Source organism: Bradyrhizobium macuxiense (genome assembly GCF_001542415.1).
Classification (GTDB): Bacteria; Pseudomonadota; Alphaproteobacteria; order Rhizobiales; family Xanthobacteraceae; genus Bradyrhizobium; species Bradyrhizobium macuxiense.
In genome coordinates, this window is record NZ_LNCU01000036.1 from 146,395 (window position 1) to 204,065 (window position 57,671).

48 protein-coding genes and 1 pseudogene (1 of these 49 running past the window's edge) are annotated in these 57,671 nt (G+C 64.9%); 41 read left to right on the forward strand and 8 right to left on the reverse strand.

Annotation, left to right across the window (positions count from 1 at the left end):
- Positions 1-333: 333 nt before the first annotated feature.
- A complete protein-coding gene (locus tag AS156_RS10165; protein ID WP_347336618.1) occupies positions 334-1,002 on the forward strand; it encodes a TetR/AcrR family transcriptional regulator in 669 nt (222 codons plus the stop codon).
- A gap of 21 nt (positions 1,003-1,023) precedes the next feature.
- On the opposite strand, the gene AS156_RS10170 is transcribed toward AS156_RS10165, so the two are convergent.
- The gene (locus tag AS156_RS10170; RefSeq protein WP_136626119.1) at positions 1,024-2,703 is read right to left on the reverse strand and encodes an ATP-binding protein; all 1,680 of its coding nucleotides are present in this window, start codon (positions 2,701-2,703) and stop codon (positions 1,024-1,026) included.
- A 428-nt stretch (positions 2,704-3,131) separates the two neighbouring features.
- Between AS156_RS10170 and AS156_RS10175 the strand changes: the two genes are divergently transcribed.
- Genes AS156_RS10175 through AS156_RS10185 form a run of 3 tightly spaced genes read left to right on the forward strand, consistent with a single transcriptional unit; the run spans position 3,132 to position 6,773 of the window.
- Entirely contained in the window at positions 3,132-5,441 is a 2,310-nt protein-coding gene (locus AS156_RS10175) for a TonB-dependent siderophore receptor (protein ID WP_066503372.1), read from the forward strand.
- On the forward strand, positions 5,410-6,582 hold the full coding sequence (locus AS156_RS10180; protein WP_245312682.1) for a PepSY-associated TM helix domain-containing protein: 1,173 nt from the start codon (positions 5,410-5,412) through the stop codon (positions 6,580-6,582). The genes AS156_RS10175 and AS156_RS10180 overlap by 32 nt, the downstream gene beginning before the upstream one ends.
- A complete protein-coding gene (locus AS156_RS10185) occupies positions 6,579-6,773 on the forward strand; it encodes a hypothetical protein (protein WP_066503374.1) in 195 nt (64 codons plus the stop codon). Before AS156_RS10180 ends, AS156_RS10185 begins: the two co-directional genes overlap by 4 nt.
- A gap of 7 nt (positions 6,774-6,780) precedes the next feature.
- On the opposite strand, the gene AS156_RS10190 is transcribed toward AS156_RS10185, so the two are convergent.
- Entirely contained in the window at positions 6,781-7,707 is a 927-nt protein-coding gene (locus AS156_RS10190; RefSeq protein ID WP_066503512.1) for a LysR family transcriptional regulator, read from the reverse strand.
- Between the two features lie 211 nt (positions 7,708-7,918).
- On the opposite strand from AS156_RS10190, the gene AS156_RS10195 reads away from it, so the two are divergent.
- The 12 genes from AS156_RS10195 (at position 7,919) to AS156_RS10250 (ending at position 21,969) form a co-directional block, all read left to right on the forward strand.
- Positions 7,919-8,899 (forward strand): class 1 fructose-bisphosphatase, encoded by a 981-nt coding sequence (locus AS156_RS10195; protein ID WP_066503513.1) that lies wholly within the window; start codon positions 7,919-7,921, stop codon positions 8,897-8,899.
- 10 nt (positions 8,900-8,909) lie between these two features.
- Positions 8,910-9,785 carry a phosphoribulokinase gene (locus tag AS156_RS10200; RefSeq protein WP_066503375.1) on the forward strand — a complete coding sequence of 292 codons (876 nt, stop codon included), beginning with the start codon at positions 8,910-8,912 and terminating at the stop codon, positions 9,783-9,785.
- A complete protein-coding gene (tkt, locus tag AS156_RS10205) occupies positions 9,782-11,794 on the forward strand; it encodes a transketolase (RefSeq protein ID WP_066503376.1) in 2,013 nt (670 codons plus the stop codon). Before AS156_RS10200 ends, tkt begins: the two co-directional genes overlap by 4 nt.
- 12 nt (positions 11,795-11,806) lie before the next feature.
- Complete coding sequence (fba, locus tag AS156_RS10210) at positions 11,807-12,889, forward strand: class II fructose-bisphosphate aldolase (protein ID WP_066503378.1); 1,083 nt, start codon at positions 11,807-11,809, stop codon at positions 12,887-12,889.
- A gap of 27 nt (positions 12,890-12,916) precedes the next feature.
- The gene (locus AS156_RS10215; RefSeq protein WP_066503379.1) at positions 12,917-14,380 is read left to right on the forward strand and encodes a form I ribulose bisphosphate carboxylase large subunit; all 1,464 of its coding nucleotides are present in this window, start codon (positions 12,917-12,919) and stop codon (positions 14,378-14,380) included.
- A gap of 12 nt (positions 14,381-14,392) precedes the next feature.
- The gene (locus AS156_RS10220) at positions 14,393-14,818 is read left to right on the forward strand and encodes a ribulose bisphosphate carboxylase small subunit (RefSeq protein ID WP_066503381.1); all 426 of its coding nucleotides are present in this window, start codon (positions 14,393-14,395) and stop codon (positions 14,816-14,818) included.
- Between the two features lie 110 nt (positions 14,819-14,928).
- On the forward strand, positions 14,929-15,858 hold the full coding sequence (cbbX, locus tag AS156_RS10225) for a CbbX protein (protein WP_066503383.1): 930 nt from the start codon (positions 14,929-14,931) through the stop codon (positions 15,856-15,858).
- Positions 15,855-16,571, forward strand: coding sequence for an HAD family hydrolase (locus tag AS156_RS10230; protein WP_066503385.1), 717 nt, complete (start codon positions 15,855-15,857; stop codon positions 16,569-16,571). Before cbbX ends, AS156_RS10230 begins: the two co-directional genes overlap by 4 nt.
- A 605-nt stretch (positions 16,572-17,176) precedes the next feature.
- Entirely contained in the window at positions 17,177-18,244 is a 1,068-nt protein-coding gene (gene chvE, locus AS156_RS10235) for a multiple monosaccharide ABC transporter substrate-binding protein (RefSeq protein ID WP_066503386.1), read from the forward strand.
- A gap of 66 nt (positions 18,245-18,310) precedes the next feature.
- Positions 18,311-19,891 (forward strand): multiple monosaccharide ABC transporter ATP-binding protein, encoded by a 1,581-nt coding sequence (gene mmsA / locus AS156_RS10240; protein ID WP_066503388.1) that lies wholly within the window; start codon positions 18,311-18,313, stop codon positions 19,889-19,891.
- Complete coding sequence (gene mmsB, locus AS156_RS10245) at positions 19,888-21,078, forward strand: multiple monosaccharide ABC transporter permease (protein ID WP_066503390.1); 1,191 nt, start codon at positions 19,888-19,890, stop codon at positions 21,076-21,078. The genes mmsA and mmsB overlap by 4 nt, the downstream gene beginning before the upstream one ends.
- Before the next feature lie 57 nt (positions 21,079-21,135).
- Positions 21,136-21,969, forward strand: a complete 834-nt coding sequence (locus AS156_RS10250; protein WP_066503391.1) for an inositol monophosphatase family protein — start codon at positions 21,136-21,138, stop codon at positions 21,967-21,969.
- A 23-nt stretch (positions 21,970-21,992) separates the two neighbouring features.
- Here the strand turns inward: AS156_RS10250 and AS156_RS10255 are convergent, their stop codons facing one another.
- Positions 21,993-22,901 (reverse strand): PaaI family thioesterase, encoded by a 909-nt coding sequence (locus AS156_RS10255; RefSeq protein ID WP_066503392.1) that lies wholly within the window; start codon positions 22,899-22,901, stop codon positions 21,993-21,995.
- A gap of 611 nt (positions 22,902-23,512) precedes the next feature.
- Positions 23,513-24,715: a serine hydrolase domain-containing protein gene (locus AS156_RS10260; protein WP_066503393.1), complete on the reverse strand. Its 1,203-nt coding sequence runs from the start codon at positions 24,713-24,715 to the stop codon at positions 23,513-23,515.
- Between the two features lie 256 nt (positions 24,716-24,971).
- Between AS156_RS10260 and AS156_RS10265 the strand changes: the two genes are divergently transcribed.
- The 12 genes and pseudogenes from AS156_RS10265 (at position 24,972) to AS156_RS10315 (ending at position 37,747) form a co-directional block, all read left to right on the forward strand.
- Positions 24,972-25,646: a helix-turn-helix transcriptional regulator gene (locus tag AS156_RS10265; protein ID WP_066503394.1), complete on the forward strand. Its 675-nt coding sequence runs from the start codon at positions 24,972-24,974 to the stop codon at positions 25,644-25,646.
- 280 nt (positions 25,647-25,926) lie between these two features.
- The coding region (locus AS156_RS44160; protein WP_245312683.1) for a gamma-glutamyltransferase at positions 25,927-26,174 on the forward strand (248 nt) is incomplete at its 3' end.
- Between the two features lies 1 nt (position 26,175).
- Positions 26,176-27,505, forward strand: a pseudogene (locus tag AS156_RS10270) (gamma-glutamyltransferase family protein); the annotation flags it as partial.
- A 185-nt stretch (positions 27,506-27,690) separates the two neighbouring features.
- Positions 27,691-29,355, forward strand: coding sequence for an amidohydrolase (locus AS156_RS10275; protein ID WP_066503515.1), 1,665 nt, complete (start codon positions 27,691-27,693; stop codon positions 29,353-29,355).
- Positions 29,356-29,359: 4 nt separating this feature from the next.
- On the forward strand, positions 29,360-30,448 hold the full coding sequence (locus tag AS156_RS10280; protein WP_066503395.1) for a CobW family GTP-binding protein: 1,089 nt from the start codon (positions 29,360-29,362) through the stop codon (positions 30,446-30,448).
- 38 nt (positions 30,449-30,486) lie between these two features.
- Positions 30,487-31,806: an ABC transporter substrate-binding protein gene (locus AS156_RS10285; RefSeq protein WP_066503397.1), complete on the forward strand. Its 1,320-nt coding sequence runs from the start codon at positions 30,487-30,489 to the stop codon at positions 31,804-31,806.
- Position 31,807: 1 nt separating this feature from the next.
- Complete coding sequence (locus tag AS156_RS10290; protein WP_066503398.1) at positions 31,808-32,539, forward strand: ABC transporter ATP-binding protein; 732 nt, start codon at positions 31,808-31,810, stop codon at positions 32,537-32,539.
- Positions 32,526-33,224 carry an ABC transporter ATP-binding protein gene (locus AS156_RS10295; RefSeq protein ID WP_066503399.1) on the forward strand — a complete coding sequence of 233 codons (699 nt, stop codon included), beginning with the start codon at positions 32,526-32,528 and terminating at the stop codon, positions 33,222-33,224. The genes AS156_RS10290 and AS156_RS10295 overlap by 14 nt, the downstream gene beginning before the upstream one ends.
- Positions 33,225-33,469: 245 nt before the next feature.
- Positions 33,470-34,336, forward strand: a complete 867-nt coding sequence (locus tag AS156_RS10300) for a branched-chain amino acid ABC transporter permease (protein WP_066503401.1) — start codon at positions 33,470-33,472, stop codon at positions 34,334-34,336.
- A 5-nt stretch (positions 34,337-34,341) separates the two neighbouring features.
- Entirely contained in the window at positions 34,342-35,361 is a 1,020-nt protein-coding gene (locus tag AS156_RS10305; RefSeq protein ID WP_245312684.1) for a branched-chain amino acid ABC transporter permease, read from the forward strand.
- Between the two features lie 65 nt (positions 35,362-35,426).
- A complete protein-coding gene (locus AS156_RS10310) occupies positions 35,427-37,439 on the forward strand; it encodes a copper amine oxidase (RefSeq protein ID WP_066503408.1) in 2,013 nt (670 codons plus the stop codon).
- Positions 37,436-37,747, forward strand: coding sequence for a hypothetical protein (locus tag AS156_RS10315; RefSeq protein ID WP_136626120.1), 312 nt, complete (start codon positions 37,436-37,438; stop codon positions 37,745-37,747). The genes AS156_RS10310 and AS156_RS10315 overlap by 4 nt, the downstream gene beginning before the upstream one ends.
- A 156-nt stretch (positions 37,748-37,903) precedes the next feature.
- Here AS156_RS10315 and AS156_RS10320 read toward each other — a convergent pair whose 3' ends face one another.
- The 3 genes from AS156_RS10320 to AS156_RS10330 are packed head-to-tail and all read right to left on the reverse strand — an operon-like array spanning position 37,904 to position 41,195.
- Complete coding sequence (locus AS156_RS10320) at positions 37,904-39,256, reverse strand: aminotransferase class III-fold pyridoxal phosphate-dependent enzyme (protein ID WP_066503410.1); 1,353 nt, start codon at positions 39,254-39,256, stop codon at positions 37,904-37,906.
- 14 nt (positions 39,257-39,270) lie between these two features.
- Positions 39,271-39,924, reverse strand: a complete 654-nt coding sequence (locus tag AS156_RS10325; protein WP_066503516.1) for an HAD-IA family hydrolase — start codon at positions 39,922-39,924, stop codon at positions 39,271-39,273.
- 8 nt (positions 39,925-39,932) lie between these two features.
- On the reverse strand, positions 39,933-41,195 hold the full coding sequence (locus AS156_RS10330) for a Tm-1-like ATP-binding domain-containing protein (RefSeq protein ID WP_066503517.1): 1,263 nt from the start codon (positions 41,193-41,195) through the stop codon (positions 39,933-39,935).
- 214 nt (positions 41,196-41,409) lie between these two features.
- Between AS156_RS10330 and AS156_RS10335 the strand changes: the two genes are divergently transcribed.
- From AS156_RS10335 to AS156_RS10365, 7 genes are all read left to right on the forward strand, one after another.
- On the forward strand, positions 41,410-42,894 hold the full coding sequence (locus AS156_RS10335) for an aldehyde dehydrogenase (RefSeq protein WP_066503411.1): 1,485 nt from the start codon (positions 41,410-41,412) through the stop codon (positions 42,892-42,894).
- Positions 42,891-44,279, forward strand: a complete 1,389-nt coding sequence (locus AS156_RS10340) for a transaminase (protein ID WP_066503412.1) — start codon at positions 42,891-42,893, stop codon at positions 44,277-44,279. Before AS156_RS10335 ends, AS156_RS10340 begins: the two co-directional genes overlap by 4 nt.
- The gene (locus tag AS156_RS10345) at positions 44,279-45,076 is read left to right on the forward strand and encodes an SDR family oxidoreductase (protein ID WP_066503415.1); all 798 of its coding nucleotides are present in this window, start codon (positions 44,279-44,281) and stop codon (positions 45,074-45,076) included. Before AS156_RS10340 ends, AS156_RS10345 begins: the two co-directional genes overlap by 1 nt.
- Positions 45,077-45,847, forward strand: coding sequence for an SDR family NAD(P)-dependent oxidoreductase (locus AS156_RS10350; RefSeq protein WP_066503416.1), 771 nt, complete (start codon positions 45,077-45,079; stop codon positions 45,845-45,847).
- Between the two features lie 261 nt (positions 45,848-46,108).
- Positions 46,109-47,701, forward strand: a complete 1,593-nt coding sequence (locus AS156_RS10355; protein WP_136626122.1) for a sugar ABC transporter ATP-binding protein — start codon at positions 46,109-46,111, stop codon at positions 47,699-47,701.
- On the forward strand, positions 47,698-48,690 hold the full coding sequence (locus tag AS156_RS10360) for an ABC transporter permease (RefSeq protein WP_066503419.1): 993 nt from the start codon (positions 47,698-47,700) through the stop codon (positions 48,688-48,690). The genes AS156_RS10355 and AS156_RS10360 overlap by 4 nt, the downstream gene beginning before the upstream one ends.
- 103 nt (positions 48,691-48,793) lie before the next feature.
- Positions 48,794-49,945, forward strand: a complete 1,152-nt coding sequence (locus AS156_RS10365) for a substrate-binding domain-containing protein (RefSeq protein ID WP_066503421.1) — start codon at positions 48,794-48,796, stop codon at positions 49,943-49,945.
- Positions 49,946-50,026: 81 nt separating this feature from the next.
- On the opposite strand, the gene AS156_RS10370 is transcribed toward AS156_RS10365, so the two are convergent.
- Positions 50,027-50,818, reverse strand: coding sequence for a DeoR/GlpR family DNA-binding transcription regulator (locus AS156_RS10370; RefSeq protein ID WP_066503423.1), 792 nt, complete (start codon positions 50,816-50,818; stop codon positions 50,027-50,029).
- 349 nt (positions 50,819-51,167) lie between these two features.
- On the opposite strand from AS156_RS10370, the gene deoC reads away from it, so the two are divergent.
- From deoC to AS156_RS10400, 6 genes are all read left to right on the forward strand, one after another.
- Entirely contained in the window at positions 51,168-52,085 is a 918-nt protein-coding gene (gene deoC / locus AS156_RS10375; protein ID WP_245312688.1) for a deoxyribose-phosphate aldolase, read from the forward strand.
- Positions 52,086-52,095: 10 nt separating this feature from the next.
- A complete protein-coding gene (locus AS156_RS10380; RefSeq protein ID WP_066503426.1) occupies positions 52,096-54,483 on the forward strand; it encodes an aldehyde dehydrogenase family protein in 2,388 nt (795 codons plus the stop codon).
- 79 nt (positions 54,484-54,562) lie between these two features.
- The gene (locus AS156_RS10385) at positions 54,563-55,018 is read left to right on the forward strand and encodes an RbsD/FucU family protein (RefSeq protein ID WP_066503428.1); all 456 of its coding nucleotides are present in this window, start codon (positions 54,563-54,565) and stop codon (positions 55,016-55,018) included.
- Positions 55,019-55,022: 4 nt separating this feature from the next.
- Complete coding sequence (gene rbsK / locus AS156_RS10390; protein WP_066503430.1) at positions 55,023-55,946, forward strand: ribokinase; 924 nt, start codon at positions 55,023-55,025, stop codon at positions 55,944-55,946.
- Positions 55,947-55,954: 8 nt separating this feature from the next.
- Positions 55,955-56,830, forward strand: coding sequence for a carbohydrate ABC transporter permease (locus AS156_RS10395; protein WP_066503518.1), 876 nt, complete (start codon positions 55,955-55,957; stop codon positions 56,828-56,830).
- On the forward strand, positions 56,827-57,671 hold the 5' portion of the coding sequence (locus AS156_RS10400; protein ID WP_136626123.1) for a carbohydrate ABC transporter permease. The gene runs 193 nt beyond the window's last position; the window shows 845 of its 1,038 coding nt (coding positions 1-845); its start codon is at positions 56,827-56,829; its stop codon lies beyond the right edge, outside the window. The genes AS156_RS10395 and AS156_RS10400 overlap by 4 nt, the downstream gene beginning before the upstream one ends.

Consider the following 57,671-nt stretch of genomic DNA (forward strand, 5'->3'; position numbering starts at 1 on the left):
CCGCCAGCAGCAGGCGGCGCAGCTTGCCCTTCAGGCCGGCGGGGGCCTTCTCCGCTTCGGGATTCGCGATCAACTGCTTGGCGACATCGGCCGGAACCTGGCTCTCGGCCTTGAAAGACGTTTCGTGCTGGCTCATGGCGGCGGTCCTCATCGTTATATCCCATTGGAAAGATTTGCTATTTTCCGAAATCGGCCAACAGGACAATTAGGAAACTTGATGTTTTCCAAAATAGAGCGCATATTGGGACTGTCAATAGAATGACAGTCATCATCTGAAAGCATGGCTCGCGGATGAACGGAAACGACACAGGCCAGACAAAGGAAAGCGCGTCAGTGCCGGAGCGGCGCGGCCGCGGACGGCCGCAACTTCGCTCCGACGACGAGACGCGCGCGGTGATCTACGAAGCGGCACGGTTCGAATTCGCGGAGCGCGGGTTCGCCGCGGCGAGCATCGCCGACGTGGCTTGCCGCGCCGGCGTTTCCACGAAGACGCTTTACCGCCTGATCCCGACCAAGCTGGCGCTCTTCGAGGGCATGGTAACGGACCGGATGGACAGGTTCGTTTCCATCGTGAATCTCGGCGCCTGCGATGGTCGCGATATCCGCGCGGCGTTGGAGACTGCGCTTTTGACCTGCGCCGATCTCGTGCTGGCCGCCGAGGTCATCGCGATCCAGCGCATCATCCTCGCCGAGGGCGACAAGTTTCCTGACCTCGCCGGGATGTTCTACGAAAAGGCCATGCAGCGCACTGTCGGCGTGCTGGCCGCGTGGCTCGGCGTCCAGCGGAAGCGGGGGCGGATAGTTCTTGATGATGTTCAGGCCGCTGCGGGCATGCTGCTCGGCATGTTCATGTTCCAGCCGCAGCGCGACGTGATGTTCGGGCGCAGGCCGGTGCCGTCACGGGGTGAACTCGAAGCTCGTGCCAAGACCTGCGCGGCACTCTTCCTGTCGGGATGTGCCGCGCCGGTTGACCAGAGCGCCAGGCAAAGCGGAGATGCATGATGCCGAAGCCGGCCGCAACCTTCACATGGAAGGCTGAGTCAGGACCTGCCGGATCATCCGTGCAAGATCGGATTTGCGATAGGGCTTCGGCAGCAGTGTCACGTCGGGGTCGAGGCGGCCGTGATGGAAGATCGCGTCCTCGGTATAGCCTGACGTGAAGAGTACGCGCACCGAGGGCAGCCTCGCGGTAACAGCATCGGCCACCTGCCGGCCATTCATGCCGCCGGACATGATGACGTCGGTGAACAGTACGTCGCAGACAAATCCCTTGTCGATCGCCGCCAATGCCTCGGGGCCGTTGGCGGTGACCATCGTTCGATAGCCGAGCTGCTCGAGCTGGGCGCTGACATAATTGCGGACCAGGGGATCGTCCTCGACGACAAGGATGGATTCATTGCCGCCGCGTGCGTCGACGGGCGGGGGCGGCTCGGCATCGACCGTCTCGCCGCTGCTGCGCGGCAGATAGAGCTTGATCGAGGTTCCGTGGCCCTCTTCGGAATAGATCTTGAGATGCCCGTTGGATTGCTTGATGAAGCCGTAGACCATGCTGAGGCCGAGACCCGTGCCCTTGCCGGTGTCCTTGGTGGTGAAGAACGGCTCGAACACTTTTTCGCGGATCGCCTCGGGAATCCCGCTGCCGGTGTCGCTGACCGCGACCATCACATATTCGCCCGGCGTCACATCCGGATTGGCGGCGGAATAGGTCTCGTCGAGGACGACGTTGCCGGTCTCGAGCATCAGTTTGCCGCCCTCGGGCATCGCATCGCGCGCATTGACGGCGAGGTTGAGCAGGGCAGTCGCCATGTGGTTGGGATCGATGAACGCCGGCCATGCGTCGGGCTCGGTCGACGTCTCGATCTCGATCTGCTCGCCGAGCGAGGGGCGCAGCAGCCGCGCGGTGTCCTCCACCAATGTGTTGAGATCCGCCTCGCGCGGCTGCAGCGGTTGCTGCCGCGAGAAGGCGAGCAGATGCTTGGTCACTTCGGCGCCGCGCGAGGCCGCGTCGCTGATCATCTTGGTGACCGAGGACAGCGCGGCATCGTGCGCCACGGCGTCGCCGAGAATGTCGATCAGGCCGGTGATGACGGTCAGGATGTTGTTGAAGTCGTGCGCGATGCCGCCGGTGAGGTGGCCGACCGCCTCCATCTTCTGGACCTGGCGCAGCTTCTGCTCTTCTTCGAGTTGTTCCCTGGCGGCCTCGACCTCGCGCGCGCGCATGAAGATCTCGGCTTCCATCTGCTCGGTGCGCTCACGCAGCCGGTCCGCCAGCCTGTCCTGTTCGGCGCCACGCTGTCTCAGCTGGATGAATTCGGTGACGTCCTCGACGCGGTGGATGATGTAGGTGAGGTGCCCGCCCGGTCCGAACACCGGCGTGTTGCGCGGGCTCCAAAAGCGCACCTCGAAACCGCCGCCTTCTGAATCGGGCTTGCGGATGTCGTATTTCTGTACCGACATGGTGTCGGCTCGCCTGAACTGGACGACACGCTCGAGCGAAGCGCGCAGGTTTCGCACGCCGTCGGCGGCCGGATCGTCCGGATTGTCAGGGAATATCTCGAACAGTTCGTGCCCGAGGATCGAGGCCCGCGCAGTCTTAGTGGCGCGCAGATAGGCTTCACTCGCCGCCACGATGCGAAAGTCGGGTGGAGTCAGCACCAGATAGAGGCCGGGTGCCGCCTCGAACAACGCCTTGAAGTCAGGCATCGGCGGGGACGGGGTCTGCAGGTCATCCTCCCTGGAGGGAAATGGAACTGTGCGCGTTCCGCGTCCAAGATGTCGCATGCACACCAGTCGAGCGCAATTACCAAGGTGTGGTACCACCTTGGCTTTTCAACCCAGCGCACACGGCTCGGCGCGTGGCCGACCGCCGGTTAAGGTTAAGACGACACCTTCATTTGTAGCGGATCCGTCGGGTCTGTGATGCATTTGCCGCACGCACGGCGCAATCGACAGGACGGTTCCGCGTCCCGATTGCCGTGGCAACCAATGCGCGAGAGTGCGCCGGTCGGGTCGCGTGCTGCACGCAAAACTCGAATTCTTGGATCGCTTCTAAGAGCGCTTCTATTAGAGAAATTGTCATCGCTCGCGTAAGCCCCGAGCAAATGTCACGTCCGACGTGAGATCGGCGCGACATGAACTCCGTTGCAGTTGGGCAGGGCGCGTTGAAACATTTACCTCTCTTGCGAATCGCCGCGTTGGCGACCGCATCCGTATTGGCGTTGTTGCCGCAGTCATCTCTGGCGCAGGGAACGACGACGTCGCCGCAGCAATCCGGCGCGCAGGCGCTGCCGCCGGTGGTAGTTGCGTCTCCCGAGGTACGGCGGCGAGCGAGCACTGCGGCGCCACGTCGCATCCAGCGTGCAGCGCAGCCGACGGCGCCACAAAAGCCTCCGCCGGTTCGCAACACCAGCATTGTCGAGAGCCCGCGTGGTCCGATCCAGGGCTATGTCGCTCACCGCAGCTCGTCCGGAACCAAGACCAACACGCCGATCATGGAGACGCCGCAGTCGGTGTCGGTGGTCGGCAACGAGCAGATCCGCGACCAGAAGCCCGGCAAGTTCGACGAGACGCTGCGCTACTCGGCCGGCGTGCTTGCCGGCACGTTCGGCGCCGACACCCGCAACGACTGGTTCCTGATCCGTGGCTTCAAGTCCGACGACGTCGGCCTGTTCCTCGACGGCATGCAGCTCTTCTATACGTCTTATGCAAGCTGGAAGCTGCAGCCGTTCGATCTCGAACGCGTCGAGGTGCTGCGCGGTCCCTCGGCGGTGCTGTATGGCGGCTCCAGCCCGAGCGGCATCGTTAACGCGATCAGCAAGATGCCGACCGCGGAACCGATCCGCTACATCGAGACCGGCGTCAACAATTTCGGCAACGCCTATCTCGGCTTCGATCTCGGCGGGCCGGTCGCGACGCAATCGCAGGACGGCAAGCTGTTCTATCGCGTCGTCGGCCAGGTGCAGAATGGCGGCACCCAGGTCAACTTCACGCCCGACAACAACTACTTCATTGCGCCGTCGGTGACCTACAAGCCGGATGCCGACACCACATTCACCGTGCTCGCCTCCGCCTCGCGGAACGAGACGCGTGGCATCAACTTCCTGCCTTATGTCGGCACCGTCACCAATGCGCCGTTCGGTCGGATTCCGACCAGCCTGTTCCTCGGCGATCCCTCGATCGATAACTTCACCCGCGAGCAGGAGATGCTCGGCTATCAGTTCGAGCGCAATCTCTCCGACAACGTCACCTTCCGTCAGAATGCTCGCTTCGCGCATGTCGACGTGACCTATCGCGGCCTGGTCGGCAACGGTTACGCCGACATGGCGGCCGGCGATCTCGGGCGCTACAATTGGTATGCGAAGAACACGGCCAACCAGGCCGATCTCGACAACCAACTCGAATATCGCTTCGGGACCGGCTCAGTGCAGCACACGATGCTGTTCGGGCTCGACCTGAAAGACTACCGGATCGACGACTACCAGAACTTCCAGTTCGGCACCACGCCGTCGCTCAACGTGTTCAATCCGGTCTACGGCCTGGGAAGCCTGCCGTTCACGAGCGCGCCGTTCCGCAACTTCCTGATCACCCAGGAGCAGCTCGGCACCTACCTGCAGGACCAGATGAAGCTCGGGCGCTTCACGCTGGTGCTCAGCGGCCGCAACGACTGGGTGTCGACCAGTCAGGCCGATCGGCCGAGTGGCGTCACGCTGCTCAATCGCGAGGACAGCAAGTTCAGCGGTCGTGCCGGGCTGATCTACAATTTCGACAATGGCGTCGCGCCCTACGTCTCCTATGCGACGAGCTACAATCCGGTGATCGGCCTCAACGCCTCGAACCAGCTGCTGCTGCCGGAGACCGGCCAGCAGACCGAGGTCGGCGTCAAGGTCGAGCCGAAGGGCTTCGACGGCCACTTCACCTTCGCCTGGTTCGATCTGAAGCGTCAGAATGCGCTGACCACCGATCCGAACAACCCGTTGCTGCAGAACCAGACCAGCGAGGTCACCTCGCGCGGCTTCGAGGTCGAAGCCGTTGCGAATCCCTTGCCCGGGCTGAAGCTGATCGGCTCGCTCACAACCTATGATCTCTTCACCAGCAAGGATCTCAACCCGGCCCTGATCGGCAAGACCCCGACCAACACGCCGCAGCAGATGGCCTCGCTCTGGGGCGACTACACCTTCCAGCAGGGGCCGCTGACGGGTTTCGGTTTCGGCGGCGGCGTACGTTACGTCGGCTCGTCCTTCGCCGATCAGGCGAACACGCTGGAGGTCCCCTCGGTGGTGCTCGGAGACGCTGCGATCCACTATGAATGGCAGGGCTGGCGTGCCGCGCTGAACGTCATCAACATCGTCGACACCATCTATGTCGCGAGTTGCTCGTCGACGACCTCCTGCTTCTACGGCGATCGCCGGCGTGTCACAGCTAGTCTCGGTTACAAATGGTGACGGGGAGGGACGTCTGAAGGCGCGAACCATCAGGGTCTGGTCGCTGGTCCATACCTGGACCAGCCTGATCTCGACCGTATTCCTGTTGCTGCTCTGTCTCACCGGGCTGCCGCTGATCTTCCACCACGAGATCGACGAGGTGCTCGGCTATGCGCCGCAGCCTGAAGCCGCGGCCGGGCGGCCGGCGCTGCCTCCGCAACAGATCGTGCAGGCGGCGCTCGCAGCCGATCCGGGGCGGGTGATGCAGTACGTGTCATGGGACAAGGACGAGCCCGGCATCGTCATGGCTTTCACCAACAACGCGCCCGATGGCAAGCCTGACAATGCTACCGTGCGGGCCTTCGATGCGGTGACGGCGAAGCCGCTCGGGCTGGTCGGCGTCGGTCCCATCCTGATCGTCCTGAAGCTGCACACCGACATGTTCGCCGGCCAGCCCGGCAAGCTGTTCCTCGGCGGGATCGGCCTGCTGTTCGCGGTCGCTATCATCTCCGGCGTGGTCCTGTATTGGCCGTTCACCCGCCGCCTGCGCTTCGCCACTATCCGCGATCGTTCCGCGCGCCGGGTGGCCTGGCTCGACTGGCACAATCTGATCGGCGTGGTCACGGTCGTCTGGGCGCTGGTAGTCGGCCTCACCGGCGTAATCAATACCTGGGCGGAGTTGATGCTGAGCCAGTGGAAGGCAAACGAGCTCGCCGAGATGGTGAAACCCTATGCCGGCAAGCCACCCCCGGCGAAGCTCGCGTCGCTCGATCAGGTCGTAACCGAGGCGAAGCAGGCTGCGCCCGGTATGGAGATTGCGTTCATCGCATATCCGGGAACGCCGTTCACCTCGTCGCATCACTACGCCGCCTTCATGCGCGGCGATACACCGCTGACCTCGCGGCTGCTCAAGCCCGTCCTGCTCGATGGCGAAACCGCCGAGGTTTCCGACACGCGGGCGCTGCCGGCCTATCTGCAGGCGCTGTTGATCTCGCAGCCGCTGCATTTCGGCGACTATGGCGGCATGCCGCTGAAGATCATCTGGGCTGTGCTGGATATCCTGACGATCCTCGTGATCGGCAGCGGGCTCTATCTCTGGTTGGCGCGGCGACGGAAGCGCGCCCGCGCCACGGCCGTGGCTCATGCGGTGCCGGCGCAATGACGGCGTCCTCCGGTCGATCGCAGCGCTGGATTGCCGTGTTCGGTGCGCCCATCGTGCTCGGCGTGCTGTCGATGGTAGGGCTCTTAGCCGCGCTGCTGCTCGGCGACGTCGGCCGTTATCTGTCTTGGCTCATGGTCGGCGCGCCGGTCCTCGTGATCGCCTGGGCGTGGCTGCGGCTTAGGTTTCGCTGACGAGCGCCTAACGTGTATTCGGTAGGTAGCGCCAGCCCTCCTTGCCGAGGAAGTCCATCATGGCCTGCGCTGGCGGCAGCAGGATCTTGTCGGTGCGGCGGATCGCGTGCCACTGCCGGACGATGGGTAGTCCCTTCACCTTGAGCACCACGAGCCTGCCGTCCTCGAGCTCGTGAAAGACGGTGTGCTGGGAGATGAAGGCGATGCCGAGCCCGGCCATGACCGCCTGCTTGATGGTCTCGTTACTGTCCATCGACATGCCGACCTTCGGCGTCAGCTCGACCCGCTGCAGGAATTGCTCCATCAGCATCCGCGTTCCGGATCCCTGCTCGCGGGTGATGAAGGTCTCGCTCGCGAGCTCCGAGACGGCGACGTGTCGCCGCCGCGCCAGCCGGTGATCGGGCGCGGCAATGATGAAATGCGGATGACGGCCAAGCAATCGCATCTCGACCTCGACGTCGGCGGGTGGCCGGCCCATCACGGCGATATCGAGATTGTAGCCACGCAGCGCCTCGCGGATCTCCTCGCGGTTGCCGATCCTGAGCGTGACCTCGATCTTGGGAAAGCGGCGCGAGAACGCCGCGATCGCGAACGGCACGAAGTATTTCGCGGTGCTGACCGCGCCCATCGCGACGCGTCCGCCGCTGCGGCCCGCGATCATGTCGAGCGATTGCTCGCAATCCTTCAACGCCGCCTCGATCCGTTCGATCAGAGTGAGCACGTGGGCGCCCGCATCCGTCACGGCCATGCCGTCGCCGGTGCGCTGGATCAACGGCAGCCCGGCGAGCGCCTGCAAATTGCGGAGCTGCAACGTCACCGCGGGCTGGGTCAGGTTGAGGCGGTTGGCCGCCGACGTGATCGAGCCGGCCTCGTGCGCGGCGGACAGCGCGCGCAGCTGGCGGATGGTGAGGTCCCGCGAGAAGTGGCCGGCCATGACGAGCTCCCATAAGAAATACTTTGCCCAGACCAAAGATAATAAAATTTCCCTAATTCGGCAATTCGCGCGTTGATAGTGGCGAAGGCGACTCCGGTGTGGGGATCGCCAGTCGAAGCCTCGGCAAAGAGGGCGCGATCAAAGGGAGAGGCCCGTGGAGATTCGTCCTTCATTGCATGCCCATCTGGAATGGCCGGCGCAGCAGAACCCGATGCGTGCGGCCACGGTCGCGGCGATCGAAGCGCTCGCCGGCGCCGCGATCGACCTCGCGCGCACCATTGCCGCCGGTTCCCTTGCCGGGTTTGGCGCGGAGAGCGGCGGCATCAATCCCGACGGCGACCGCCAGAAGACCCTCGACATCGTGGCCGACCGCCTGATGCGCGACGCGTTGCGAACCGCGCCGGTTGCGGCCGTGCTGTCCGAGGAAGCGGAATTGCCGGAGACGCTCGACGCCGATGCACCGCTCTGCGTCGCGATCGATCCGCTGGACGGATCCGCCAATCTCGAGAACAACATCTCGGTCGGCACGATCTTCTCGATCAGGCCGAAAACGCACGACATCATCTCGACCTTCTTCGAGCCCGGCACCGCGCAATGCGCCGCCGGCTGCTTCATCTATGGCCCACAAACCGTGCTGGTGCTGGCGCTCGACCAGCGCGTCGACTGCTTCACGCTCGATCCGCGCACAAGCGAGTTCGTCCTGACCGGGCGCGACCTGAAGGTGCCGCCGGACACGCCGGAATTCGCCATCAACGCGTCGAACCGGCGGCACTGGAGCGGGGCGGTGCGGGGCTACATCGACCAGTGTCTGGCCGGTGTCAACGGTGAGCACGGGCAGGATTTCAACATGCGCTGGATCGGTTCGCTGGTGGCCGAGGCCTATCGCATCCTGGTGCGCGGCGGGGTGTTCCTCTACCCGGCGGACGCGCGCCAGGGTTACCGCGAGGGTCGGCTGCGCCTGCTCTATGAAGCCCATCCGATTGCGCTGATCATGGAATGGGCGGGCGGCGCTGCCTCGAGCGGCCGGTCGCGCATCCTCGAATTGTCGGCACGCACACCGCATCAGCGCGTGCCCCTGATCATGGGATCGACGCGCGCCGTGCGCGACGTCGATGCGGTCCACCTCACCGTCGAGCCGTTGTTCGAGAGCAGCGATGCCCCGCTGTTCGCGCGGCGCGGTCTGTTCCGCTGAGGAGGATCGTATGTCACGTCGACATCCCATCATCTCGATCACCGGCTCGTCCGGTGCCGGCACCACTTCGGTGAAGAAGACCTTCGAGAACATCTTCCGCAGGGAGAATGTGGTCGCGGCCTATATCGAGGGCGACGCGTTTCACCGCTACGACCGTGCCGAGATGCGCAGCAAGATGCTGGAGAAGGCCGAGCACGGCAACAAGCATTTCAGCCATTTCAGCCCCGAGACCAACCTGTTCGAGGAGCTGGAGAAGCTGTTCCGCGACTATGCCGAGACCGGCACCGGAACGACGCGGCATTACGTGCACGATGAGGAGGAAGCGCGGCTCTATGGCGCCAAGCCCGGCACCTTCACCGAGTGGGAGCCGCTGCCGGAGAATTCCGATCTCTTGTTCTACGAGGGACTGCATGGCGCCGTGGTCACCGATCAGGTGAACGTCGCGCAGCATGCCGATCTCAAGATCGGTGTCGTGCCGGTCATCAATCTTGAATGGATCCAGAAGCTGCATCGCGACCGCAGCCATCGCGGCTATTCCACGGAAGCCGTGACCGACACCATCCTGCGGCGCATGCCCGATTACGTGAACTACATCTGCCCGCAGTTCACCGAGACCGATATCAACTTCCAGCGCGTGCCGACGGTCGATACCTCGAACCCGTTCATCGCGCGCTGGATACCGACGCCGGATGAATCGATGGTCGTGATCCGCCTGAAGAACCCGCGCGGCATCGATTTCCCCTACCTGCTGTCGATGATCCCGCACAGCTTCATGTCGCGCGCCAACTCGATCGTGGTTCACGGCGCGAAGCTCGATCTCGCGATGCAGCTCATCCTCACCCCGCTGATCCTGCAACTGATCGAACGAAAGAGGCGAACGATATGACCGCACTTGCGTCCGTAGCCAACCGCCCAGACGTCGGCCATGCCGAGATGGCGAACGCCATCCGCTTCCTCGCCATCGACGCCGTGGAGCAGGCGAAGTCCGGCCATCCGGGCATGCCGATGGGCATGGCCGACGTTGCGACCGTGCTGTTCTCGGATTTTCTGAAGTTCGACCCGGCCGATCCTGCCTGGCCCGATCGCGACCGCTTCGTGCTGTCGGCTGGTCACGGCTCGATGCTGCTCTATGCGCTGCTCTATCTGACGGGTTACGAGAGCATGACGCTAGACCAGCTCAAGGCGTTCAGGCAGTGGGGATCGAAGACCCCGGGGCACCCGGAATACGGCCATACGGCTGGTGTCGAGACCACGACCGGACCGCTCGGGCAGGGCATCGCGACCGCGGTCGGCATGGCGCTCGCCGAGCGGCTGATGAACGCGCGCTTCGGCGACGACCTCGTCGATCACTTTACATACGTGATCGCCGGCGATGGCTGCCTGATGGAAGGCATCAGCCACGAGGCGATTTCGCTCGCGGGGCATTTGCGGCTCAACCGGCTGATCGTGCTGTGGGACGACAACCGCATCTCGATCGACGGCGCCACCTCGTTGTCCTGCTCCGACGACCAGGCCGCACGGTTCAAGGCGAGCGGCTGGAACGTTTGCAGCATTGACGGCCACGATCCGCAGGCCATTGCCGCGGCGATCGGGCAGGCGAAAGCCAGCGATCGTCCGTCGCTGATCGCCTGCCGTACCGTCATCGGCTTCGGCGCGCCGAACCGGCAGGGCAGCGAGAAGGTCCACGGCGCACCGCTTGGCGCCGAGGAAGTCGGCAAGACCCGCGCCGCGCTGGGCTGGCCATATCCGGCGTTCGACGTGCCGGATGCCGTGCTGGCCGAATGGCGCGAGATCGGCGCACGTGGCCGCGATGCCCGTCGCGCCTGGATCGAGCGTTCGCGCCGCGCCTGCAACGGCGAGCGGTCTCCGTTCCATGATGCGCTGAACCGGAGGCTGCCCTGCGCCTACGCCGAGGCGATGGCGACGCTGATCGCGCGCTTCGGTTCCGAGCGACCGAAGCTTGCGACCAGGCAGGCGTCGCAGCAGGTGATCGACGTGATCGCGCAAGCCTTACCGAACCTGCTTGGCGGCTCGGCCGATCTCACGCACTCCAATCTCACGCTGGCGAAGACCCAAGCTCCGGTGCGGCCGGAAACGCTCGACGGCAGCTACATTCACTACGGCATTCGTGAGCACGGCATGGCCGCCGCGATGAACGGAATTGCGCTTCATGGCGGCTTCATTCCCTATGGCGGCACGTTCCTCTCTTTCGCCGATTACAATCGGCCGGCGATCCGGCTTGCGGCGCTGATGGGCATCCGCGTCATCCACGTGATGACCCATGACTCGATCGGGCTCGGCGAGGATGGACCGACGCATCAGCCGGTCGAACATCTCGCCGCGCTGCGCGCCATCCCGAACCTGTTGGTGTTTCGTCCGGCCGACGCGATCGAGACGGCGGAAGCCTGGGACTGCGCGCTGAGGGCGGAGACCTCGCCGTCGGTCCTCTGCCTGTCGCGGCAGGCGCTGCCGACGGTTCGCGACGGCAGCAAGAATAACCAGGTCGCGCTCGGCGCCTATGTCCTCGTCGAGCCTGACTTCGCGCGTGACGTCACCCTGATTGCGACGGGTTCGGAGGTGTCGATCGCGCTCGAAGCCGCAAAGCTGCTGGCGGAAGAAGGAATCAAGGCCGCGGTCGTTTCGGCGCCGTGCTTCGACCTGTTCCGCCAGCAGCCGAGCGACTACCGCGCCAAGGTGCTGGGCGAAGTCCCGCGCGTCGGCGTCGAAGCCGCGGTCGAGGGCGACTGGGCCCGCTGGCTCGGCGAGGACGGCGCCTTTGTCGGCATGACAGGCTTCGGCGCCTCGGCACCGGCCGACGTGCTCTACCGTGAATTCGGCATCACGCCCGTGGCCGTCGCTGACGCGGCCAGGCGCGTGATCCGTCAACCGAACTGAAAGGAGGACCCCATGGCGCGGATAACCCTGAGGCAATTGCTGGATCACGCCGCCGAGCGCGGTTACGGCGTGCCGGCCTTCAATATCAACAACATGGAGCAGGGCCTCGCCATCATGGAGGCGGCGGCCGCCTGCGATGCGCCCGTCATCATCCAGGCCTCGCGCGGGGCGCGGGCTTACGCCAACGACATCATGCTGGCGAAGATGATCGATGCGCTGGAGGAGATGTATCCGCAGATCCCGCTCTGCCTGCACCTCGACCACGGCAATGAGGAGGCGACCTGCGCCACCGCCATCCGCTTCGGCTTCACCTCAGTCATGATGGACGGCTCGCTCAAGGCCGACGCCAAGACCGCGGCGGGCTATGACTACAACGTGGACATCACCCGCCGCGTCGTCGAGATGGCGCATTGGGTCGGCGCCTCGGTCGAGGGCGAGCTCGGTGTACTCGGCTCGCTCGAGCATGGCGGCGGCGAGCAGGAGGACGGCCACGGCGCCGAGGGCCAGCTCAGCCATGACCAGCTTCTGACCGATCCGGACCAGGCCGTCGATTTCGTCCGCGCGACGAAGGTCGATGCGCTCGCGATCGCCATGGGCACCTCGCACGGTGCTTACAAGTTCACGCGCAAGCCCGACGGCGAGATCCTGGCGATGCGCGTGGTCGAGGAGATCCATACGCGGCTGCCCAACACGCATCTGGTAATGCACGGCTCCTCGTCGGTGCCGCAGCCGCTGCAGGAGATGTTCAACCAGTTCGGCGGCGAGATGCCGCAGACCTGGGGCGTGCCGGTCGAGGAGATCGTCCGCGGCATCAGGCATGGCGTCCGCAAGGTCAACATCGACACCGATTGCCGTCTCGCGATGGCGGCCGCCTTCCGCAAGGTTGCGGTCCAGGCGAGGAGCGAGTTTGACCCGCGCAAGTTCCTCAAGCCCGCGATGGACGCCTTGCGCGAACTCTGCCGCGACCGCTTCGAGCAGTTCGGCACGGCCGGCAATGCCGGAAAGATTAAGGTGGTGCCGCTGCCGGAGATGGCCAAACGCTATCGCGCCGGCGCCCTCGATCCGCAGATTGGCAAGATGACACAGGCGGCCTGACGCCGCGGCGAACGACAGGAGATTCAGATGAATGTGCAGCAGTCGATGACGGTGCGCGGCAAGGATCGCTACAAGTCCGGCGTGATGGAATACAAGCGCATGGGTTACTGGGAGCCTAACTACGAGCCCAAGGACACCGATGTCATCGCGCTGTTCCGCGTCACGCCCCAGGATGGCGTCGACCCGACCGAAGCCTGCGCGGCGGTGGCCGGTGAGTCCTCGACCGCGACCTGGACCGTCGTGTGGACCGACCGTCTCACAGCCGCCGAGAAGTATCGTGCGAAATGCTACCGCGTCGATCCCGTGCCGAACTCGCCGGGCAGCTACTTCGCCTACATCGCCTACGACCTCGATCTGTTCGAGCCGGGTTCGATCGCCAACCTGACCGCATCGATCATCGGCAATGTGTTCGGCTTCAAGCCGCTGAAGGCGCTGCGGCTCGAGGACATGCGGTTTCCGGTCGCCTATGTGAAGACCTTCCAGGGCCCGGCGACCGGCATCGTCGTCGAACGCGAGCGGCTCGACAAGTTCGGCCGTCCCTTGCTCGGCGCCACGATCAAGCCGAAGCTCGGCCTGTCGGGCCGCAACTACGGCCGCGTCGTCTACGAGGCGCTGAAGGGCGGGCTCGACTTCACCAAGGACGACGAGAACATCAACTCGCAACCCTTCATGCATTGGCGCGAGCGCTTCCTCTACTGCATGGAGGCGGTCAACCGGGCGCAGGCTGCGACCGGGGAGATCAAGGGCACCTACCTCAACGTCACCGCGGCGACGATGGAGGATATGTATGAGCGTGCCGAGTTCGCGCGTGAGCTCGGCTCCAACATCGTCATGATCGATCTCGTGATCGGCTATACCGCAATCCAGTCGATGGCGAAGTGGGCGCGCAGGAACGACATGATCCTGCATCTGCACCGCGCCGGCCACTCGACCTATACGAGGCAGCGCAGCCACGGCGTCTCGTTCCGTGTGATCGCAAAGTGGATGCGGCTCGCCGGTGTCGACCACATCCACGCCGGCACGGTGGTCGGCAAGCTCGAGGGCGATCCGAACACGACGCGCGGCTACTACGATATCTGCCGCGAGGATTTCAACCCGCTGCACCTCGAGCACGGCGTGTTCTTCGATCAGCACTGGGCAAGCCTCAACAAGCTGATGCCGGTGGCCTCCGGCGGCATTCATGCCGGCCAGATGCACCAGTTGCTCGACCTGCTCGGCGAGGACGTCGTGCTGCAATTCGGCGGCGGCACGATCGGCCATCCCCGCGGCATCCAGGCCGGCGCCACCGCCAACCGCGTCGCGCTGGAGGCCATGATCCTCGCCCGCAACGAGGGCCGCGACTACGTCCATGAAGGTCCGGAGATCCTGGCCAAGGCGGCGCAGACCTGTACGCCGCTGCGCGAGGCGCTCGACGTCTGGAAGGACGTCACCTTCAACTATGAGTCCACGGATGCTCCCGATTTCGTTCCCACGCCGAGCATGGCGGTCTGAGAGGAGTTTCTCATGCGCATGACCCAGGGCTGCTTTTCGTTCCTGCCCGATCTCACCGACGAGCAGATCGCCGCGCAGGTGCAATACTGCCTCGACAAGGGCTGGGCGGTGAATATCGAATTCACCGACGATCCGCATCCCCGCAACACCTATTGGGAGATGTGGGGCCTGCCGATGTTCGACCTGCGCGATGCCGCAGGGATCATGAAGGAGCTCGCCGACTGCCGGCGCGTCTATGGCGACCGCTACGTCAGGATCTCCGGCTTCGATTCCAGCCACGGCTGGGAGTCCGTTCGCATCTCCTTCATCGTCAACCGGCCGCGCGAGGAGCCCGGCTTCCGGCTCGATCGGCAGGAATCCGTCGGGCGCAACATACGCTACTCGACGCATGCTTACGCAGCGACGCGCCCCGAGGGCGAGCGCTACGCCGACCAGTAACCGCGTCCGGGGCGAAGCCAGGCGGATTGCTCCCTCGACCGTCCTGGTCCGGATGCACTTCTCCGTCGTCGCTGCCGCGCGGCGACGGAGCTTTTCGATACGAGAGGACGATGACGCAGACGCAAGAACAGATCCGCGAGACCCCGCTCGAAACCGTCGACCTCCGGCACGAGTTCGCCGATCTCGGCATCGGCGCCGTGCTCGACCAGCTCGATTCCGAATTGATTGGACTCAAGCCCGTGAAGACTCGCATCCGCGAGATCGCCTCGCTGCTGCTGGTCGAGCGCATCAGGCAAAAGATGGCGCTGGCGACGACATTCCCGACGCTGCACATGTCGTTCACCGGCAATCCCGGCACCGGCAAGACCACGGTGGCGCTCAGGATGGCCGGCATCCTGCATCGGCTCGGCTTCGTGCGCCGCGGCCACGTCATCAGCGTCACGCGCGACGATCTGGTCGGGCAATATATCGGCCACACCGCGCCGAAGACCAAGGAGATCCTGAAGAAGGCGATGGGCGGCGTGCTGTTCATCGACGAGGCCTATTACCTCTACCGGCCCGAGAACGAGCGCGACTACGGCCAGGAGGCGATCGAGATCCTGCTGCAGGTGATGGAGCAGCAGCGCGAGGATCTGGTGGTGATCCTGGCCGGCTATGGCGACCGGATGGAAAAGTTCTTCCAGAGCAATCCGGGCTTCCGCTCACGCATCGCCCACCACATCGACTTTCCCGACTATTCGGATGCCGAGCTGCTCTGGATCGCCGAGCTGATGTTGCAGCAGCAGAATTATCGTTTCTCTCCGGAAGCACGCGAGGCCTTCATCCGCTACATCGCCGCACGCAAGGTGCAGCCGTTGTTCTCCAATGCGCGTTCGATCCGCAACGCGCTGGACCGGATCCGGCTGCGCCAGGCCAACCGGATCGTAGCCAAGCTCGATCGCACGCTCAGTGCCGACGACGTGATGTCGATCGAGGCCGGCGACGTGCTGGCGAGCCGTGTGTTCACAAAGGGCGCCGGCGCGGCAGGCGAGGGGCGATGAACCAGGCGCTCGCAGCGATCCGGACCGCCGGGATGCGGGAGGTCATTGCGAACGCCCGCGCGCTGATCTTCGATGTCGACGGCACGCTCGCCGAAACCGAGGAGGTGCATCGCCGCGCCTTCAACGAGGCCTTCGCCGCGGCCGGTCTCGACTGGTTCTGGGACCAGGTCACCTATGGGCGGCTGCTTCGCGTCGCCGGCGGCAAGGAACGCATCCGCGCGTTCGATCAGCGCAATGCGGCCCCATTGCTGAGTTTTGCTGACATTGCTGAGCTGCATCGGATCAAGACTGCGCGCTATGCTGCGTTGATCGCAGCCGGAGGATGTCCGCTGCGGCCCGGCGTGCGCGCATTCCTCGGAAGTGCGCGCCGCCGCGGCCAGCGCATGGCGATAGCGACGACGACGTCGCATGGCAATATCGACGCGCTGCTCGCGGTCGCGCTCGGCCTCGACTGGGCCGATCTGTTTGAGACCGTCGTCGCCGGCGACGATGTTCCCCGCAAGAAACCCGCGCCCGACGTCTATCTCGAGGTGCTGACCCGGCTCGGGCTCGGCCCGGCGGACTGCATTGCTGTCGAGGATTCCGGCAATGGTCTCGTTGCCGCATCGCGCGCCGGCATTCCCGTGGTCATCACCCGCAGCGCCTACTTCGGCGATGATGATTTCGCCGAGGCGCTTCTGGTTGTCGATCATCTCTCCGAGATCGACGGCTAGCGGCCGCTGCTGCCGCCGAGCGGCGTTTCGATTAATTTCTTCCGATGATTAAATAAATCACGCTTGCATCCATGGCATACTCGGGGCATCCTCGGCCAGAACCAGCGCCATACCGCCAGAAGTCCTGACTTATGGCGGCGGGTGCCAACAATTCCGGGAGGCAGCGCCTCATGATCCTCCACGCCTAGGGTCAATTTATTCGGGTGATTAAATAAATGGTGCTTGCATTCCATAGCACAGTAGGGGCACCATCCACCAAAAGTTGCCGAAAGCAGTGCCAAACCACCAGAGGTCTGGGGCGCTGGTGCTTGCCAGCAATTCCGGGAGACAGCGCCTCATGATCCTCCACGTCATTCCTACGGCTCATTCGTCCCACGGCGTGACTCGCGGGTGACCACGGAACTGCAGGATCGATATGGCTGATCGTGCGGAGTGAGCATGGCGCTGTTGACGAGTTCCAATCGACATTCCGCGATTTCGGTTCGTGACGGCCCCGGCGCCGATCCGACATCGCCGTAGATCCGCGACCAGCCAACGAATGATAGCCGTCGATTGACGCTGTCCAAGGCAACGGTACCCAACTCAAAAAGCCAAGGGAGTGACGCATGTTCAGATTGAAGGTCTCGTTGTTCGCGCTGGCGTTGGCATGTCTCGCCGGGGCTGCGTCCGACGCATTCGCCCAGAGCAAGCCGACCGTCGGCATCGCGATGCCGACCAAATCCTCGGCGCGCTGGATCGACGACGGCAACAACATCGTCAAAGTGCTGAAGGAGCGCGGCTACGGCACTGACCTGCAATATGCCGACGACGACATCCCGAACCAGCTCTCCCAGGTCGAGAACATGGTGACCAAGGGCGCCAAGGTGCTGGTCATCGCGGCGATCGACGGCACCACGTTGTCTGACGCGCTGAAACAGGCCAAGGCCCAGGGCATCACGGTGATCGCCTATGACCGCCTGATCCGCGACACGCCCAACGTCGACTACTATGCGACCTTCGACAATTTCCAGGTCGGCGTGCTGCAGGCGCAGTCGATCGAGAAAGCGCTCGGCCTGAAGGAGGGCAAGGGGCCCTTCAACATCGAACTGTTCGGCGGTTCGCCCGACGACAACAATGCCTACTTCTTCTACAACGGCGCGATGTCGGTGCTGAAGCCCTATATCGACAGCGGCAAGCTTGTGGTCGCCAGCGGCCAGATGGGCATGGACAAGGTCGCGACCTTGCGCTGGGACGGTGCGACGGCGCAGGCCCGCATGGATAATCTGCTTAGCGCCTTCTATGGCAAGAAGCGTGTCGATGCCGTTCTATCCCCCTATGACGGCCTATCGATCGGCATCATCTCCTCGCTCAAGGGCGTCGGCTACGGCAGCAAGGATCAGCCGATGCCGTACATCAGTGGCCAGGATGCCGAGGTGCCTTCGATCAAGGCGATGCTGCGGGGCGAGCAATACTCGACCATCTTCAAGGACACGCGCGATCTCGCGAAAGTCACGGCCGACATGGTCGATGCCGTGCTGAGCAAGAAGGACGTCACTGTCAACGACACCAAGACCTACAACAACGGGGTCAAGGTGGTTCCAGCCTATCTGCTCAAGCCGGTCGTGGTGGACAAGACGAATTGGCAGAAAGTCCTGATTGACAGCGGCTACTACAAACAGTCGCAATTCGACTAGGACGGATAGGCAGGTGGGCCATGGCTGATAGCGCCGAGCGCGATCGGCGCTGCGGGACGTGATCAGATGACGGCAATGCTTGAGATGCGTGGCGTCAGCAAGAGCTTTGCCGGCGTGCAGGCATTGCGTGATGTCAGCCTGACCGTGGAAGCCGGCCAGATCCATGCGCTGGTCGGCGAGAACGGCGCCGGCAAGTCGACCCTGATGAAGGTGCTGAGCGGGGTCTATCCCGCCGGCAGCTATGAAGGGTCGATCTTGTTCGACGGCGAGGAGCGGCGGTTCCGCGACATCAACGACTCCGAGGCGCTGGGGATCATCATCATCCACCAGGAGCTGGCGTTGATCCCGCTGATGTCGATCGCCGAGAATATTTTTCTCTCGCGCGCTCCGTCGCGGTTCGGGGTGGTTGACCGCAATGCGGTATACCGGCGGACCGCAGAGCTGTTGACCCAGGTCGGTCTGCGAGAATCGCCGGATACCCTGGTCACCGATCTCGGCGTCGGCAAGCAGCAGCTGGTCGAGATCGCGAAGGCGCTGTCCAAGAAGGTGCGTCTCCTGATCCTGGACGAGCCGACCGCCAGCCTCAACGAGGCCGACAGTGCCGCGTTGCTGGATCGATTGCTGACATTCCGCGAGCAGGGCATCGCCTCGATCCTGATCTCGCACAAGCTGAACGAAGTCGCACGCGTGGCTGACCGGATCACGGTGCTGCGCGACGGCCGCACCGTCGACAGCCTGGATTGCGGGACGGAGCGGGTCGATGAGGACCGGATCATCCGCAGCATGGTCAACCGCGATCTCGCGCATCGCTTCCCCGAGCGGAAGGCCGAGATCGGCGATCCCGTCATGACGGTGGAGAACTGGTCGGTATATCACCCGCTGCATACCGGGCGGCAGGTGATCAAGAACGTCGATTTCAAGATACGCCGCGGCGAGGTGGTCGGCATCGCCGGCCTGATGGGGGCGGGCCGCACCGAGTTCGCCATGAGCCTGTTCGGTCGAGCCTGGGGCTACAACGTCTCCGGCAAGATAAGCCTCGATGGACAAGAAGCTGACCTCTCCAGCGTGCCGGCCGCGATCCATGCCGGCCTCGCCTATGTCACCGAGGACCGCAAGCAGCTCGGGCTGATCCTTGCCGAAGACGTCCGCAAGAACGTAACGCTGGCAAGCCTTCGCCAGGTGTCGGATCGTGGCGTGATCGACGATGTCGTCGAGTTGAAGGCCGCGAGCGATTACCGCAAGCGGATGCGGATCCGCTGTTCCGACGTCTATCAGGAGACCGGGCAGCTCTCGGGTGGCAACCAGCAGAAGGTGGTGCTGTCGAAATGGCTGATGACCGATCCGAAGGTGCTGCTGCTCGACGAGCCGACCCGCGGCATCGATGTCGGGGCGAAGTACGAGATCTATTGCGTCATCAACGAGCTCGCGGAGGCCGGCAAGGGCGTCGTGGTGATCTCGTCGGAAATGCCGGAACTGCTCGGCATCTGCGACCGGATCTGCGTGATGAATGACGGCGCCTTCGTCGGCGAGTTCGCGAAGGACGACGCGACGCAGGAGAAGATCATGCGTGCGATCATGCGCAATGTCAGGATGTCCGGACGCGGCGCGCATGACGATGCTGTGAGGGTGAGAGGAGGAGCACAATGACCGACAAGACGGTGTCACTTCCCGAGACCCCCAAGCATTCCGGCTTCATCAAGAACAATTTGCGCAACTACGGCATGCTGCTGTCGCTGGCAGCGATCATGCTGTTCTTCGAGATCGTGACCGACGGCACGCTGCTGCAGCCGCTCAACCTCACCAATCTCGTGCTGCAGAACAGCTACATCGTGATCATGGCGCTCGGCATGCTGCTCGTGATCGTCACCGGCCATATCGACCTTTCGGTCGGCTCGGTTGCCGGTTTCATCGGCGCGGTCGCGGCGGTGCTCATGGTGCGCTACCATGTCGGCTACCCGATCGCCTTCATCGCCTGTCTCCTGGTCGGTGCCGCGATCGGCGCGGCGCAGGGGTACTGGATCGCCTATTTCAAGATTCCGTCCTTCATCGTCACGCTGGCGGGCATGTTGGTGTTCAAGGGCCTTGCGCTCGCCGTCCTCCAGGGGCAGTCGGTCGGGCCGTTCCCGTCGACCTTCCAGAAGCTGTCGTCCGGCTTCATCCCCGAGCTGTTTCCGAGCGCCGGCACGCTCTATCCGACCTCGCTCCTGATCGGCATCGTGCTGGCGTTCGCGCTGGTGCTGGCGAGCGCCAAGAGCCGGGCGCGCGAACAGTCGCACGGCATCGAGGTCGAGCCCTACGCGTTTTTCATCGCCAAGAGCATCGCGCTGGCGGGCGCGGTGCTCTACTTCACCTATCTGATCGCCTCGCATCGCGGGTTGCCGAACGTGCTCGTGATCATGACGGTGCTGATCGTGCTCTACGGTTTTGTCACGCGGCGCACGGTGATCGGCCGGCAGATCTATGCCGTCGGCGGCAACGCCAAGGCCGCGAAGCTGTCGGGCGTCAAGACCGAGCGGCTCACCTTCTTCACCTTCGTCAACATGGGTGTGCTGGCGGCGCTTGCTGGGCTGGTGTTCGCGGCCCGGCTCAACACCGCGACGCCCAAGGCAGGCCTCGGTTTCGAGCTCGACGTGATCGCCGCCTGCTTCATCGGCGGCGCCTCGGCCTATGGCGGTGTCGGCCGGGTCGGCGGCGCGGTGGTCGGTGCCATGATCATGGGGGTGATGAACAACGGCATGTCGATCCTCGGTATCGGCATCGATTATCAGCAAGTGATCAAGGGCCTCGTCCTGCTCGGCGCCGTCTGCATCGATGTCTATAACCAGCGCCGCTAAACGCCACGCAGTCACATTTCTGCGGTAGGATCCCGACTCATCGCAGGAGAACGCCGCGTGAAATTGTCCCATGCCGATGCGCTGACCATCGGACAGATCCTGGCCGAAGCCGGCCGCACCGAGATCATGCCGTGGTTCCGCCGCGTGCGCGAGATCGAGGTTCGTACCAAGACCTCCGCGTTCGACGTGGTCACCGAAGCCGACGAGGCCGCCGAACGGTCGATCTCGGCGGCGCTGCTGGGCGCCTTTCCCGGTGCCGCCATCATCGGCGAGGAGGGCACGTCGCGCGATCCGTCTGCGCTCGACCAGGTCGGCACGGCTGATCTCGCTTTCATCATTGACCCGATCGACGGCACGCGCAACTTCACCTGCGGCCTGCCGCTGTTCGGCAGCATGGTTGCCGCCACCATGCGCGGCGAGATCGTGTTCGGCGCGATCCATGATCCGGTCTGCAACGACACCGCGTTCGCGCTGCGCGGCGAGGGCGCCTGGCTCGAGACCCAGGGCGGCAAGCGCTACGATCTGAAGGTCGCCGCTCCTGTACCGGTCAAGGAGATGGACGCGGTGATCGGCGTCAACTTCCTTCCCGAGCCGCTGCGAGCCACCGCTGCCGGCAATCTGTCGAAGCTCGGCATGAGCGCGTGGCTTCGATGCGCCGCGCATGAGTACCGCATGGCGGCGTCGGGGCATTGCCACCTGCTGTTTTACAACAAGCTGATGCCGTGGGACCACGCCGCCGGCTGGCTGCTGCATCGCGAGGCCGGCGGCTACAGCGCGCATTTCGACGGATCACCCTACAAGCCGGCCAACCTGACCGGCGGTCTGCTGTGCGCGCCCGACGAAGCGAGCTGGCATGCGGCGAGGCAGGCGATCCTGACGCCGGCGGGATGAGCGTTCGCGGCGTATGCTGAGGCTTATTCCTCGCTCGCCGTCTGCCGCAGCATGAAGTGACCGAAGGCGGAAGCGATCGGCTTGGCCGGATCGTCCTGCCAAGCTTGCGCCTCGAACGCGACGACTCTGCGCCCCTGCTTGACGATCGACACCCTCGCGTGGCTGTCGAGCGCGCGGCCCGAGCGTAGATAGTTGATGGTGAGACCGATCGGCTTCGGCCGCGCCTCGACGCCGAGCTCGCGCGTGACGCCGATCACCGCCGTGGTTTCGAGAAAGGCGCCGGTGATGCCGCCGTGGATCGCGGGCAGGATCGGGTTGCCGATGATCTGTCGCGAGAACGGCATCACCAGCGTGTCGTCCTGACCTGTGCGGATGCCGAGACATCGCGCGAACGGGCTGCCGGCGAACGGGCCATCCGGATCGTCCGGTGCCTCGAGGAGCGGCAGCGACGTACCGATGGCTTCCAGGCGATCGCTCAGCATGTTGGTCCGGTTGGCGTCGATCATGAAGCAGGCGGTCGCGGTGGCGACCGGATCGTCCTCGGACTCCTGATAGGCAGTGGCGCGCACGAAGGCGATCAGGCGGGTGACGCGATAGCAGACCGCATGCGCGCGGATGTCGAGGCCCGGCGTCGCGGGCTTCTGGTAGTCGATGCGCAGGTCGAGGGTCGCGATCGCGCGCGTTCCGTCGAGCGCGAGCTGCACGGCCATGCCGCAGCTCTCGTCGAGCATCGCGGTGACGACGCCGCCGTGCAGAACGCCGGTCTCGGTGTCGCCGACGAACTCGGGGCGATAGGCCAGCCTCGACCAGGCTTCGCCGGGCGCGGCACGGTCGAGCCGCAGCCCGCTGATCGCGCCGTAGATGGAGCGGCGAGCCTGGATGGCGCGCGCCAGGTCGTCAAATGGCAGGGTTGGGTTCGAAGTGTCGGTCATGGCGATGCTTGTAGACCAAGGCGCCAGGCGGGCAAAGGGGCCAGCCGTGTGCACCGGTGCATCCACACCGTCGTCCCTGCCTAGTGCGCAATTGCGCACGGGAGCAGGGACCCATACTCCGCGGCGGCTGTAGTGATGGGGACTCGTCGTTCCAGCATCGTTCAACAATAACCATTCGTGGTTATGGGTCCCTGCTTTCGCAGGGACGACTTAGGAGTTGGTTTTGCAGTCCGCAGCCAAACAGCGCGGTGTCATCACCCGCTCATGCGGGTGATCCAGTATTCCAGAGACAGGTGCGATCGAGTCGAGAGGCCGCGGCGTACTGGATCGCCCGGTCCCGTCTACGCCAAGGCTCCGACGGGGCTTGCGGTCTCTGGCACGCCGAAGCTTTAGCGGAGGCGGCGAGCCGGGCGATGACAGGTGGGATTGGGACGCAGCTTTGTATTCTCGCGATATGAATTGTCGCGCGCATGATGCGAGCGTGCAGCTCTGCGCTGGTGTAGATGCCGCCGCCGGAAATCTCAAATGATTCCCGCAGGTAGCGGGCAGGGCCGGCCGACGCGTCGTGACAGCCGGTCTTGGCGTTCCAGTCGTGAGGCCTTGATGCTCGCTCAGGACTTGCCGCTGAGTCTCGTCGCGATCGCGCGGTAGCCGCGCATCCACATGTGATCGAGATCGAGGTCCATCGGCAGGGGTTGCGAGGAGACGCGCGCGATCACGGTCTCGTCGACCGGGTCGACGTAGATCCACTGGCCATGGATGCCGACCGCGGCAAACGGCGTCTCGCTGCGGTCGATCGTGTACCACTTGCTGCGGTAATTGCCGTTCGGAAACACCTTGGTCAGGTCGCCGCGCGCCCAGGCCTCGGCATTGCCGTTGTGCCTGATGTCGTCGATCCACCAGCTCGGCACCACCTGCCGTGAATTGCTGACGCCGTGATTGCGCATCATCTCGCCGAAGCGGGCGAGATCGCGCAAGGAGGCGCAGATGCCGCCGGCGACACGCGCCGCGCCGCGGGAATCGACCGCGATATAGGCGTCGTGCTCGGCGCCCATCGGCTGCCAGATATAGTGCGACAGGATCTTGGCGTAGGAGATGCCGCAGGCGCGCTCATAGACCCAACCGAGCACGTCGGTGTTGGTCGAGACATAGTGGAAGGTGTGGCCGTGCGGCGTGCCGTTCGGTCGCAATGTCCTGAGATAGTCGCGCAGATTGGTCGGCGGCAGGCTCGGATCCGGCGGCTCCCATCCGGTGGAGCGGCGGTAGTTGATGACGTCGCCGTCGCGCGCCATGTAATCCTCGTCGAAGCGGATGCCGACGCTCATGTCGAGCAGGTGGCGCACCGTGCAGGCGCCGCCATAGACCGATCCCTCCATTTCCGGGATGTAGCGCGTGACCGGCGCGTCGGGATCGAGCTTGCCGTTATCGGCGAGGATGCCGCCGAGCGTGCCGGCGATCGACTTGCTGACCGAGAAGATCAGGTGCGGGGTATCAGGCGTCAGGTCGTGGGCGTACCACTCGAAGACGATCTGGCCGCGATGCGACACCACGATGCCGTCGGTGTGGCTGCTGCGCAGCGCCTTGCTGACGTCGATGGTCTCGCCACGCAGGTCCGCGAAGCTGACATCATCGAGATAACGCGGCGCAAAGGAGAGCGGCGAGGGCTCACGCGAGCGGGCGATGTTCGCGGTCGGCAGCAACTCGCGCACGTTGCGGAACGCCCACTCGCTGTAGGGATGCTGCCGCCAGTTGGCGAGCGTGACCTGGTCTTCGGCTGCCGCTGGGAAGGCGGCCATGATGCGTCGCGAATTCATTCTTGGTCCGGCTCTCTATCAGTGAGGGTGCGGCTTCATACCATGGGTCGGATCGAGGTTCCGCGTGCACTGCACGACCCGCAATCCACCGGATGGTGGAGCCGGCCGGCGAGTTACCTCGGCGTAAGCCTACCGGAGCTGTGATACGCCAGCGTTTGGCCCGCAATTTGCTTGACTATGTTCCGCGACTGCCCCAGCGTGACCGACCACGCGACGCGCAGACGTCCGTCATCGGGAAACATCGGGAGGGAAGGTCATGTTCGCGCTTTTGGGCCGACCGGATCCAGCAACCACGCAGGCTGTCAATTTCGCGAGGGGGATTCTCGAGGGCTCCGCGACGGCGTTCTACGAGGTCGATGGCCAGCTCAACCTCAACCGCTTCGTGCTCTCAAGCAATGTCCCGGTGAGCTTTCACGACCGGTATCTGGCCGGAATGAACCGGCTCGATCCCTTGCATCCGCGTTCCGCGAGTGACCAGCCGATTGCCCGCCTGAGCGTCGCCCTCGATCGCTGCGCGACTGCTGAGGCCGCGACCTATCGCGCCTTTGCCGGCCAATGCGGCGTCGCCGACATGATCGAGTTCTTCTTCCGCCGCAACGACCGGATCGTCGCCGGAATGAGCGTGCTGTGGGCGCCTGGCTGCAAGATCCCCGACGGGAGCATGAACATTGCAGAGAAGATTCACGACTATCTCGAGTTCAACCTGACCAGTCGCCTCCAGTCCAACGGCGAGGAGCCGGCGCGCTACGGCCTGACCTCGCGCGAGATGGAAGTCGTCGAGCTGCTGTGCTGCGGCCGCACCAACCGCGAGATCGGCGAGTGCCTCAGCATCGGTCTGGCGACCGTCAAGACGCATCTGATCCACATCTTCGAGAAGCTCGGGGTGGAGACACGCTCCGCCGTCGTCGCGCTGATGTCGCGGCCGCATTGAGACTGCGGAGTAGTTAGGAAGTCTATCCACGTCATTGCGAGCGGAGCGAAGCAATCCATCGCTCCACTTGCGGAGAGATGGATTGCTTCGTCGCTTCAGCGCAAAATTGCTCTGCAATTTTGTCGCGAGCTCCTCGCAATGACGGATGAGGGCTGGCTCTTAGCGTCCACCGTTCGGTCGATTGCTGCTACGGGCAGGGCAGGTCGAGAATCCCCGAGATCGGTGTCGTCTTCGACAATGTTGGCGAGCGGCTGCCGCTTGCGACATTGAGGGAGGCGACATGCGCGATTTCATGGCCATCGGCCGGTCGGTGGCGGTTGCTGAACGCGGCATGGCCGCGACCTCGCATCCCCAGGCCACGCTCGCCGCAGTCGAGATGCTGAAGGCGGGCGGCAACGCCGTCGATGCCGCGGTGGCGGCGGTGGCCGTGCAGGGCGTCGTCGAGCCGCAGATGACCGGGATCGGCGGCGATTGTTTTGCATTGTACTCGCCCAAGGCCGGCGAGCCGGTCGCACTGAACGGCTCGGGNGGGCCGCACGCCCGCCGGGACCGATATCGGCAAATATGCCGAGAGCGGCCAGCGCGACATTCCGCCGACCGCGCCGGAGGCGGTCACCGTGCCCGGTGCGATCGATGCCTGGTGCCGGCTGGTCGCCGATCACGGCAGCAAGTCGCTGGAGGAGATTTTCCGGCCTGCGATCGCGGCAGCCGAGCAAGGCTTTTGCGTCACGCCGCGGGTCGCCGAGGACTGGCGCCGCTTCCGCGCGCGGGTCGAGATCGACACCAACGCGGCGGCGCAGTTCCTTCCCGGAGGCGCGGCCCCCGCGGTCGGCGATATCAGGACGCAACCGGCGCTGGGCCGAACCTTGGGCAACATCGCGCGGCACGGACGCGATGCCTTTTACGCAGGCGAGGCGGCCGATGAGATGGTGAGCATCCTGCGCGGGCTCGGCGGCGCCCACATCGCGGATGATTTCGCCGCGCAGGCCTCCGACTATGTGCGCCCGATCTCGGCGCGCTACCACGATCACGACGTGATCGAGTGTCCGCCCAACGGGCAGGGCCTTGCCGCGCTGATGATCCTGCGCACGCTCGCAGGTTTCGACGTCGGCACGCTGTCGCAGGCCGACCGCATCCATCTGCTGGCGGAAGCGACCAAGGCGGCGTACCGCGCCCGCGACGCCTTCTGCGATCCCGCGACCAGCAACATCGATCCGGGCTCGTTCCTTGCCGAGGATTACATCGCCGATATCCGCAGTCGCATCGACATGGCGCGTGCGTCGACGCCCGCGACCTGGGACGACATTGAGCATCGCGACACCGTCTACGTCACCGTGGTCGACCGCGACCTCAACGCTGTCTCGCTGATCAATTCGCTGTTCTATCCGTTCGGCAGCGGCATCTATGCGCCGAAATCCGGCATCCTGCTGCACAATCGCGGCTGGAGCTTTCGCGCCAGGCCGGGACACGCCAATTCGCTCGGGTCGCGCAAGCGCCCGATGCACACGATCATCCCGGGCCTGTTGCGCAAGGACGGCAAGACCGTGATGTCGTTCGGCGTGATGGGCGGGCATTACCAGGCCGCGGGCCATGCCAATCTGCTGTCCAACATCTTCGACATGAAGATGGACCTTCAGGCCGCGGCGGAGGCGCCGCGCTCCTTTGCCTTCGACGGCGTGCTGTCGCTGGAGACGACGATTGCGCCCGCGACCCGCGACGAGCTGCGGGCGCGGGGACACGATGCGCGCTTCTCCGAGGAGCCGATCGGCGGCTGCCAGGCGATCCGCATCGACCACGCGCGCGGCGTCCTGTTCGGCGCGTCCGATCACCGCAAGGACGGGTTGGCGCTGGGGTTCTGAGGCGAGATCCGCCACCTGCACTGCGGGAGCGGAGCGAGCATCCACCGGATGGTGGATTGTTCCGAACCGCGACTTGCCGAACCTTTTTGCTCAGGATGCCGGCCGGCCCGTCCGCGGATCTGCGGCCTCCGCTGCGTGTCCATCGGCGCCTGCCGACACGTATTTCAACCGGGAAGATGATGCAGATGCACAAGAGCTTCGCCGACGCGGTGTTTCGCAACGGCCGGATCTACACGTCGAACCGAAAGCAACCCTGGGCGACATACGCTGCGGTGAAGGCTGGCCGGTTCGTCGCCGTCGGCGGGGAGCGCGACGTCGCGCCGTTGATCGGCGAGGGCACCGCGATCGTCGATCTCGGCGGGCGGATGGCGATGCCAGGGATCGTCGACATCCACAACCACATCATGATGGGCGGGCAGGCCGATCTCTACGAGCTGCGCTTCGCCTCCAGCGACAGCATTCCGCGGATCGCGGAGACGCTGCACAAGGCCGCATCCGCCGCGGCGCCCGGCGCCTGGATCGTCGGCGGTCAGTTCGGCAACAATCTGCTGAACGAGCTGAACACCGCGGAGTCCTTCGCGCTCTTGGATGCCGCATGCCTCGGGCATCCCGTCGTGCTGCGCGACGACAGCTATCACAACCGCTGGGCCAGCTCGGCGGCGCTGCGGCTCGCCGGCGTGAAGGCGGACTCGCCAAATCCGACCGACGGCGAGATCGGCCGTGACCTCAGGACCGGCACGCTCACCGGCGTGATGATCGAGGCTGCATCCGGCCTGGTGGAGCGGGCGCTCGCGGCGTCCGGCCACTATACGGCCGAGATGGACCGCGCTGCGGTGGCGCGCTCGATCTCGGTGCTGAACACCTATGGCGTCACTGCGTTCATCGACGCCGCCAGCATGCAGCCGATCATGGCAGCGCTGAAAGGGCTGGACGATCGCGGCGAGCTCACGGCGTGGGCGGTTTGCGCCATGCCGGTGGTCGAACCTGGCTTCATGTTCGGCAAGGCGGGCGAGGAGCTGTTTGCGCTGCGCGAGGAGTATCGCGGCGCCCATGTGAAGCCCGATTATGTGAAGGTCTTCCTCGACGGCGTGCCCGGCGCCAAGACCGCGGCGTTCCATGAGCCTTATGTCGCTGACCCCGTGCGCGGCTGCTGCTTCCGCGGCGCGACCATGCTGACCGTGCCGGATTTGATCCGCTGGCTCGGGCGCTGCGAGAAGCTCGGGCTCGCCGCCAAGATCCACTGCGCCGGCGATGCCGCAGTGACGCAGGCGCTCGATGCGATCGACGTCGTGCGCAGCTTCAATGGCCCGACCCATCTGATTCACCAAATCGCGCATGCGAGCTACATCGCGCCGGACGACGTGCCGCGCTTCGCCGAGCTCGGCGTTGCTGCCGATCTGTCGCCGATCATCTGGTATCCGACCATCTTCCTCGAGGCGCACAAGGCCGCGATGGGCGACGAGCGGGCGCAGCGCTTCTGGCCGAACAAGGATCTGAAGAACGCCGGTGCGCTGATGGCTGGCGGCTCGGACTGGCCGGTGATCCCGATCCCTGATCCCTGGCAGGGCATCGAGGGCATGGTGACGCGGCAAAACCCGACCGGCGATTTTCCCGGGAAGTCGCTGTGGGCCGAGCAGGCGCTCGACCTTGCGACCGTGATCGACATCTACACCATCGACGCCGCGCGCGCGGCGGGGCTCGACCAGACCATCGGCTCGATCGAGATCGGCAAGTCGGCTGACCTGATCGTGCTCGACCAGATGATCTTCGACATCCCGCCGGACCAGCTTGCCGACACGCGGGTCGAGATGACCTTCTTCGAGGGCCGCAAGGTGCACGAGCGGACGTGAAGCGATGGACACGGTGGATCATCATATCCCGGTCACGGTTCTCACCGGCTTCCTCGGCAGCGGCAAGACCACGGTGCTGAACCATCTGCTGCGCCAGCCGGAGCTCAATGGCGTCGTCGCCATCATCAACGAATTCGGCGAGGTGGCGCTGGATCATCTCTTGGTCGAGGGCAGCGAGGATCGCCTCGCGCTGCTCGACAATGGCTGCATCTGCTGCTCGGTGCGCGAGGATCTGATCGAGGCGCTGGCCGATCTGGCGGCGCGCCGCACCGCGGGAACGATCCCACCGTTTCACCGCGTGCTGGTCGAGACCACCGGCCTTGCCGATCCGGTGCCGGTGCTGCACACGCTGATGACCGCGCCCGGCATTGTCGGCCGCTATCGCATCGACGGCGTGGTCGCAACCGTCGATGCCGTCAATGGCGCACGCACGCTCGACGCCCATCCGGAAGCGACGAGACAGATCGCGGTCGCCGACCGGCTGCTGGTGACCAAGACCGATCTCGCCTCGGCCGATGTGCCGGCGCGGCTCGATGCGCTGCTCGCGGCGATCAATCCGGTTGCGGTTCGCCATCACGTCCGGAACGGGATCGTCGACCCGGCGAAGGTGCTCGATGCTGGCCTGTTCGATCCGTCCGCAAGATCGGCCGACGTCGTACGCTGGTTCGAGGCGGCGTCGCAGGCCGCGAACGCGCCGCATGAGCACGCGCATCACTGCGAGGGCGAGCACTGCGATCACCACGGACATCATGCACATGATCAAGGCATCTCGTCCTACAGCCTGATCATCGACGAGCCGATCCAGCGCGATGCGTTTGCACGCTGGCTCGACTATGTCGCGGCGCTGAAGGGCGAGGACCTGCTGCGCTTCAAGGCGATCGTCAACGTCGCCGAGCAGCCGGATGCTCCTCTTGTGGTGCACGGCGTCCAGCACGTCTTCCATCCGCCGATCATGCTTGACGGCTGGCCGTCGGCAGACCGGCGCTCGCGGCTGGTCTTCATCGTGCGCGGCATTCCACGCCAGATCATCGAAAACACATTGTGCAAATTCGCGGCCGTCAGCCGCGCGTCAATCCAGCGATCTGCGGCTTAGGGCAACGAATATTGCAACGATTGGTCAGGGAGAGGGACATGACTGAGAATTCAAAGACGACATCACCAACGGCCGGCCGGCTCAACCGGCGCACGCTGCTGAAGGCGGCGGGCGCGACCGGCCTTGCGTCCGCGATGAACGTGCCGCTGGTCAACATAGCGCGTGCCGCCAGCAACACGATCAAGATCGGCTGGGTCGGGTGCCTCTCCGGTGTCCGCGCGCCGTTCGCCGAGCCGGACACCTGGATCCACGAGCGCATCAAGACCCGCCTCAAGGACGGGCTGAAGATCGGCGGCAAGACCTATCAGGTCGAGTTCGTCTTCAAGGACAATCAATCCGACCCGAACCGGTCGTCGGTCGTGGCGAGCGAACTGGTGCTGCGCGAGAAGTGCGACCTGATCCTGATCGAAGACGGCGACGCGCAGGCGCCGGTGCAGGAGCTGGCCGACGCCCGCGGCATTCCCTCGATCTCGACCATGGTGCCGTGGCAGGGCTGGATGTTCCCGCGCAAGGGCACACCGGACAAGGGCTTCCCCTACAGCTTCCACTTCTTCTGGGGCGCCGACGATGTCGTGAAGAATTTTCTCGGCATGTGGCAATCGGTCGACACCAACAAGAAGGTCGGTACGCTCTACATCGACAATCCGGCCGGTCAGGCCTTCTCCGATCCCAAGGTCGGTCTGCCCGGCGGCATTACCAAGGCCGGTTACCAGGAGTTCTCGGCCGGCAAGTTTCAGATCGCGACCGATGACTTCACCAACCAGGTCTCCGCCTTCAAGAACGACGGCGTCGATATCGTCTCCGGCTTCACCTACGGCAATCACTGGGTGACGCTGTGGAATCAGGCGGCACAGGCCGGCTTCAAGCCGCAGATCTGCACGGTGGCGGCGGCGTTCCTGTTTCCGAGCGCGGTGAATGCACTGGGCGATCGCGGTGACGGCATGTCGAGTGAGGTGTGGTGGACGCCGGCCTATCCGTTCAAGTCGTCGTTGACCGGCCAGAGCGCCGCCGAGCTCGCCGCCGAGTGGGAGAAGACCACCGGCAAACAATGGACTCAACCGATCGGCTACGCCCATGCCCTGTGGGAGGTCGCGCTTGCGGCCTTGCAGAACAGCGATCCCAAGGACAAGAACTCCCTGCGCAACGCGATCGCGGGGCTCGACATGGAGACCGTCGTCGGGCAGGTCAAGTTCAAGGATAGCCCGATCAAGAGCGTCGCCGTGACCTCGCTGTCGGGCGGCCAATGGCGCAAAAGCAAGGGCGGCAAGTCGAAATACGAGCTGCTCATCGTCCACAACGGCACGGCCCCGTTCATCCCGAAGCAGGCCGACCTCCAGTTGCTCTCAAAGCTGAGTTGAGATGGCACCGCTTCTGCGCGTCAGCGGGCTGTCCAAGCGCTTCGGCGAGATCATCGTCGCCGACGGCGTCAGCTTCGAGCTGGCGCGCGGCGAGTGCCTGGGCGTGATCGGCCCCAACGGCGCCGGCAAGAGCTCGCTGCTGAACCTGATTGTCGGCCTGCTCTCGGCCGACGGCGGGTCGATCTTGCTGGACGGCAAGGAGATCACCGGCCTGCCGCCGCATCGCAGGGCGCGCATGGGCCTGGGGCGGGCGTTCCAGATCCCGCAACCGTTCCCGCATCTGTCGGTCTATGAGAACGCGCTCGCGGCTGCATCCTTCGGTGCGGGCTTGCACGGCGAGGCAGCATCGACCTGGACCATGGAGGTGCTGCAGCGGACCGGGCTCGACGCCAAGGCCGACAAGCTTGCCGGGGCGTTGCCGCTGATCGACCGCAAGCGGCTGGAATTCGCCAAGGCGCTGGCTTCCAAGCCGGCGCTGATCCTGCTCGACGAGATCGCTGCGGGGCTAACCGAGCCCGAGGTCGAGCGCCTGGTCGCGATCATCCAGACGGTCAAGGCCGATCACGCGATCATCTGGATCGAGCACATTCCGCACGCGCTGCGCGCGGCGTCCGATCGCATCCTGGTGCTCAATTTCGGCCGCAAGGTTCTGGAGGGACCGCCCTCCGAAGTCATGGACAGCGCCGTCGTGCGCGAAATCTATATGGGACTGAAGGCCGATGGCGTTACTTGACGTGAGTGGCCTGCAGATCTTCTACGGCGATCTCCAGGCGGTGTTCGACATGAGCTTCACCGTCGCGGACGGCGAGGCCGTCGCGCTTGTCGGCGCCAACGGCGCGGGCAAGTCGACGTTCCTGAAAGCCCTGGTCGGGTTGAACGAGGAACGAAAGGGCGCGGTGCATTTCGACGGCGTCGACATCTCGCAGATGCCGGCGGAAGAGGTGTCGCGGCTCGGCCTGATCATGGTGCCCGAGGGCCGGCTGCTGTTCGACTCGCTGACCGTCGAGGAAAACCTGCTGATGGGCACCGTGAACCGGCGCTCCGGGAGCTGGACGCTGCGCCGGGTGTTCGACCTGTTTCCGATCCTCGAAGAGCGGCGGCGGATGTTTCCGGGGCAGCTTTCCGGCGGCCAGCAACAGATGGCGGCGATCGGCCGTGCCCTGATGTCGAATCCAAAGCTGCTGCTGTGCGACGAGATTTCGCTCGGGCTTGCGCCCGTCGTGGTGGAGCAGATCTATCGCTCGTTTGCGGATATCCGCCGCGAGGGCGCCGCGGTGGTGCTCGTGGAGCAGGATGTCAAGCGGGCGCTCGCGACGTCGGAGCGGATCTATTGCCTGCTGAAGGGACGGGTGTCGCTGACCGGGCCGGCGCAAGGCTTGCAACCCGAGCAACTGACGCATGCCTATTTCGGCAATTAGTGAGAAGTACGATGAGATCACTCCAGCCAGCTTCCGTGCGGGCGGTTCACCTCTCCTCCTGTGGGAGAGGTCGGATCGCATCGTCAGATGCGATCCGGGTGAGGGGTTACGCCCTCTCGTGGGACCTGAACACCCTCACCCAGCGCTTGGCGCCGACCTCTCCCCAAAGGGGAGAGGTGATGCTTGTGGAGAGGCCGGTGCACACAAAACGCATCTGGCGCATTTTGACGACGGACCGGTGAGACATGATCTGGGTTGAGACGTTGATCAATGGAGCCCTGCTGGGCGGCCTTTATGCGTTGCTCGGCATCGGACTGGCGCTGGTGTTCGGCGTGATGCGCGTCGTCAATATCGCGCATGGCGAGTTCATGGTGCTGAGCGCGTTCTGCGCGGTGTTCCTCGCCAATCTGTTTCCCACAGTGCCGCCGCTGTTGATGCTGATCCCGGTGATTGCGCTGTCCTTTGCGGTTGGATGGATCTATCAGGCCGTCATCGTCAACCGGGTCGTGACGTCGCCGGATCCGCTGTCGCCGTTGCTGCTCACCTTCGGCGTGTCGGTGATCCTGCGCAACGTGATGGTCGAGGTGTTCGGCGCCGACGTGCGCAGCCTCCAGGTCGGTGAGCTCTCGCGCGCCAGCCTCGAAATCGGCGGCCTGAACATCGGCATCATGCCGCTGCTGACGCTGGTGCTGGCTGCACTGCTGTTCATGGTCCTGCAGCTGATCCTGCGCCATACAGAATTCGGGCGGATTGTGCGGGCGACCGCCGACAGGCGCGACATCGTCCGCCTGTCGGGGGTCAAGCCCGATCGCGTCTATAATTACGTCATGGGCCTGTCGCTGGCGCTTGGCGCGATCGGCGGCGTGCTGCTCGCGGTGCGTTCGAGCTTCACGCCGTTCTCGGGGGCCGAGCGGCTCCTGATCGCATTCGAGGTGGTCGTGCTCGGCGGGCTCGGGTCGTTCTGGGGCGCGTTGCTCGGCGGCATTGCGCTCGGCATGGCGCAGCTGATCGGGTTGAAGATCGATCCGAATGCCGGGCTGCTCTATGCGCATCTGCTGTTCTTCATCATGTTGCTGATCAGGCCGTCGGGCCTCGTGGCGAGCAAGGTGTGACGCCGATGCCGACACGCACGATTCTCGCAGCAACTGGCCTTGTCCTGGTCGCCGTGGTCGCCGGCGCGCCCTTCGTGCTCAACGAGGGCTTTCTGCGGCTCGCCACCGAGTGCCTGCTGCTGCTGACGATGGCGCAGATGTGGAACCTGCTCGCCGGCTATGCCGGGCTGGTGTCGCTCGGCCATCAGGTCTTCATCGCCTTCGGCGCCTATGCGCTGTTCCTGACGTCCGGATGGCTCGAGGTCAATCCGGTCTGGGTGCTGCCGGTGGCACCGCTGGTTGCGGCCGCCGTCGCCGCCATCATCGCCTTTCCGCTGTTTCGGCTGCGTGACGCCTATTTCTCGATCGCGATCTGGGTGTTCGCCGAGATCATCGGCGCGTTCACGATGAAATCGCAAGCCGTTGGCGGCACGTCGGGGGTGCCGCTCGCCACCAGCGAGCTGATCGATTTCGACTGGTTCGAGCCGATCATGTTCTGGCTGGCGGGGGGCCTGACGCTGGTCACCATCGCGGCGCTCTACAGATTGATGACCTCGAGCTTCGGGCTGGGCTTGATGAGCGTGCGTGACAACGATCTGGCCGCGATGAGCGTCGGCGTCGACGTCCAGCACAACCGCTTCGTCGCCTTCGTGCTGTCGGCGGCGGGATGTGGCCTCGCCGGTGCGCTCAGCTTCATGGGCAATCTGTTCATCGCGCCGCTCGCGGCGTTCGACGTCAACTGGTCCGTCTACATGATGTTCATCGTTATCATCGGCGGCATCGGCACGCTCGAAGGTCCGATCCTCGGCGTCGTCATCTTCTTCGGCCTGCGCGAGCTGATGACCGGGCCGCTCGGGCTGACGGGCGGATGGTATCTGGTTGGGCTCGGCGTCATCGCCGTCATCGTCATGATCGTAGCCCCGCGTGGGATCTGGCCGGCGCTCCGCGACCGTATCGGGGTGCGCCTCCTCGATGTCCACCGCACTGCGCCGCGTCCTGCCGCAGCCTCAGTCCTGCCGAGCGTCTCGGAACAGACGGCGGGATGAGCGGAGACTTCATGCCGCCGCCTTTGCCTGTATGCTGGCGACAGCAGCTTTGAGGAGAGGGCGGAATGGTTCTGATATCCCGTCGTGTTGGTTGGGCATTGACCGGCGCGGTCGTCGCGGCGCTGGCTGTGCCGCTGCCGTCGCAGGCCGAGCACAGGGTTTGGCCGGAGGTGACGGCGACACACCCGATGGACGGGCTCACCGCGGACGAAATCCAGTCCGTGTCCAATGTGCTCCGTGGCGCCGGCAAGTTCAGCGACACCACGCGGGTCGTCTCGATCGCGCTGGAGGAGGATCCCAAGGACGAGGTGCGGGCATGGCGACCCGGACAGCCTTTCGCGCGGCGCGCGGTGGCGACGCTGCTCAACGATGGCCATCTCTATGAAGCCCACGTGGATCTCGCCGCGCGCAGTCTCGCCGGTTGGGACGAGGTCAAGGACAAGCAGGCCGCGCTGACGATCGACGAGCTGATCTCCGCCGGCGATCTGCCGAAGCAAGATGCGCGTTGGGTGGCCGCGATGGCCAAGCGCGGCATCACCGATTTCAGCAACGTGCTGTGCCTGCCGCTGACAACCGGCCCGGTGACCGACCCTGCGCTGCGCGGGCATCGCCTGCTCAACGTTCCCTGCCTCGACAAGTCGGGGGCAGGTAACAATCTGTGGGGCAAGCCGATCGAGAATTTGATCGCGCAGGTCGACCTCACGACCAAGTCCGTGGTGTCGGTGATCGATCTCGGCGTCGTGCCGCCGCCTTCCTCGACGCCGTCGCACGCCTATGCCGACTCCGGGAAATACCGCAAGCCGCCGAAGCCGGTCGAGATCGCGCTGCCGCAGGGCAGTAACGTGATGGTGGAGGGCGGCCAGGTCCGCTGGGACAATTGGTCGTTCCACGTTCGCCTCGAGCCGCGTGTCGGCGCGGTGCTGTCGCTGATCCGCTACGACGATCATGGCACGTGGCGCGACATCGCCTATCAGATATCGGCGAGCGAAATGTTTGTGCCTTACATGGATCCGGACGAAACCTGGTCGTTCCGCGCCTATATGGATATCGGCGAATACGGCTTCGGGGTGCTGGCGAGTGAATTGCAGCCCGGCAAGGATTGTCCTGACAGCGCGCACTTCCTCGACCTCACGATCTCCGACACCAAGGGCATGCCGGTTGTCTCCAAGGGTGCGGTCTGCATCTTCGAGCGTCCGACTGGCGATCCGATCTGGCGCCACAGCGAGTTGCTCAACAACACCGCCGAGGTGCGGCCGAACACCGAGCTCGTGGTGCGGATGGCGCCGGTCGTCGGCAATTACGACTATCTGGTCGACTACGTGTTCGACCGCGCCGGCAACATCGACGTGCGGCTCGGCGCCTACGGCATCGATGCCACCAAGGGTGTTGCGAGCCGGACTTTGAGCGATCCGACCGCTGCGCAGGATACGGCTTATGGAACGCTGATCGACGAGCGGCTGCTCGCGGTCAACCACGACCACTACATGACGTTCCGGATCGATATGGATGTCGACGGCACCGGCAACCGTCTGGTCGAGGACCGCTTCAGCGTGCGCAAGCTGGACCGGGGTCCGCGCAAGAGCCTGTGGCAGGTCGATACCAAGCCTGTCCCCACCGAAGGCCCGATCACGCTGCCGCTCAATGCGGCCCAGTTCAGGGTCGAGAGCACCGGCGAGACCAACAAGCAGGGCTACCACACCAGCTATCAGCTGATGCCCGGTCATTCCGACGTCTCGCTGCTGGCGAAGGACGAGCCCATCCAGCTGCGCGCCGGCTTCAGCGCCTACACGCTGTGGGCCTCGGCCTACGCAAAAGACGAGCGATACGCTGCCGGCCTCTATCCGAACGAAAACCCAGAGGTCGACGGCCTGCCGAAATGGACCGCGGCGAAACGGCCGATCGAGGATCGCGATCTCGTGCTGTGGTACACGGTCGGTTTCCGCCACGTGCCGCGCGCCGAGGATTGGCCTGTGATGCCGGGGCTGTGGCACGGTTTCCGGCTGCGGCCGTTCAACTTCTTCGATCGCAATCCGGCGCTCGATGTGCCGCCCGCGGCCGACGCCAAGGATACGAAATGAGAGGACGTCTGCATCGCCTTGCTGCAGTGGCCGGCGCCCTGCTGACGGCCCTCGTGACGCAGCCGGCCATGCGTGGCGCGATGGCTTCGCCCAATGCGGCAGGCGAGGACGCGTCCTTGCTCTATCTGCAGGCCAGTGACTGGGAGAAGCAGCCGGCGCCGCACAAGATCGCGCTCGCGGCCGACTTCATGCGGATTTTCTGCACCGACCAGACCATGTCGCCGGTCTCGCTGGCCGATTGTCTCGACCGCGACAAGGCCGATGGCGCGCTGTTCGAACGGGCCATCGCCTGCGTGAGCGCGAGATGATTTCTGCGCGCAGTCTTATCCCCGTCATTGCGAGCGAAGCGAAGCAATCCATTGCGCGGCAAGTGCAGCTATGGATTGCTTCGTCGCTATCAGCGCAAAATTGCTCCGCAATTTTGTCGCGAGCTCCTCGCAATGACGAGGAAATTTCACAACAGCTCAGCCGGCCGCTGAGAGGCCGGCGTCGATCCCTGCGGCGATCTTGCTGACGTCTGCGGCCGTCAGGATCAGGGGCGGCGACAGGATGATGGTGTTGCCGGAGACGCGCAGCATCACGCCGGCCTCGTAGGCGGCGTCGGCGACCTTGGCCATGGTCTTCTTGTCCGCCACCTTCTTGCTGTCGCGGTCGGCGACCAGCTCGAGCGCGGCCATCAGCCCCTTGCTCCTGACGTCACCGATCAGCTGATGCTTGTCCTTGAGCTTTGCGAGCGCAGCAGCGAGCTCCTCACCGCGCGCGGCTGCATTCTCGTTGAGCTTCAGGCGCCGGGTCTCGGCCAGTGCCGCAAGGCCGGCGGCGCAGCCGACCGGGTGGCCCGAATAGGTGTAGCCGTGTCCGATCGAGCCGAATGAGCTTGTGTCGGCTTCGAAGGTCTCCGCAACGGCTTCGCCGATCAGTGTCGCGCCGAGCGGGAAATAGCCAGAGGTGATCGCCTTGGCCATCGTCATCATGTCCGGTTTCACACCCCACAACCGCGAGCCCGACCACGCGCCGGTGCGGCCGAAGCCGGTGACGACCTCGTCCGCGATCATAAGGATGCCGTGACGGTCACAGAGCTCGCGCGCCAGCCTCATGAAGCTCTCCGGCGGCACGATCACGCCGCCGGCGCCGAGCACCGGCTCCATGATGAAGGCGGCGATGGTGTCGGCGCCCTGGAACGCGATCTCGTCCTCCATCGCCGCCGCGCAGAGCTGCGCGAGCCGTGCGGGATCGGTCTCGTTGAAGGGATTGCGATAGGTCGAGGGCGCCGGGATGTGAAACACGCCCGGCAGCAGCGGCTCGTAGTTGCGGCGGAAGTTGGCGTTGCCGTTGACCGAGGCGCTGCCGAAATGCGTGCCGTGATAGCCCTTCTTCAACGCCAGGAACTTGGTGCGGTCCGCCTGGCCCTTGATCTTCCAGTATTGCCGCGCGAGCCGCAGCGCGGTTTCCACCGAGTCGGACCCGCCTGAGGTGAAGAAGGCGCGCACCATGCCTTCCGGTTTGAACCATTCGGTGAGCTCGTAGGCGAGCTCGATCGACGGGCCCGTCGAGGTACCGCGGAAGCCCGAATAGTAGGGCAGCGCGTTGAGCTGATCGGCGATCGCCTTCTTGATGGGATCGCAGCTGTAGCCGAGATTGACGTTCCAGAGGCCGCCGACCGCGTCCAGCACAGTCTTGCCGTCGATATCGGTGACGTGGACACCCTTGGCCTGCATCACGATCCGCGGCGGTTGCGCCCGCATCTCGGCGGGGTGGGCCATCGGATGCCAGATCGGCTTGGCGTTGTTCTCGACCAGGAAGTTTCTGTCGCGCATGATGGTTCTCTCGCTCAGTCGAATTGCAGCCCGAAATGGCGCAGCGCCTCGCGGTAGGAGGCAGCGGGATTCTTCACGTCGAACAGCACCGTGCGCAGGTGGCAGGCTTCCGCGCCCGCGATGTTGCGGTGCTGGTCGTCGACGAACACGCAATCATCGGCCGCCAGCGACAGCGCGTCCAGCACGCTCTGATAGGCGCGCGGATCGGGCTTCAGGATCCCGGTATGCGTCGCGTCCATGATGGTATCGAAGCGCGCCAGCACGGGGAGGCGGGCGCGGAAATCCCCGCCATAGAACAGATCAAGCTCGTTGGAGAGGATCGCGAGCCTGAAGCCGGCATCGGCCACGATCCGGATCGCGCGCCCGGCTTCGGGACGGATCACGGTTTCAGGATCGGCGCCGCGCGCGCGCTTGACGAAGGTCTCCATGTCGGGCCAGTCCTCGCCCAGCATGCGCCCGACCTCGCGGCTGCGCGTCAGCCAGTAGCCGCGCTCGGAAATCTCACCGCGCTGCATCGCCGCCCAGAGCGGATCGCTCTCGGGGTCGAACGGACCGCGCCATGTCAGCGTGCCCGGCGCGAGGCCGAGTGTGCGCTCAGTCAGGTCGTGGGTCTCGAACAGGGTCTTCGAGATGACCCCGCCGAAATCGAGCACCAGGGCTCCGGCGATCGGCCTGTTCACGCCGCTACCGTGGTGCGGCCGGCCGGCACGATACCGGCCTCGACCCAGCGGTCGAAGATGGCGAGCACCGTCTCGTTGAAGACAGTGCTGTTGATGTGGTCCGCGATCTCGTGCAGCTCGACTGGGGCTGCGATCGCCGCGCGCATCGCGTCGACGAAGGTCGAGAGGGCATCGGGATCGTGCAGCGGTTCGCCGGCGCGGTCCCATTGCTGGATGCCGCCGGCCGGCAGCACGAAGGCGACCGGCGCCTTGGCATGAGACAGCTTCTCGGCGATCGCGCCCGCGATCCGGCGGCGGTCCACCGGCCGCGACGTCGCCGATGCGAGCAGGCGGTTATGCGCATGGAACGGACGATCGGCGAGGTCCTGCGGGATCGTCAGCCACGCCGGAAAATCCACCATGTCGACGGCACCGGGCGCGACGATCTGCGGGATGCCGGCGCGGCCGGCGTTCTCCAGCCGGTCCGCACCCGAATTGACCACGGAGCCGGTGAGCTGGTTGGCGACCTCCTGCAGGCTGAGATCGAGCACGGCAGCGAAACCGCCTTGGGCGGCGATCGACTCCATCGCGCGGCCGCCCATGCCTGTGGTGTGGAAGATCACCACTTCGTAGCCGCGCTTCTCGAGCTGCGGCTTCAGTTCGACCATGTAGCGCAGGCAGCTCTTGCCGAGCGAGGTGATCGCGACGACCGGCCGCTTGTTCTGCGGCCTGATCGCGCTTTTCGCAGCGCCGACGATCGCACCGCAGGCCTGCGACAGCACCGCGGTGCAGGTGCCGTTGAGGCCGTAGAGACCGCCGGCCCACAGGATCATCATCAGGTCGGCGGCGACGCGCTCGGGCGGGATCAGATGCGAGAATGCAACCGTCGAGACGATCATTTTGGGCAGGCCCAGCGGCAGCGCCTGCGCGACGTCGAGCGCGAGATCGGTTCCCATCGTGCCGCCGATCGCGATCACCGCGTCGATGGCGTCGCGCGCGGCGAGATCGCGTGCCAGATTTGCAGCGCCAATTGCCATCAGCGACATCGCCGAGTTCTCGTCGCCACTGGACGCGATGTCCGCGATCGTGGTCTGCGCCGCCGCGGCCACGGCATGCTTGTCGTGTGCGGCCTTGTATGGCGGATCGCCGAGCACGCTGATATCCATCATGATCGTCCTGCCGCCGGCCTTCGCGATGCAGTCGCTCATGAACTTGAGTTCGTCGGCCTTGGTGTCTCCGGTTCCGATCAGGAGGATGCGGGGCTGCGTGATCTCTGGCATGATCTTGTCAGTGCTCGGCGGCGGGCGTGAGGGAAGTGGGCTGATTTGCACCGAGCGGGCAAGGCGTTCGGCCATCGTGCGATCACGCTATGGGGACGGTGGTCGCGGCGACATCCACCTATCGGTTGATTGCCGGCAAAGCCTTGAATTGGCGAGGATTGCGCTCACTAGCGTTCCGCCGGGCGGGCGCACTTTGCCATAGTCACAGTCTCATATGCAGCAAGCCCAGATCGATCGATTGAGGTCGGCCGTGATTCCGGCCCAGCAGCTCTTTGTCGGCGGACGGTCGACACAAGCCTCCGGCAACGCGCGGCTCGATGTCGTCTCGCCGATCGACGGCCGGGTGCTGACCACGATTGCCGATGGCGATGCGACCGACATCGATCTCGCGGTGAGCCGTGCGCGACAGGCGTTCGAGCAGGGCACCTGGTCGCGTGCGGCGCCGGCGCAGCGCAAGAAGGTGCTGCTGAAGTTTGCGGAGCTCATCGAGCAGCATGCGCTCGAGATCGCGGTGCTCGGCGTGCGCGACAACGGCACCGAGATCGGGATGGCCTACAAGGCCGAGCCGCTGTCGGCCGCCGGAACCATCCGCTACTACGCCGAGGCGGTCGACAAGGTCTATGGCGAGATCGCGCCGACCTCAGGCGATGTGCTTGGCCTCGTGCATCGTGAGCCGCTCGGCGTCGTCGGCGTGATCGTGCCGTGGAATTTTCCGCTGATGATCGGCGCCTGGAAGATCGGCCCGGCGCTCGCGGCCGGCAACTCGGTCGTGGTGAAGCCGCCGGAGCTGGCGTCGCTGACTTTGTTACGGCTCGCGGAGCTCGCCAGCGAGGCGGGATTGCCCGACGGCGTGCTCAATGTCGTCACCGGCCGCGGCGCGTCTGCCGGCGAGGCGCTCGCGCTGCACATGGACGTCGATGCGCTGGCCTTCACCGGCTCCGGCGCGGTCGGCCGCCGCCTGCTGGAATGCTCCGCGCGGTCGAATTTGAAGCGCGTTCATCTCGAGCTCGGCGGCAAATCGCCCAACATCGTGTTCGCCGACGTGCCTGATATCAAGCAGGCGGCGAAGGTGTCGGCGAACGGAATCTTCCGCAACTCCGGCCAGGTGTGCGTCGCCGGCTCGCGGCTGCTGGTGCAATCCGCGATCTATGAGCGCTTCATGGACGAGTTGCTGCAGGTAACGGCAAAGCTCCGGGTCGGCGATCCGCTCGAGCTGACGTCGGACATTGGGGCGATTTCGAGCCACGCGCAGTTGCGCAAGAACCTCGACGCCGTCGCGCGCGCCGAAGAGCAGGGCGCGACGCGACTGGCCGGCGGCGAGCAGATACGCATCGAGAGCGGCGGCAACTTCATGGTACCCGCGATCCTTGCCGACGTTACGCCTGCAATGGACCTGTGGCGCGAGGAGGTGTTCGGCCCCGTGCTCGCCGTCACGCGGTTCGAGCGCCAGGAGGAGGCGGTCGGGCTCGCCAATGCGACGCCCTACGGTCTTGCGTCGGCGGTGTGGACCGGCAGCTTGTCGAGGGCGCATCGCATGGTGCGTGCCGTCAGGGCCGGTGTCGTGCATGTCAACACCTATGGCGGGGCGGATATCACCGTGCCGCTCGGCGGCTTCAGGCAATCCGGGTTCGGGCGGGACAAATCGCTCCATGCGCTTGATGCCTATACCGATCTCAAGACAGCGTGGATTGCCCTATGACCGTCGCGGCCGTTGAGCGCAAAGCCATCGTGAACCGGCTGCTCGATGCCGAGCAGGAGCGCTTCAAGGCGTTGCACCCGCGCTCGGCTGCGGCCTGGCAGGACGGTAAGCAGCATTTTCTCTATGGCGGCCCGTCGCACTGGATGCGGCGCTGGGCCGGCGGTTTCCCGGTTTATGCCGATGAGGCCGATGGCGCGCATATCAGGGATATCGACGGGCGCGACTACATCGATTTCTGCCTCGGCGATACCGGCGGCATGTGCGGCCACGCGCCCGAGGCGGTGACGGAGGCCGCGACGCGCCAGCTCAAGCGCGGCACGACGATGATGCTGCCGACCGAGGACAGTCTTTGGGTTGGCGCCGAGCTCTCGCGCCGCTTCGGCCCGAAATACTGGACGCTGACGACATCGGCGACCGACGCCAACCGCGCCGCGATCCGGATCTCGCGTATGATCACCGGCCGTCGCAAGGTGCTGGTGTTCTCCGGCTGCTATCACGGCGGGGTCGAGGAGGCGCATGTCGAGATCCGTGACGGCCGCGTCGCGCTGCGCAACATGATCCATCCGAACGGCGTCGATCATGACGCCGTCAGCCGGGTCATCGAGTTCAACGATGTGGCTGCGCTGGAGGCCGCGCTGGCGCATGGCGACGTCGCCTGTGTGCTCACCGAGCCGCTGATGACGAATTTCGGCATGATCCCGGTCGATCCCGGCTTTCACCGCGCGTTGCGTGACCTGACCCGCCGCGTCGGCGCGATCCTGATCATCGACGAGACCCACACGCTGTCGTGCGGGCCGGGCGGCTACACGGCGGCTAGTGGCCTCGAACCCGACATCTTCGTCGCGGGCAAGGCGATCGCGGGCGGGATTCCGGCTGGTATCTTCGGCCTGAGCCAGAAGATCGCTGAACGGCTCTGGACGATCGTTCCGCACGTCAATCCGCGCGAGCGGCAGTCCGCGCATCTCGGATTTGGCGGCACGCTGGCCGGCAATGCGCTGACCGTTGCGACCATGCGCGCGGTGCTGGAACAGGTGCTGACGCCAACGAACTACGAGCACATGATCGCCACTGCCACGCAACTCGCGAGCGCGGCCCGTGGCCTGATCGAGGCTAGTGATCTGCCCTGGCACGTCACGCAGGTCGGAGCACGCGCCGAGATCATGTTCATGCCACAGCCGCCGCGCAGCGGTGCGGATGTCATTGCGGGCCGCCAGCCCGATCTCGAGACCCTGCTGCACGCCTTCTACATGAACGAGGGCATCCTGGTGACGCCGTTCCATACGATGTTCCTGATGTGCCCGGCGACGTCGGCGCAAGACGTCGATCGCCACACCGCCGTCTTCGCGCGCTTCATCGATCTGTTGCGGCAGGCCGGAGCGCTCTGATGCAGAAGCCGCCATTCGATCTCGCGGGAAGGGTCGCCATCGTCACCGGCGGCGGCAGGGGCATCGGCGCCGCCATCGTCACGCGGCTCGCACAGGCCGGCGCGACCGTCGCGATCGCCAACCGGACGCCGGACGTTGCCGAGGCGCTGGCGCGCGAGCTCGCCGCCGACGGATTGGCGGCGCAGTCGGTGCCGTTCGACAAACTCGACCGGGCGAGCTTGCGCCTGCTGGTCGACGGCGTCGCCGTGCGACACGGCCGGCTCGACATCATCGTGCACAATGCCGGCGGCTGTCCCTGGTCGTCGCTGGAAGAGCTCGATGAGGCGAGGCTGGAGGAGGCGCTGGCGCTGAACCTCAGTGCGAGCTTCTGGCTGGCGCAGGCTGCGATCCCCCATATGCGCGCGATCGGCTTCGGGCGGATTCTGGTGACGTCATCGGTCTCCGCACGCGTTGCGATGGGCGGCGGCGCGCATTATTCGGCGGCGAAGGCCGGCGTCAACGCCTTCATTCGCGGCGCCGCATTCGAGCTGGCGCGTGACGGCATCACGGTCAATGGTGTCGAGGCCGGGTTCATCGAGAAACCGGGCCGTGGCACCATGAGCCAGCCGGAGAACAAGGCGAAGCTCGAGCGCTTCATCCCGATGGGGCATATGGGCAGCGCAGACGACATCGCCTGCGCGATGCTTTATCTTGCTTCCGCCGAAGCCGAATATGTCACCGGGCAAACCATCGTCGTCGACGGCGGTTCGACCCTGCCGGAAACCGGGTTTGCCGTCGAACGGCAATGGGGATTGTAGATGCCGCGGCTCGAAGGAAAGACGGCGCTGGTCACGGGAGCCGCGACCGGCATCGGCCGTGCCACGGCACTGCTGCTGGCGAAGCATGGCGCGCGCGTGGTGTTGTTCGGCCTTGGCGAAACCGAGCTGCAGGGGGCCGCAGCCGAAGCCGGCGGGCTCGCCGTTCACGGCGACGTCACCCAGGCTGCTGATATAGCGACGGCGATCGGGGCCTGCGGCGCGCGGCTCGACATTCTCGTCAATGCCGCCGGCCTGATCATCCCCGATCAGCCCGCAAACGTCTCCGACCACGTGTGGGCCAAAACCCTCGACGTCAATCTCACCGGGACGATGCGCGTCTGTCGCGCGGCCCTGCCGCTGCTCCGGCAGCGCGGCGGCGCAATCGTGAATATCGCCTCCGTCGCCGCGTTCAACGCCAGCCCGGATAGCGCGAGCTACGCGGCCAGCAAGGCGGCTGTCGTCGCCTATACGCGCTCGCTGGCCTATGCGCACGGTGCCGACGGCATTCGCGCCAACGCCGTGGCGCCCGGATGGGTGCGCACGCCGATGAGCGACTACGAGATGCGGTTGCTTGCGGAGCAGAACGGCACGACGCCCGACGCAGAATCCCAGGCGATCGAGCGGCGGATCGCGCTGGGACGGATGGCCGAGCCTGCGGAGATCGCAGCCTGCTGTCTCTTTCTGGTGTCCGACGAGGCGTCCTTCGTGACGGGCGCTGTATTGGTTGCCGATGGCGGTGGCCGCGCACCGACGCAGCATCGCGCGGTTTAGCGGCGCATCATCCCCAACACCTTCAGCCAGCCTGGTGCTGGCCTTGGACCGATCATCGCGCAAGGCACGTCGACGACGCCGTCAACCGTGCGGCGAGATCGAACCTGCGCGCCTCTCGTTCCGCCCTTCCTCCGGCTTCCCCTCAGCTCGGCGCGATCTCCCATTGACAGGTCAGTCGTTCTGATAGAATTATAACACAGTAAGTTGTAATAATAACAAAATGTCACCATCGTAGCAGCGATGGGTTAGCGGGAGGAGAATGTGGAGCCGTCTGGTTCGGTTGCAGCACAGCCCGGGCCGCCGACGCCGCTTGTGATGGTCAACGGCATCAACAAGCGCTTTGGCGGCGTGCGTGCGTTGCGCGACGTGAACCTGGAGGTCCGGGCCGGCGAGGTGCTCGCGCTGCTAGGCGAGAATGGCGCCGGAAAATCGACGTTGATCAAGATCCTCAGCGGCGTCCACGCCCCTGACGGCGGCGCAATCGAGATCGAAGGCCGGCCGGCGGCGTTCGACAGTCCGGCCAAATCGCGCGAGGCGGGGATCGCCGTCGTCTACCAGGATCTGAGCCTCGTTGAATCGCTCAGCGTTGCGGACAATCTGTTGCTCGGCCGCGAGCCGCTGGCCCGCTTCGGCTTTGTCAGGAAGCGCGCGTTGATGGCGCAGGCCGAGGCGTTCCTGGCGCAACTCGGCATTCCCCTGGATATCAAGGCGACCGTGGGCTCGCTGCCCTTCGCCTACCGCCAGATGACGGAGATCGCGAAGGCGCTGATGGGCGAGGTACGGCTGCTCATCCTCGACGAGCCGACGTCTTCGCTGACATCAGACGAGGTCCGTATCCTGTTCGACGCGATCGGCAAGGTGACGCGCCGCGGCGTCGGCGTAATCTATGTGACGCATCGGTTGAACGAGGTGTTCGAGATCTCGCAGCGTGTCACCGTGCTCCGCGACGGCGCCAACGCCGGCACCTTCGTCACCGCAGATACCGACATGAAGCGCCTTGTGAATGCGATCGTCGGCAGCGATCGGTTGGCGCCGGCGGCGCCTCGCGCCGCGCCGCCCACCACCGCTTCCTTCGAGACGGCGCAGGTCCTGTCCCTGTCGAACGTGTCAAACGATCGGCTGCGCGCCGTCGACCTGTCGATTCTCAAGGGCGAGATCCACGGCCTGGCCGGACTGATCGGCAGCGGCCGCACCGAGATTCTCGAGACGATCTTCGGCCTCCGGTCGGTCGACGACGGTACGTTCGAAATCGACGGCCGGCGATGGCTGCCGAAGAACCCGGCCGACGCGATCGATCAGGGCATCGCCCTGGTGCCCGAGGATCGTCACGTGGGCCTGGTGCTGGACCACTCGATCGAACGCAATGTCACGCTGTCGCGATTGCCCTATTTCTCGCGTTGGGGCTGGATGCAGCAACGCGCTGCCGGCAAGCGCGCCGAGACCGCGATCAGCAGGCTCGCGGTGAAGGCGCAGGGCGCATCGAGCTTGGTCAGGACGCTCTCCGGCGGCAACCAGCAGAAGGTCGTGTTCGGAAAGTGGAATGATCCGCGTCCGCGCGTGCTGCTGCTCGATGAACCTACCGTCGGCGTCGATGTCGGCGCGCGCGAGGAAATCTATGGCGTGATCCGCCATGCCGTCCGTGACGGCACCGGCGTTCTCGTCGTCTCGTCCGACTTGGTCGAATTGATCGAGCTCTGCGACCGCATCTCCGTGATCGTCGACGGCCGCGTCGCCCGGACCTTGCTGCGCGGCGAGATCGACGACGCCGAGGAACTGCACCATCTCCTTCAACTGTACCAGGCCTCCGGCCCAAGCGCATTGGACAAAGGCGCATCGCAAGAGCTGCCAGCATGACCGAATTGACCGCACCCAACATCGTGACATCGCCGACACCATCTGATCGCCGGCGCAAGCTGTTGCAGAACCTGCTGCGTGGCGAGCGGCCGTACATGCTCTACATCGCCTTCGTGATCCTGCTCGTCGTGTTCAGCCTGTCCTCGCCCTGGTTCCTGTCGGTCGAGAACTTCCTGAACATCGGCCGGCAGACCACGCTGGTGTCGATCATTGCCGTCGGCATGACCTTCGTCATCATTGCGCGCCAGATCGATCTCTCGATCGCATCGACGCTGGCGCTCTCGGGCATGGCGGCTGCGCTGGCGATGAGCCATGTCGACAACAGCTGGATCGTCGGCGCCGCGGCCGGGCTCGGCACCGGCGCGCTGGTCGGATTGCTCAACGGCATCCTGACCACGCAGCTTTCGATCCCGTCCTTCCTCGTGACGCTGGGCACGCTCAGCATGGCGCGCGGGCTGGCGATGATGGTGACCAACACCAAGCCGGTCATCATCACCAATGAGACTTATTTTGCGATCTTCGGCGAAGGCTCGTTCTTCGGCATACCTGTGCCGATCGCCTGGACGCTGGCGGCGATGATCGTCGGCATCCTGCTGCTGCACTACAATGTGTTCGGTCGAAGGATCTACGCGGTCGGCGGCAACCCGACCGCGGCGCTCTATTCCGGCATCAATACCAAATGGGTGACGACGGCAGCCTTCGTCCTCACTGGGACGCTGGCCGGTCTCGCGGCGCTGGTGCTGTCGGCGCGTTCGCATGCGGCGCGGCCCGACGTCGTCCAGGGCATGGAGCTCGACGTCATCGCGGCCGTCATCCTCGGCGGCTGCAGTCTGTTCGGCGGGCGCGGCTACATCCTGGGAACGCTGTTCGGCAGCCTGATCATCGGCACGCTCAACAACGGCCTCGTGCTGCTCGGCGTCAGCTCGCCGATGCAGCTCGTGATCAAGGGCGCGATCATCGTTGCCGCGGTTGCTTTCACCAAACGCTAGTCGTGGTCAGGCGCATCGCATGAGGACAAGGTCATTGCGCTGCGCGGGTAGGGGTAAGGTCGCTGGCCCTCCGGTCAATCGGCGACCAAAACGGGAGGAAACAATGAAGCCAATCTTGCGACAAGCCTTGCCGCTGACCGCGCTGATCGCGGCCACGGCGATCTCGATTGCTCCCTCGGCCCGCGCCGAAGTGCCGGCGACCTGCGTCAAGGGCGTCGATCTCGCGACACTCGGACCGAAATCGATCGTCGGCCAAGGGCCGCATGGCGAGAAGGCCGCCTCGCCCGAAGTGCTGGCGCTGTCGGACGCCGATGCCGCCAAGGTCAAGGAGAAGCACTTCAAGGTCGGCATCTCCATGCAGACCGTCAACCTCGACTGGTCGCAGCTGCAGATCCAGGGCATCACCGACACGCTGAAGAAATATGGCGTGACGGTCACTGGCGTCGCATCGGCCGAGTACCAGGTGGACAAGCAGATCGCGGACATCGAGAACACGATCCAGCAGCATCCGGACGGCATCATCTCGATCCCCGTCGATTTCACCGCGACCGCGCCGACCTACAAGAAAATCGCCCAGGCCGGCATCAAGCTGGTCCTGATGGACAGCATCCCTACCGGCCTCAAGCACCCGGAGGAATATGCGGCGATGGTCTCGGCTGACAGCCAGGGCAACGGCCAGATCGCAGCGCAAATACTTGCATCCTGCGTGGCGCAGGGCGGCACCATCGGTCTCGTCAATTTCGGCGTCGACTATTTCAGCACCAATGAGCGCACTAAGGGCGTGCGCGAATGGATGAAGAAGAACCGGCCGGACATCAAGATGAAGCAGGTCGATTTCACCGACCCGCCGAAGGTCTCGCAGATCGCGGGCGACTTCCTCACCGGCAATCCTGACATCAAGGGACTGTTCGCGGTCTGGGATCAGCCGGCGCTGGACACGCTGAGCTCGATGCGCGCCCAGGGTATCGACATTCCCGTCACGACCGTCGACCTCGGTCTACAATCGGCGATCGAGATTGCCAAGGGCGGTCCGTTGAAGGCGACCGGCTCGCAACGGCCCTATGACCAGGGCGTCGCAGAAGCGTTGGCAATGATGAACGCTCTGTTGGGCAAGGAGACGCCGGCCTGGATCGGCGTGCAGTCGCTGCCGGTGACGCAGTCGAACGTGCTGGAATCCTACAAGACGGTGTTCAAGAAGGAGCCGCCGCCGGAGCTCGCTGACGCCTGCAGCAAGGCCAAGCCCGCCTGCAACTGAGGTTTCGGATTCCGATGCGCGGTCCCGCAAGGCCGCGCGTTGTGAAGCAGCCTGATCCGGGCGAGCCAGCCCCCGCCCGGGTCAGGTTGCGTTGGTCACATACGCGACGGGAAGACTGCGGAAGTGCTTGCGCATGTCCGATGACGCGGCGCCGCCGACGATGATCCGTGAGAACGCGCCGATGTCCGAGAAGAACGCCGGCTTGAGGCTGCCGAGCTTGCTGGCATCGACCACCAGGATGCTCTCCATCGCGGTGGCAATCACGGCCTGCTTGATTGCGACTTCGTGAAAGTTCGAGCAACTGGCGCCGCGGGTCCAGTGCACGCCGCCGGCGGATATGAAGGCCTTGTTGATCCCGAGTCGTCGCAGGTACGACAGGCCGTCGTCGGACGAAAACGACTGCGACGAGGGATGGTAGAGCCCGCCCATCAGCATCACCTGCGTCGCCGGTCGCCGCGTCACGATCGACGCCACGTTCATCGAATAGCAGATCACCGAGAGCGGCAGATCCTCGGGCAGGCAATCCGCCAGCGACTGCATCGTGGTTCCGCAGTCGATGAAGATCGTGTCGCCTTCCTTGATCGAGGCGGCGGCGGAGCGGCAGGCGAGCAGCTTGTCCTGGGTGTGCTGGTCGATCTCCTGCTCGAACGTGTACTTGATCCCGGTCGGCGACGCCGCGTTCACGACATAGCCGCCGAGCAGGGCGAGTGCCGCCTCGGGACCGGCGAGATCGCGTCGCACCGTCATTTCGGAAACCTTGAGCAATTCGGCGGCATCCTTCAGGTGCAGCGCGCCGCTGCTCTCGACGGCGCGGCGCAGCCTTTGCAGGCGCTGAACGCGCGTCTCGCTTGGTCGTGTCGGTGTTTCAGCCATTTTGGTCACCGAGCTTGCTTATCCGGTTGACAATGATCTTACAATGTTGTGAGTTTATCAACGGTAGCATGTTAGAATAATAACATGGAGCCCACAGGGACAATCCAACGTCTGGTCATGTCGTGCGTCGGCAGGCTGCGTGCTCCAGCGCGCAAGGTCTGGGAGGATCACATGTTGCAATCCGGACATCCAACTTATCTGGCGTTTCAGTCGATTCGCTAGCACCGCGGGCGTCTCGATGACTCACAGCGTCCTTATGCAGAATCCGTCAGCGTTGCCGGTGCAGCCGCATGCCCGCGGCGAGGCGCAACCCTATCCGGTCTCACGCAACGGCGGCCGTCCGCTCGAGATGGATTGGGTCGACGAGATTAGGATCAATCTGTCTGCCGCTGAACGGCGCGTGGCGAGCCTGCCGGGCCGGCGCACGGTCAAGAAAGACGCGCAGGCGGCGTGGCTCCTCAAGGCGGTCACCTGCATCGACCTGACGACCCTCAATGGCGACGACACCGCCGAACGCGTGAAGCGCCTTTGCGCCAAGGCCAGGGCTCCCGTGCGAAACGATATTCTCGAGGCGCTCGGCTTTGCCGGGCGAGGGCTGCACACCGGCGCGGTCTGTGTCTATCACCGCTTCGTCGCCACGGCGGCTGAAGCACTCGACGGATCGGACATTCCGGTCGCCGCGGTGTCGACCGGATTTCCCGCAGGCCTCGTGCCCCATGATCTGAAGCTCAAGGAGATCGAAGCTTCGGTTCGGGACGGCGCGCAGGAGATCGACATCGTCATCACCCGCGAGCACGTGCTGACCGGCGATTGGCGCGCGCTCTACGCCGAGGTGAAAGATTTTCGCGCCGCCTGCGGCACTGCGCATCTGAAGACCATTCTGGCGACCGGCGATCTCAAGACGTTGCGCAATGTCGCCAAGGCGTCGATGGTCTGCATGATGGCCGGCGCCGACTTCATCAAGACATCGACCGGCAAGGAAGGCGTGAACGCGACATTGCCCGTGACGCTCGCGATGCTGCGGATGATCCGGGTGTATCAGGAGCGCACCGGCTACAAGATCGGCTTCAAGCCGGCCGGTGGAATCTCGACGGCAAAGGACGTGCTCAACTATCAGTTCCTGATGAAGGAGGAATTAGGCCGCGACTGGCTGGAGCCGGATCTGTTCCGCATCGGCGCGTCGAGCCTGCTTGCCGACATCGAGCGCCAGCTCGAGCACCACGTCACCGGCCGCTACTCGGCCTTCAACCGCCACCCCGTGGGATGAGACTCCGGCGATGAGCGTCGCACAATACTACGAGACCATGGAGTATGGTCCCGCTCCCGAGGCGGACGGCGAGGCCCGTGCTTGGCTGAAGCAGCACGGCGCCGTGTTCGGGCATTTCATCGGCGGCAAGTTCGTCGTGCCGCATTCCGGCAAGCATCTCGCGACGATCGAGCCCGCCACCGGAAAGGCGCTGGCGAAGATCGCGCAGGGGTCGTCTGCGGATGTGGAGGCGGCCGTGAGCGCCGCGCGCACCGCGCAACCGCTGTGGGCAAAACTCGGTGGTCACGGCCGTGCGCGCCATCTCTACGCGCTGGCGCGGATGCTGCAGCGGCATGCCCGGTTGTTCGCGGTGCTGGAGGCGATCGACAACGGCAAGCCGATCCGGGAAACCCGCGATCTCGACGTGCCGCTCGCCGCGCGCCATTTCCAGTATCACGCCGGCTGGGCGCAGTTGCAGGAGCGCGAGTTCGCCGATCAGGTGCCGATCGGCGTGATCGGGCAGATCATCCCGTGGAATTTCCCGCTGCTGATGCTGGCGTGGAAGATCGCGCCTGCGCTGGCTGCAGGCAATACGGTGGTGCTGAAGCCAGCGGAGTTCACCTCGCTCACAGCTTTGCTCTTCGCCGAGCTCGCGGCGGAGGCGGGCCTGCCGCCGGGCGTGCTCAATGTGGTGACGGGCGATGGTGCGACCGGCGCGTTGCTGGTCGAGAACCCCGGCGTCGACAAGATCGCCTTTACGGGATCGACCGAGGTCGGGCGGCTGATCCGTCAGTCGACCGCAGGGACGGGCAAGTCGCTGACCCTCGAGCTCGGCGGCAAGTCACCCTTCATAGTCTTCGATGATGCCGACATTGACGGCGCCGTGGAAGGCGTGGTCGATGCCATCTGGTTCAACCAGGGTCAGGTCTGCTGCGCCGGTTCGCGTCTGCTGTTGCAGGAAGGCATCGCGGAGACGTTCCGCCGACGCCTCGTCCGCCGCATGGAAACGCTGCGCGTCGGCATGCCGCTCGACAAGGCGATCGACATGGGCGCCGTGGTGGCGCCGGTGCAGCTCGAGCGGATCAAAACGCTGGTCGAGACCGGGGTGAAGGAGGGCGCCGAGAAATACCAGGCGCCCGGCGAGATTCCGTCGGAGGGATGCTTCTACCCGCCGACCCTGCTCTGGAACGTGCATCCGTCCTCGACCGTGGCGGTCGAGGAAATCTTCGGGCCGGTGCTGGTGGCGATGACGTTCCGCACGCCGGATGAAGCCGTGATGCTCGCCAACAACACGCGCTACGGGCTTGCCGCCAGTGTGTGGAGCGAGACCATCGGCCTGGCGCTGGATATCGCGCCGAATCTCCTGGCCGGCGTGGTCTGGGTCAACGCGACCAACCTGTTCGACGCCAGCGTCGGCTTTGGCGGCTATCGCGAGTCCGGCTTCGGCCGCGAGGGCGGACGCGAGGGCATGTATGAGTATCTCAAGCCCAACGCATGGAGCGGACGCAAGGCGCGGGCCAAGGCATTGCCACCGCCGACCCAATCCGCCGACAAGGCCGGATTTGGTGTGCCGCCGATCGACCGGACAGCTAAACTATTCGTCGGCGGCAAGCAGGTCCGTCCCGACGGCAATTATTCGCGCGTGGTGCTGTCGCCAAAGGGCCGGCATCTGGGCGAGGCCGGCGCGGGCAATCGCAAGGACATCCGCAATGCGGTGGCCGCCGCGCGGTCTGCTGAAGCATGGGCGAGGGCGACGGCGCATAATCGCGCCCAGATCCTCTACTACCTTGCCGAGAATCTCTCGGCGCGCGGCGACGAATTCGCCCGGCGCATCGCCGAGATGACGGGTGTCTCGGGCGCAAGAGCGCGTGCGGAGGTCGATACGAGCATCGAACGGCTGTTCAGCTATGGGGCCTGGGCCGACAAGTTCGAAGGCAGCGTTCATGCGCCGCCGCTTCGCGGTGTTGCGCTCGCGATGCACGAGCCGATCGGCGTGGTCGGTGTTGCCTGTCCCGACGAGGCGCCGCTGCTCGGCTTTGTCAGCCTGATCGCCCCCTTGATTGCAATGGGCAATCGCGTGGTCGCTGTGCCGAGCGAGCAGCATCCGCTGGCCGCGACCGACTTCTACCAGGTGCTGGAGACGTCGGATGTGCCGGGCGGCGTCGTCAATATCGTCACCGGCAGCCGCGACGAACTGGTGAAGGTCCTTGCCGAGCACGACGATGTCGACGCACTCTGGGTGTTCGGTTCACAGGACGCCTCGGCGATCGCGGAGCGGCTGTCGATCGGCAATCTCAAGCGTACGCTCGTCGATTACGGGCTGATGCTCGATTGGTACGACAGGGCAGCGTCTGAAGGTCCGATCCTGCTTCGCCACGCCGTGCAGGTGAAGAACATCTGGATTCCTTACGGAGACTAGAGAGATTGTCTCGCAATGAGGCGAGACGCGATCCGGACCGTCAGAGTCCGGACGATTTCGAGGAAGGGAGGGAGGCAATATGCTCAAGAGCATCAATCCGCTGCTGAATGCCGACGTGCTCTATGCGTTGCGTGCCATGGGGCATGGAGATCGTCTGGTCGTCTGCGACACCAATTTTCCGGCCGACTCTATTGCGCGCCAAACCGTTCTTGGCCGGCTGCTGCGCATCGACAATGTCAGTGCCGCGAAGGCGGTCGAGGCCGTCCTCTCGGTGCTGCCGCTCGATACTTTCGTCGATGACGCGGCGATCCGGATGGAGATCGTCGGTCAGCCGCAGGAAGTGCCGCCGGTCCAGCGCGAGGTGCAGGGCGAGATCGATCGCGCCGAGGGCCGGTCCTGGCCGCTCGTCGGTGTCGAGCGCCACGCCTTCTATGAGAAGGCCAAGGGCGCCTATTGCGTGATCGCGACGGGTGAGCGCCGCTTCTACGGCTGCTTCCTGTTCAGCAAGGGCGTCATCGCACCGGACGGAGAGTGATGCCATGAGCAGGAACGGCGTCGCCATCCTCGGCGTCTTCGTCGTCGATCTCGCCTTCCGCGCCGGCAACATGCCCGCGATCGGCGAGACCATTGCCGGATCGGGATTTGCCATGGGCCCCGGCGGCAAGGGATCGAACCAGGCCGTTGCGGCGGCACGCGCGGGCGCCGGCGTGACTTTCATCTCGCGGATCGGCAGCGATGCCTTCGGCGACCTTGCGATCAAGACCTGGGAAGCCGAGGGGATCCGGCCGCGCGTGGCCAAGACGGCCGAGGCGCCGACCGGCGCGGCATTCATCTATGTCCACGAGACGCGCGGCGACAATGCGATCATCGTGGTGCCTGGAGCTGCCGGCGGCCTCAGTCCGGCCGATGTCGATGCGGCGGCCGATGCTATCCGGAGCAGCCAGGTGTTCGTGACTCAGCTCGAACAGCCCGAGGATGCGGCACGGCGCGGGCTCGAACTCGCGCATGCCGCGGGCAGCATCACGGTGTTCAACCCTGCGCCGGCGATCAAGTTCGACGCGAGCCTGTTTGCGCTCTGCGACTATGTCGTCCCCAACGAGACCGAGGCTGAGGCATTGACCGGCATCGCTGTCAGCGATCTTGCCGGCGCCCGCCGTGCGGGTGACGCTCTGCTGGCCAAGGGGGCCGGGACGGCGCTGATCACGCTCGGTGAGCGCGGCGCGCTGTTCCATGGACGCGATTGCTCGCTGCATGTGACGCCCTTTGCCGCCGGCAAGGTCGTCGAAACCACGGGCGCGGGCGACGCATTCGTCGGCGGCTTCGCGGCTGCGCTGGCGGATGGCGCGGATCCACTCGAGGCGGCGCGCTTCGGTTCGGCGACTGCCGGGATTTCGGTAACGCGAGCCGGGACGGCGCCCTCGATGCCGCGGCGCGCGGAGATCGAAGCTCTGTTGAGGGAGTGATCCTCTCCATGATGCGGAATGATCCGATCAAGCATGTCTTCATCTGGCCGGCGGTGCTCGTCGTGCTGGCGATCTCGATCTTTCCGCTGATCTATTCGCTCACCACGAGCTTCCTCAGCTATCGGCTGATTCCGCCGATCCCGCCGCGAGTGGTCTGGCTCGGCAACTATGCGATGTTGCTGCAGGAGCCGCGCTTCTGGAACGCGATCTTCACGACGACGCTGATCGCCTTCATCGCAGTCGGGCTGCAATACGCAATCGGTTTCAGTGTGGCGCTCGCGCTGAACGCGCGTGTCCCGGGCGAGCGGCTGTTTCGCGTCGCTTTGCTGCTGCCGATGCTGCTTGCGCCGGTTGCCGTCGCGCTTGTGGCGCGCATGATGTTCAACCCGACGATGGGGCCTCTCAACCAGTTCCTCAGCCTGTTCGGCCTGGTCAACCTGCCGTTCCTCACCAATGGACATTGGGCGCTCGCCTGTATCATCGCGGTCGAGGTCTGGCAGTGGACGCCGTTCGTGATCCTGATGATGCTGGCCGGCTTGCAGACGCTGCCGGAGGATGTCTACGAGGCGGCCGAGCTCGAGAACGCCAGCGCCTGGCAGCAGTTCTGGGGTATCACGTTCCCGATGCTGCTGCCGATCTCGGCGGCGGTCGTCTTCATCCGCCTGATCGAGAGCTACAAGATCATGGATACCGTCTTCGTGATGACGGGCGGCGGACCGGGCGTGGAAACCGAGACGCTGACGCTGTTCGCCTATCAGGAAGGCTTCAAGAAGTTCAATCTCGGCTACACGTCGGCGCTGAGCTTCCTCTTCCTGATCGCGATCACGATCATCGGCGTCACCTATCTGGCGTTGCTGCGGCCGCATCTGGAGAAACGCCGATGAGCGGGCAGGGTCTGACCGGACTGTCGTTGTGGAGCCGCCGCCTCGTCGCTGTCGGCGTTCTCGCCTGGTGCCTGGTCACAGTGTTTCCGCTCTATTGGGTGGTCGTGACGGCGTTCAAGACTCCGCCCGGTGTCGTCGGTGGTCCGACCTACCTGCCGTTCATCGACTTCACACCGACCTTGCAACCCTTCATCGATCTCTATCAGGGGATCCGCGGCGAGTTCTTCCGCACATTCCTGAACTCGACCATCGTCGGCCTGTCGGCGGCGGCCATCGCGACAACGATTGGTGCAATGGCGGCCTATGCGCTGGTGCGGTTCGAATTCAAGGTTCGGCTCGGCGCAGGCTTTGCCTTCTTCCTGCTCGCGCTCGGCGGCTATCTGGTCTTCAACAACACGCTCGGCTTCACCCGGCCGCAGGCGCTGCTGCTTGCGTTCCCGATCGCGCTTGTCGTCGCGATCGTGGCCAATCGCCTGCCTCTGCCCGGACCGATCCTCGGCAACGAAGACATCCTGTTCTGGTTCGTCAGCCAGCGCATGTTCCCGCCCATTGTCACGGCCTTTGCGCTCTACCTGCTCTATAGCGAGATCGGCCGGCTCGGATTCCAGCTGATCGACAGCTATGTCGGGCTGACGCTGTGCTACGTCGCATTCTCGCTGCCGATCGTGGTCTGGCTGATGCGGGACTTCTTCGAGGCGGTGCCGATCGAGGTGGAAGAGGCCGCGATGGTCGACAACGTGCCGAGCTGGCGCATCTTCTTCGGCATCGTGGTGCCGATGTCGATGAACGGGCTGCTGGCGACCTTCATGATCACGCTGGCCTTCGTCTGGAACGAGTTTCT

Bases quoted from the DNA above. Each gene is read 5' to 3' on its own strand.
- AS156_RS10170 (WP_136626119.1), bottom strand. From the start codon at position 2,703: ATGCCTGACTTCAAGGCGTTGTTCGAGGCGGCACCCGGCCTCTATCTG.
- AS156_RS10175 (WP_066503372.1), top strand. From the start codon at position 3,132: ATGAACTCCGTTGCAGTTGGGCAGGGCGCGTTGAAACATTTACCTCTC.
- AS156_RS10185 (WP_066503374.1), top strand. From the start codon at position 6,579: ATGACGGCGTCCTCCGGTCGATCGCAGCGCTGGATTGCCGTGTTCGGT.
- AS156_RS10190 (WP_066503512.1), bottom strand. From the start codon at position 7,707: ATGGCCGGCCACTTCTCGCGGGACCTCACCATCCGCCAGCTGCGCGCG.
- AS156_RS10195 (WP_066503513.1), top strand. From the start codon at position 7,919: ATGCGTGCGGCCACGGTCGCGGCGATCGAAGCGCTCGCCGGCGCCGCG.
- AS156_RS10200 (WP_066503375.1), top strand. From the start codon at position 8,910: ATGTCACGTCGACATCCCATCATCTCGATCACCGGCTCGTCCGGTGCC.
- tkt (WP_066503376.1), top strand. From the start codon at position 9,782: ATGACCGCACTTGCGTCCGTAGCCAACCGCCCAGACGTCGGCCATGCC.
- fba (WP_066503378.1), top strand. From the start codon at position 11,807: ATGGCGCGGATAACCCTGAGGCAATTGCTGGATCACGCCGCCGAGCGC.
- AS156_RS10215 (WP_066503379.1), top strand. From the start codon at position 12,917: ATGAATGTGCAGCAGTCGATGACGGTGCGCGGCAAGGATCGCTACAAG.
- AS156_RS10220 (WP_066503381.1), top strand. From the start codon at position 14,393: ATGCGCATGACCCAGGGCTGCTTTTCGTTCCTGCCCGATCTCACCGAC.
- cbbX (WP_066503383.1), top strand. From the start codon at position 14,929: ATGACGCAGACGCAAGAACAGATCCGCGAGACCCCGCTCGAAACCGTC.
- AS156_RS10230 (WP_066503385.1), top strand. From the start codon at position 15,855: ATGAACCAGGCGCTCGCAGCGATCCGGACCGCCGGGATGCGGGAGGTC.
- chvE (WP_066503386.1), top strand. From the start codon at position 17,177: ATGTTCAGATTGAAGGTCTCGTTGTTCGCGCTGGCGTTGGCATGTCTC.
- mmsA (WP_066503388.1), top strand. From the start codon at position 18,311: ATGACGGCAATGCTTGAGATGCGTGGCGTCAGCAAGAGCTTTGCCGGC.
- mmsB (WP_066503390.1), top strand. From the start codon at position 19,888: ATGACCGACAAGACGGTGTCACTTCCCGAGACCCCCAAGCATTCCGGC.
- AS156_RS10255 (WP_066503392.1), bottom strand. From the start codon at position 22,901: ATGACCGACACTTCGAACCCAACCCTGCCATTTGACGACCTGGCGCGC.
- AS156_RS10260 (WP_066503393.1), bottom strand. From the start codon at position 24,715: ATGAATTCGCGACGCATCATGGCCGCCTTCCCAGCGGCAGCCGAAGAC.
- AS156_RS10265 (WP_066503394.1), top strand. From the start codon at position 24,972: ATGTTCGCGCTTTTGGGCCGACCGGATCCAGCAACCACGCAGGCTGTC.
- AS156_RS10275 (WP_066503515.1), top strand. From the start codon at position 27,691: ATGCACAAGAGCTTCGCCGACGCGGTGTTTCGCAACGGCCGGATCTAC.
- AS156_RS10280 (WP_066503395.1), top strand. From the start codon at position 29,360: ATGGACACGGTGGATCATCATATCCCGGTCACGGTTCTCACCGGCTTC.
- AS156_RS10285 (WP_066503397.1), top strand. From the start codon at position 30,487: ATGACTGAGAATTCAAAGACGACATCACCAACGGCCGGCCGGCTCAAC.
- AS156_RS10290 (WP_066503398.1), top strand. From the start codon at position 31,808: ATGGCACCGCTTCTGCGCGTCAGCGGGCTGTCCAAGCGCTTCGGCGAG.
- AS156_RS10295 (WP_066503399.1), top strand. From the start codon at position 32,526: ATGGCGTTACTTGACGTGAGTGGCCTGCAGATCTTCTACGGCGATCTC.
- AS156_RS10300 (WP_066503401.1), top strand. From the start codon at position 33,470: ATGATCTGGGTTGAGACGTTGATCAATGGAGCCCTGCTGGGCGGCCTT.
- AS156_RS10305 (WP_245312684.1), top strand. From the start codon at position 34,342: ATGCCGACACGCACGATTCTCGCAGCAACTGGCCTTGTCCTGGTCGCC.
- AS156_RS10310 (WP_066503408.1), top strand. From the start codon at position 35,427: ATGGTTCTGATATCCCGTCGTGTTGGTTGGGCATTGACCGGCGCGGTC.
- AS156_RS10315 (WP_136626120.1), top strand. From the start codon at position 37,436: ATGAGAGGACGTCTGCATCGCCTTGCTGCAGTGGCCGGCGCCCTGCTG.
- AS156_RS10320 (WP_066503410.1), bottom strand. From the start codon at position 39,256: ATGCGCGACAGAAACTTCCTGGTCGAGAACAACGCCAAGCCGATCTGG.
- AS156_RS10330 (WP_066503517.1), bottom strand. From the start codon at position 41,195: ATGCCAGAGATCACGCAGCCCCGCATCCTCCTGATCGGAACCGGAGAC.
- AS156_RS10335 (WP_066503411.1), top strand. From the start codon at position 41,410: ATGCAGCAAGCCCAGATCGATCGATTGAGGTCGGCCGTGATTCCGGCC.
- AS156_RS10340 (WP_066503412.1), top strand. From the start codon at position 42,891: ATGACCGTCGCGGCCGTTGAGCGCAAAGCCATCGTGAACCGGCTGCTC.
- AS156_RS10345 (WP_066503415.1), top strand. From the start codon at position 44,279: ATGCAGAAGCCGCCATTCGATCTCGCGGGAAGGGTCGCCATCGTCACC.
- AS156_RS10350 (WP_066503416.1), top strand. From the start codon at position 45,077: ATGCCGCGGCTCGAAGGAAAGACGGCGCTGGTCACGGGAGCCGCGACC.
- AS156_RS10360 (WP_066503419.1), top strand. From the start codon at position 47,698: ATGACCGAATTGACCGCACCCAACATCGTGACATCGCCGACACCATCT.
- AS156_RS10365 (WP_066503421.1), top strand. From the start codon at position 48,794: ATGAAGCCAATCTTGCGACAAGCCTTGCCGCTGACCGCGCTGATCGCG.
- AS156_RS10370 (WP_066503423.1), bottom strand. From the start codon at position 50,818: ATGGCTGAAACACCGACACGACCAAGCGAGACGCGCGTTCAGCGCCTG.
- deoC (WP_245312688.1), top strand. From the start codon at position 51,168: ATGGATTGGGTCGACGAGATTAGGATCAATCTGTCTGCCGCTGAACGG.
- AS156_RS10380 (WP_066503426.1), top strand. From the start codon at position 52,096: ATGAGCGTCGCACAATACTACGAGACCATGGAGTATGGTCCCGCTCCC.
- AS156_RS10385 (WP_066503428.1), top strand. From the start codon at position 54,563: ATGCTCAAGAGCATCAATCCGCTGCTGAATGCCGACGTGCTCTATGCG.
- rbsK (WP_066503430.1), top strand. From the start codon at position 55,023: ATGAGCAGGAACGGCGTCGCCATCCTCGGCGTCTTCGTCGTCGATCTC.
- AS156_RS10395 (WP_066503518.1), top strand. From the start codon at position 55,955: ATGATGCGGAATGATCCGATCAAGCATGTCTTCATCTGGCCGGCGGTG.